32 protein-coding genes and 6 pseudogenes (2 of these 38 only partly in view) are annotated in these 57,671 nt (G+C 58.0%); 28 read left to right on the top strand and 10 right to left on the bottom strand.

Annotated features, from left to right (window positions below; all coding sequences use genetic code 11):
• From GPL20_RS11015 to GPL20_RS11005, 3 genes and pseudogenes are all read right to left on the bottom strand, one after another.
• Nucleotides 1-989, bottom strand: a pseudogene (locus tag GPL20_RS11015) (IS630 family transposase); it reaches 71 nt to the left of the window's first position.
• A gap of 405 nt (nucleotides 990-1,394) precedes the next feature.
• The gene (locus GPL20_RS11010; protein ID WP_157329545.1) at nucleotides 1,395-2,807 is read right to left on the bottom strand and encodes an MATE family efflux transporter; all 1,413 of its coding nucleotides are present in this window, start codon (nucleotides 2,805-2,807) and stop codon (nucleotides 1,395-1,397) included.
• Nucleotides 2,808-3,628: 821 nt separating this feature from the next.
• A pseudogene (locus tag GPL20_RS11005) lies at nucleotides 3,629-3,906 on the bottom strand (IS3 family transposase); the annotation flags it as partial.
• A 941-nt stretch (nucleotides 3,907-4,847) separates the two neighbouring features.
• On the opposite strand from GPL20_RS11005, the gene GPL20_RS11000 reads away from it, so the two are divergent.
• The 4 genes and pseudogenes from GPL20_RS11000 (at nucleotide 4,848) to GPL20_RS10980 (ending at nucleotide 11,264) form a co-directional block, all read left to right on the top strand.
• Nucleotides 4,848-5,300 (top strand): hypothetical protein, encoded by a 453-nt coding sequence (locus tag GPL20_RS11000; protein ID WP_157329544.1) that lies wholly within the window; start codon nucleotides 4,848-4,850, stop codon nucleotides 5,298-5,300.
• Nucleotides 5,301-5,410: 110 nt separating this feature from the next.
• A complete protein-coding gene (locus tag GPL20_RS10995; protein ID WP_157329543.1) occupies nucleotides 5,411-6,766 on the top strand; it encodes an aminotransferase family protein in 1,356 nt (451 codons plus the stop codon).
• A gap of 922 nt (nucleotides 6,767-7,688) precedes the next feature.
• Complete coding sequence (locus tag GPL20_RS10990) at nucleotides 7,689-8,684, top strand: D-alanine--D-alanine ligase family protein (protein ID WP_157329542.1); 996 nt, start codon at nucleotides 7,689-7,691, stop codon at nucleotides 8,682-8,684.
• A gap of 1,379 nt (nucleotides 8,685-10,063) precedes the next feature.
• Nucleotides 10,064-11,264: pseudogene (locus GPL20_RS10980) on the top strand (IS110 family RNA-guided transposase).
• Between the two features lie 330 nt (nucleotides 11,265-11,594).
• On the opposite strand, the pseudogene GPL20_RS40275 reads toward GPL20_RS10980, so the two are convergent.
• Nucleotides 11,595-11,981, bottom strand: a pseudogene (locus tag GPL20_RS40275) (transposase); the annotation flags it as partial.
• Between GPL20_RS40275 and GPL20_RS39430 the strand changes: the two are divergent.
• The 17 genes and pseudogenes from GPL20_RS39430 to GPL20_RS10885 all read left to right on the top strand — a co-directional run.
• Nucleotides 11,904-13,126: pseudogene (locus tag GPL20_RS39430) on the top strand (transposase); the annotation flags it as partial. The pseudogenes GPL20_RS40275 and GPL20_RS39430 sit on opposite strands and share 78 nt — an antisense overlap.
• Nucleotides 13,127-13,256: 130 nt before the next feature.
• The gene (locus GPL20_RS39425; protein WP_246250311.1) at nucleotides 13,257-13,514 is read left to right on the top strand and encodes a reverse transcriptase domain-containing protein; all 258 of its coding nucleotides are present in this window, start codon (nucleotides 13,257-13,259) and stop codon (nucleotides 13,512-13,514) included.
• 194 nt (nucleotides 13,515-13,708) lie between these two features.
• The gene (locus tag GPL20_RS39420; RefSeq protein WP_246250310.1) at nucleotides 13,709-13,957 is read left to right on the top strand and encodes a hypothetical protein; all 249 of its coding nucleotides are present in this window, start codon (nucleotides 13,709-13,711) and stop codon (nucleotides 13,955-13,957) included.
• Nucleotides 13,958-14,764: 807 nt separating this feature from the next.
• Nucleotides 14,765-15,643 (top strand): beta-keto acid cleavage family enzyme, encoded by an 879-nt coding sequence (locus tag GPL20_RS10950; RefSeq protein WP_157329538.1) that lies wholly within the window; start codon nucleotides 14,765-14,767, stop codon nucleotides 15,641-15,643.
• Nucleotides 15,644-15,645: 2 nt separating this feature from the next.
• Nucleotides 15,646-17,175, top strand: coding sequence for a 3-hydroxyacyl-CoA dehydrogenase NAD-binding domain-containing protein (locus GPL20_RS10945; RefSeq protein WP_347340026.1), 1,530 nt, complete (start codon nucleotides 15,646-15,648; stop codon nucleotides 17,173-17,175).
• 547 nt (nucleotides 17,176-17,722) lie between these two features.
• Nucleotides 17,723-19,378 (top strand): class I adenylate-forming enzyme family protein, encoded by a 1,656-nt coding sequence (locus tag GPL20_RS10940; RefSeq protein ID WP_157329537.1) that lies wholly within the window; start codon nucleotides 17,723-17,725, stop codon nucleotides 19,376-19,378.
• Between the two features lie 2,346 nt (nucleotides 19,379-21,724).
• Entirely contained in the window at nucleotides 21,725-22,501 is a 777-nt protein-coding gene (locus GPL20_RS10935; protein WP_157329536.1) for an HpcH/HpaI aldolase family protein, read from the top strand.
• A gap of 977 nt (nucleotides 22,502-23,478) precedes the next feature.
• A complete protein-coding gene (locus tag GPL20_RS10930; protein ID WP_157329535.1) occupies nucleotides 23,479-24,288 on the top strand; it encodes an IS5 family transposase in 810 nt (269 codons plus the stop codon).
• Nucleotides 24,289-24,825: 537 nt separating this feature from the next.
• Nucleotides 24,826-27,306 (top strand): CaiB/BaiF CoA transferase family protein, encoded by a 2,481-nt coding sequence (locus GPL20_RS10925; RefSeq protein WP_157329534.1) that lies wholly within the window; start codon nucleotides 24,826-24,828, stop codon nucleotides 27,304-27,306.
• Nucleotides 27,307-27,821: 515 nt separating this feature from the next.
• On the top strand, nucleotides 27,822-29,084 hold the full coding sequence (gene ectB, locus GPL20_RS10920) for a diaminobutyrate--2-oxoglutarate transaminase (protein WP_157329577.1): 1,263 nt from the start codon (nucleotides 27,822-27,824) through the stop codon (nucleotides 29,082-29,084).
• A 42-nt stretch (nucleotides 29,085-29,126) separates the two neighbouring features.
• Nucleotides 29,127-30,017, top strand: a complete 891-nt coding sequence (locus GPL20_RS10915) for a crotonase/enoyl-CoA hydratase family protein (protein ID WP_157329533.1) — start codon at nucleotides 29,127-29,129, stop codon at nucleotides 30,015-30,017.
• A 524-nt stretch (nucleotides 30,018-30,541) separates the two neighbouring features.
• Entirely contained in the window at nucleotides 30,542-31,288 is a 747-nt protein-coding gene (locus tag GPL20_RS10910; RefSeq protein ID WP_157329532.1) for a hypothetical protein, read from the top strand.
• A gap of 204 nt (nucleotides 31,289-31,492) precedes the next feature.
• Nucleotides 31,493-32,806: an aspartate aminotransferase family protein gene (locus tag GPL20_RS10905; RefSeq protein WP_246250307.1), complete on the top strand. Its 1,314-nt coding sequence runs from the start codon at nucleotides 31,493-31,495 to the stop codon at nucleotides 32,804-32,806.
• 639 nt (nucleotides 32,807-33,445) lie between these two features.
• Nucleotides 33,446-34,738 (top strand): 8-amino-7-oxononanoate synthase family protein, encoded by a 1,293-nt coding sequence (locus tag GPL20_RS10900; RefSeq protein WP_246250305.1) that lies wholly within the window; start codon nucleotides 33,446-33,448, stop codon nucleotides 34,736-34,738.
• Nucleotides 34,739-34,870: 132 nt separating this feature from the next.
• Nucleotides 34,871-35,674: an SDR family oxidoreductase gene (locus GPL20_RS10895; protein WP_246250289.1), complete on the top strand. Its 804-nt coding sequence runs from the start codon at nucleotides 34,871-34,873 to the stop codon at nucleotides 35,672-35,674.
• 947 nt (nucleotides 35,675-36,621) lie between these two features.
• Entirely contained in the window at nucleotides 36,622-39,093 is a 2,472-nt protein-coding gene (locus GPL20_RS10890; RefSeq protein ID WP_157329529.1) for a CaiB/BaiF CoA transferase family protein, read from the top strand.
• A 674-nt stretch (nucleotides 39,094-39,767) separates the two neighbouring features.
• Nucleotides 39,768-41,111, top strand: coding sequence for an LLM class flavin-dependent oxidoreductase (locus GPL20_RS10885; RefSeq protein ID WP_157329528.1), 1,344 nt, complete (start codon nucleotides 39,768-39,770; stop codon nucleotides 41,109-41,111).
• Between the two features lie 171 nt (nucleotides 41,112-41,282).
• On the opposite strand, the gene GPL20_RS10880 is transcribed toward GPL20_RS10885, so the two are convergent.
• On the bottom strand, nucleotides 41,283-41,564 hold the full coding sequence (locus tag GPL20_RS10880; RefSeq protein ID WP_100235536.1) for a helix-turn-helix domain-containing protein: 282 nt from the start codon (nucleotides 41,562-41,564) through the stop codon (nucleotides 41,283-41,285).
• 641 nt (nucleotides 41,565-42,205) lie between these two features.
• Here GPL20_RS10880 and GPL20_RS10875 point away from each other — a divergent pair.
• The 3 genes from GPL20_RS10875 to GPL20_RS10870 all read left to right on the top strand — a co-directional run bounded on the left by GPL20_RS10875 (nucleotide 42,206) and on the right by GPL20_RS10870 (nucleotide 43,422).
• On the top strand, nucleotides 42,206-42,478 hold the full coding sequence (locus GPL20_RS10875) for a DNA -binding domain-containing protein (protein WP_100235535.1): 273 nt from the start codon (nucleotides 42,206-42,208) through the stop codon (nucleotides 42,476-42,478).
• Nucleotides 42,479-42,596: 118 nt separating this feature from the next.
• The gene (locus GPL20_RS40270) at nucleotides 42,597-42,836 is read left to right on the top strand and encodes a transcriptional regulator domain-containing protein (RefSeq protein ID WP_430641766.1); all 240 of its coding nucleotides are present in this window, start codon (nucleotides 42,597-42,599) and stop codon (nucleotides 42,834-42,836) included.
• 46 nt (nucleotides 42,837-42,882) lie between these two features.
• Nucleotides 42,883-43,422 (top strand): DUF2285 domain-containing protein, encoded by a 540-nt coding sequence (locus GPL20_RS10870; RefSeq protein WP_254125162.1) that lies wholly within the window; start codon nucleotides 42,883-42,885, stop codon nucleotides 43,420-43,422.
• Nucleotides 43,423-43,678: 256 nt separating this feature from the next.
• Here GPL20_RS10870 and GPL20_RS10865 read toward each other — a convergent pair whose 3' ends face one another.
• Nucleotides 43,679-44,587, bottom strand: a complete 909-nt coding sequence (locus GPL20_RS10865) for a LysR family transcriptional regulator (RefSeq protein ID WP_167532974.1) — start codon at nucleotides 44,585-44,587, stop codon at nucleotides 43,679-43,681.
• A 161-nt stretch (nucleotides 44,588-44,748) separates the two neighbouring features.
• Nucleotides 44,749-45,030 (bottom strand): helix-turn-helix domain-containing protein, encoded by a 282-nt coding sequence (locus GPL20_RS10860; protein WP_100235533.1) that lies wholly within the window; start codon nucleotides 45,028-45,030, stop codon nucleotides 44,749-44,751.
• Nucleotides 45,031-47,304: 2,274 nt separating this feature from the next.
• Here GPL20_RS10860 and GPL20_RS10855 point away from each other — a divergent pair.
• Entirely contained in the window at nucleotides 47,305-48,450 is a 1,146-nt protein-coding gene (locus tag GPL20_RS10855) for a TlpA disulfide reductase family protein (protein WP_157329573.1), read from the top strand.
• A gap of 409 nt (nucleotides 48,451-48,859) precedes the next feature.
• The gene (locus GPL20_RS10850) at nucleotides 48,860-50,668 is read left to right on the top strand and encodes an ABC transporter ATP-binding protein (protein ID WP_157329526.1); all 1,809 of its coding nucleotides are present in this window, start codon (nucleotides 48,860-48,862) and stop codon (nucleotides 50,666-50,668) included.
• Nucleotides 50,669-51,394: 726 nt separating this feature from the next.
• On the opposite strand, the pseudogene GPL20_RS40265 reads toward GPL20_RS10850, so the two are convergent.
• A pseudogene (locus tag GPL20_RS40265) lies at nucleotides 51,395-51,973 on the bottom strand (isocitrate lyase/phosphoenolpyruvate mutase family protein).
• Between the two features lie 635 nt (nucleotides 51,974-52,608).
• Here GPL20_RS40265 and GPL20_RS10840 point away from each other — a divergent pair.
• Nucleotides 52,609-52,818, top strand: a complete 210-nt coding sequence (locus tag GPL20_RS10840; RefSeq protein WP_100235531.1) for a response regulator transcription factor — start codon at nucleotides 52,609-52,611, stop codon at nucleotides 52,816-52,818.
• A 2,006-nt stretch (nucleotides 52,819-54,824) separates the two neighbouring features.
• Here GPL20_RS10840 and GPL20_RS10835 read toward each other — a convergent pair.
• Nucleotides 54,825-55,697 carry an isocitrate lyase/phosphoenolpyruvate mutase family protein gene (locus GPL20_RS10835; RefSeq protein ID WP_157329525.1) on the bottom strand — a complete coding sequence of 291 codons (873 nt, stop codon included), beginning with the start codon at nucleotides 55,695-55,697 and terminating at the stop codon, nucleotides 54,825-54,827.
• Nucleotides 55,698-55,707: 10 nt separating this feature from the next.
• Nucleotides 55,708-56,127 carry an aspartate aminotransferase gene (locus GPL20_RS10830; RefSeq protein ID WP_157329524.1) on the bottom strand — a complete coding sequence of 140 codons (420 nt, stop codon included), beginning with the start codon at nucleotides 56,125-56,127 and terminating at the stop codon, nucleotides 55,708-55,710.
• Between the two features lie 922 nt (nucleotides 56,128-57,049).
• Here GPL20_RS10830 and GPL20_RS10825 point away from each other — a divergent pair.
• Nucleotides 57,050-57,671: the 5' portion of an ABC transporter ATP-binding protein gene (locus tag GPL20_RS10825; protein ID WP_157329523.1), read on the top strand. 557 nt of this gene lie beyond the right edge of the window; only the first 622 of its 1,179 coding nucleotides appear in the window; its start codon is at nucleotides 57,050-57,052; its stop codon lies beyond the right edge, outside the window.

The following is a 57,671-nucleotide window of genomic DNA, read 5'->3' as shown; positions in this document are numbered from 1 at the left end:
CGGCTTTGTGGTTGTATGCGTTGACGTAGGCATCGATGTGGTCCTGAAGCTGCTTGAGGCTTGTGAAGGTGGTTCCGCTAAGCGACTGCCCCTGCAAGATCGAAAACCATACCTCGACCTGATTGAGCCAGGACGCGCTTGTCGGCGTGAAATTGCACGTTGGGGTGGGCCTTGAGCCAATGTTCGTTTTTCTTGTGGGTGTTGAGATTGTCGAGGACGACGTGAAGCTTTCGGCCCGGAAAGGCCGCGGTGACGCTGTTCATGAAGTCGAGAAATTCGACGCGGCGACGCCGTTTTGAATGAGCTGCGATGATCTTCCCGGTGGCGACTTCGAGTGCCGCAAACAGTGTTGTGGTGCCATGCCGCTTGTAATCGTGGCTCTGGCCGGTCAAGGCGCGGCCATTGGGCAGTTTCAGATAGCCCTGCGCTCGCTCCAAAGCCTGGATCGAGGGCTTCTCGTCCACGCATAGCACAATGGCCTTCGCGGGCGGGGCGACGTAGAGGCCAACAACATCGGCGGCTTTGGCCGTAAAGTCCGGGTCGTTGCTCTCGCACCAGGACTTGCGAGCCGCCAGGTTAATCTTGTGGCTGCGCAGGAACCGCCAGACATATTGGACGTCAACATCGCCCAGCGCCTCGGCCAGCAGAGGGCCGGTCCAGCGCGCAAACCCTTCCGGGGGCGGTTTGTCCAGCAGCCTCAGAATCCGCTTGTCGGTCGTCTTCGTATAGATCGGCTGCTTGCCAGGCCGCGGCTTGTCCTTCAGCCCTTCAAGACCATGGTCGGCATAGCGATACCGCCAAAGGCTGACAATCCGCGGCTGGACCCCAACTTCCTTGGCGATCGACCAGGTGCTGCGCCCGTCCGCCGCCAACAGAACTATCCGCGCCCGCTTCAAATCGCGCTGCAACGTCACCGGCGAGCGACAACACGCCTCAAGCACCTGGCGGTCTTTCCTCGAAAGGTGGACTTCTCTTGCTTCGGGTATCATCCCGATCTTGAATCACGACTCACGATCCAAGAAAAGTGGGTACTAGCTTATCTGTCGACTCCTTGTTTTGGCGGCCTTCCGCGCAGGTCAGCGCGATCCGGGCTCTCAGAGCCAGCGCCTGCGCCGGCTTCCGCGCATCGCCAGCGATTGAAGTTCGGCAAGCTGATCATCGCTCAATATCAAGGGCGCATGCTGGACCGCCATCAGATCCTCCATCGCTGTTACAGCCCCATTTCCGGCACGGCGACGCGAATCTACTGCGAATCTACGATTGCGAACTTGTGACTCGGGACACTAGCTCTACAAAGAAAACCCAGGACTGATCAAGCGTAGATCGTGCGGCCTACTCGGAACGGATACGCCGGTACCGGCGCTCGCCCGGTATGACACATCTTATACGCGCAGCTACCGGCCTTGAAGGCCGAGCCTACTGGCCAGCAGCAAGAAACGGAGCACGAGAAGCGCTGCGTACAATGTCGTTCCGATTGATAGGCCTACCCAGACGCCGATTGCGCCAAAGCCGATCTTTAAACCAAGCAGGCAGCTGAGCGAGAAGCCAACTAGCCAGTAACCAACTGCGGCGAAAAGGAGCGGGATCCGCGTGTCCTTCAACCCACGCAAGCTGGCCAGCGCGATGCTGTACACGGCAGTGGTGACGAAACAGCTTGCGCCAACCAAAATGAGGTCTGTGGTGAGATCAATTAGCGCGCCCGCTTGGTTTCCTAAAAAGAATTCGGCGATCTCGAAACGCGCAACTATAATCAGAATAGCCAGTATCGCGGACGTCACCGTGCCTAGCAGTATCGCGACCAAACCTGCCTTCTTGACGCCGGGACCATCGTTGCGGCCAAGAGCATAGCCAACGCGGACGTTAGCTGCCATGCTAATCCCGGTAGGGATCATGAACAGGATTGCTCCGACTTGGGCGGCGATCTGGTGGGCGGCAAGCGCTCTGGTGCTTATCATACCTATCAGGAGCGCAGCTGCTGACCAGATTGTGCCTTCCATGAGGAACGCAATGGAAACGGGGATTCCAATCACGATCAGCCTGCGCATTTGGGTCCAATCTGGCCGCCAGAGATGTGCAAGTACGTGGTAGTCACTGAATGGTCGTCGCGTGGTGACGAACCACAATCCGGCCAAAAAAGTCGCAAAGTTTACCAGCGTGGTCGCGAGACCTGCCCCGAACAGTTCCAGCTTCGGCAGACCCAGCTTCCCATGTATGAGCAGATAGACCAGCAGCGCATTGCACGGCACAGCCGCGAGCATGATCCATAAGATCGGCTGCGGCCGATGGACTGCGCCCATGAAACTACGGATCGCTAGAAACCAAAGCGCCGGGGCCAAGCCCCAAGTCAGTCCGACCAGATATTGTTGGGCGAGTCGGGCAGCATCCGGCGCTTGGCCGAGAGCAACTAGCATTTGTTCGCTGAGCAGCGGAAGCAGCATAATCGGGAGCGATAGCAGCAACGTGGCCCACAACCCCATGCGCACCGAGCGCCGTACTGAGGCTAGTTTACCAGCCCCAAACGCTTCTGCCGCAATAGTCGCGACCGCTGCTAGTAGGCCCATGCCGAAAGTTACGCAAACGGAATAGACTTTCACCGCCAGCCCTGCCGCGGCGACCGCCTCAGAGCTGAAATGCCCAATTAAGACCAGATCGGTGGTCGTCATTGCGATCTGCCCCAGCTGTGCTAGCGTCAGCGGCAACGCAAGTCGTGCGGTTTCGCGGAGCTCGATAACCAGGTGATCGCAAACGGCCGCCCCCGCCCGTGCGCGCTGCAAATATGTTAGCTTTGTCTTGGTTCTCTTGTCCATGCAATCCGTGCCGCCTAGTTGCCGCGGCGGGTCGATGATCGCTTGTTAAGCGAGAGAGTCCTCTTCCGCGCACGGATTTTGCGTTCGCCCAGTAACACAGGCTTATGCGTTACTGTGGGCAGTCGCGCAGAGATAAGGCGCGTCAGCTGCGTGAGCCACTCGAGAACTAGGGTCGGGGCCTTCCCAAAGAACGAGTATCTATTTAGCACATGACCAGCGCCCTTACCGCCGTCCCCAATTCTCGGCGAGACTTGCGCGCGTCGAAGATTCGAACCCAAGCAGCAAGCCCCAGCGGGTGATCACCGACATCAGATGATAGCTGCCTCGCGTCATGCGCGAGTCGCAATGGACTGAATTGCGGCGTCAGGAAAGCCGAATTCGCGCTACGCATGCGGTGGACCGTGACGACGACATTTCGTAAGCCATCTTGCGATTCCTTGCGAGACGATACCGGATGACAAGTCCTCTTCAAGGGTCGTGCCAACTGCGAGAGTCCACCTTTTCAGGCTCGTTTTCTCAATCGGACTCTGGTTACGAGCTCAACAAGATGTAGCAATTCCGACAAATGGTCTCAGAGGTGCTTCGGCTAATCATCTGGAATGTGCGTTGGTGACATGAAAGAGGACCGGGACCTCTGAAGGAAAGCGCTTGTGGCCGACAGATCAACGTTAGTACTGAGTAATTAGGAGCGGACGTACTTGGTCGGTCCGTCATCATCGTCCTGCCCAGTCGCCAATTCAGCCAAGTAAGTCTGTGGCTATTGAACTCGGCCGGCACGAACTGAACCGCCCCGGGGTTTGCCGGAGGCCATTTGGTTTTAGTTATGCCGCCATGGCCGGCTGTTCCAGCATGGCGTACGGCTTCGGCCGGCGGAATGTTGCCGATGGGCTCCAGCAGCCGCCGGTTGTTGAACCAATCCACCGATTCCAGGGTCGCGAACTCGACGGCCTCGAAGCTACGCCATGGCCCGCGCCGATGGATCACTTCGGCTTTGTAGAGACCGTTGATGGTTTCGGCGAGAGCGTTGTCATAGGCCGACGGACGGCTCGACACCAGCTTCAGCTAGGCGCTCGGTGTACTTGATGGATACGTATTGTGCCCAACTGGCGGCGAGGCGGCCCCGGCCCTCCGGTGCTCCGTCCAGGCATGCCGTAGCGCAGGCGTCGTGACCATGAGACAAGCAAAAGTTCTCTAGAGCAGATGTTGCACGGACGTGATCAAGAAACAGGCTGAGGTTAAAGTGATGGTGGGCGCAAGACGATGCCGCCGTCCATCAAAGCGAGAGCCGTCTGAAAGGAGCTTGAGCATGTCTCTTTTGCGCATGGCGTCGCGCAGGCGTTCACAAGATGATCTGCACAACTGATCAGGCGGAGCTGCTGCACCGCTTGTTCGTCGACATCGCACCACGTCGGGTCTTCCATCAAGAACGATGTGGTGTTGAGCTACTCCAGCTCGCGACAATGTAAGCCGGCCTCCTGACAGAGGGTTGTCGAATGGACCGTCGTGATAGCAGGCTTGCACCAAGTCAGGCGAGAGTCTGCGGAAGCGATTGTACCGCATCACGCCGGCGGCAGTAGCTGCCGGGCTTAGCTGCCTCGGGAATTGAAGGGTAACGCGCATTGAAGCGCTAGTCGACCGTCCCATGCACTGATCGTGGAGCTCGTGGCACGGCCGAGGAGTCCCAGTTCTGCTTGATTGGGAGCAAATTGATCAGAAACCAAGCTATTTCGCCTGCTAAACTATGGGCCGTGAGCGCAGCGTAAGATCCCCACTAATGCCGGATGGCGTTCGGTAGCCCGTTGACCAGGACCACCAGAACAGGTCGGTGCGCGCAGAGCGGCGGCATGTTAAACCAGCTAGTCAGTAGGAATGAGAACCGTCGCAGGTCCATTCGAGTCGTTTGATTGCGTCGAGCTGATGAAACCGGTCGGAACAACGGTCTTCGTAGTTGGCTGATGTCAATGGGCTTGAAGTAGCCGGCAAGACGACAATAGCAAAGTATGTGTTGCATCTGTGAATACATTCATTTCGATCTCGACCTTGGAGTTCCTGAAGCACGGTGTGACCTTGCCGAACAGCATCGGCTGTCGGGGCTTGGATGATTTGATCCAAGAGCCGGCGGCGGGGCACGACCGTGAGGCCGTCATCGAAATCAAAGAAGGTCGCCGACCTATGGCGCTTCACGTGGATGGCCGAGCCTCGTTGGTGGCGGTCGTTGGTCAAGGTACTGCTGCCTTGTTTTGTCGAGTCTTCGCGAGCAGTAATGCCAACGAGGTGCGGGGCGGCAGCTATCCGCTGCCGGGCGTGGGCGAACTCGACGGCATCCCAGCCTACGCATTTCGCGAGGCGGTCGAGCGTGAGCTGCATCTCGTGCGCGACCGCTTAGATGCTAGCGCTGTTCTACCGCTCCATTATCGGGAACCGTATGTTTGCAGGCTCCGAGCGAAAGCGACCTTCACCATGGTATCGTGGTATAGAGCATGGGCTTGTTGAGTGGCAAGCCGGCTAGTGGGTTGGCCATCTGCCGTGAATAATACTTTTCGTACGGGGGCATACCTGAGGTGCAAATTAGGCCGCTAACTTCGAGCGGCGATGGAGGCTGCTTGGCAGATATCCGTGTCCTCCCCTCGCGGACCGCCTATTCGATGCCGGGTGAACTTGGCGCGCGAATAGTCGGCGGCGATGGGCATTATCTCCTGGACTCCGATGGGACACGATATCTAGATGCGTCCTGCGGCTCCGGATCTCTCATCTTCGGTCATGGTGACAAAGAAATTATCGATGCGCTTTATGCTCAAAGCCGCAAGTTGACGCTTTTCCCTTCGCGGCATTTTAGCTCGGAGATCGTCGAGCGTTACGCGGGCCGATTGCTCGATTTTGGCCCCCCGGGCATGTCACGAGCAATCACTTTCAGCAGTGGCTCCGACGCGGTTGAAGCATCGCTTAAGTTGGCGATCCAGCATCATTTCGCCGCAGAGCGCCCTCAGCGGCGCAAGATCCTGGGACGCAACGCGTCCTATCATGGGAATACAATTGCGGGGCTCAGCGCGGGTGGGTTTGTCGCGCGCCGGAAGCCCTATGAGAGCGTGCTTGCGCCTTGCGCCAAGGCTTCTCACGCGCATTGCGTCGCATGCGAGTTCGGAGTTCAAGCTGAGACTTGCGGGGTACAATGTGCACAATCGATCGAAGATGCGATCCTCGAAGAAGGTCCGGAGAATGTCGCAGCTGTGATCGTCGAACCGATCGTTGGTGCCGCTCTGAGTGCTGGTCCGCCAGACCCACGGTATCTGCCGAGGATTTCGGAGATTTGCCGCCAGTATGACATACTTCTTATTCTTGACGAAGTCATGACTTGTTTTGCTCGTACGGGAACGCCGTTCGCATGCATGCACTGGAACGTCGAGCCTGATATCGTTGTCTGCGGAAAGGCAATCAGCGCTGGCTATTACCCATTGTCTGCTATTCTTGTGAATGATCGTGTGGTTCGTGGGCCGCTGGCCCGTGACAAGTATTTCCAGAACGGTCAGACATTTGCTTGCAGCCCTGCTGGTGCAGCCGTGGGACTGGCGGTCTTAGACCGGTTGGCAGATGGAAGCGTTGCTGCAAATGTGGCTCGCATGGGAGAGCTATTACGAGCTTCGCTCCGCAAGGAACTACCTAGTGTGTTGGTCGACAGAGTCCGCGGCATGGGGTTAATGGTCGGTTTCGACATCGGTAACAGGTTCAAGAGTTCGCGAACGCCTTCGTCTGATGGCTTCGGTGATCGATTTCAGCGCGCTGCGCTCAAACGTGGGTTGGTCATCTACGCCAGTAGTGGCGGTGCTGAAAGAGAGACGGGTGATCATGCGATGCTACTTCTGCCTTTGACAATTTCCGAACGCGAGGTACAGGAGGCGACGGCATGCCTTGTAGCCGCGGCGAACGATCTTCTCGAAACGGAGAGCAAAGCGCGCCCATGATTTCATCCGTGCAATGGCGGCTGATGCTCGGATCAACGATAGAGAAGATTTTACCCGTGTTGAAAGATCTCGCTCGCATTTCTTGGTGCTACTTTGGTCCCTTCAAAATTGCGTTAGATGGGACTTGTAGGAATCGTCGCCCTTTTCTTCCAAAGGCTGGGTATGAACAAAATTTGTTGAAGTTGATCGCGCGTTCGGCTGACTCTTCCCTGTTGGATCAGGACCAGAAGGATGGAGTCGGCGCCCGCACCCGAACTGTTAATGCGATCTCAGAGGCGTATGGTTGCGTTACAGCAACCGAGTGATCTTCCACTCCTTATCGCGGTACCGTCTCAACCCCGACCGGCGAGGAACGCCCCAGTTCTCTTCGGTGACTCGTATACAGGACTACCCGTGGTGGCTTTCGAGAAAGGGGGCTAGACGAGCATGATCTTTGATGCACACACCCGTCCCGCCGAAGGCGAACCTTGATCCTCTTAGGGTTCATTCATGTTCCTCTTACCTCTCTCCCAAAAATTCATTCCGTCTGTCCTATTGGGAGAATGCCGATCATTTGCGGCACTGGCACGATTTCTCGTGCCGATGCTGTTTCCCAGCTCACGGCCCGTTCCGCGTGTTCGATTCAAGCGTCGATGTAGGAAACGTGACGCGCTGAGATGCGGTAGTTCCGCCAGAGCGGCGCAAGACGTCCCCCTTAAGCGGGGTCCCCTCACGTTTTGTGGCACGCAGATTGCTTGATCCTGGGCCGTGGGGAAGGCTTGGCGATCTCCTTTCGAGAAAATTGCGGCTTGCCCGCACGATTGGACTCAATGCGTGGACGCCGTTCTCGTATTGGCAAGAGCGCAGTATGCAGGCGAGCTGTTTTCCTCAAGCGAGGCGTTCGAGCGGAAGAAAGCAGTGGGCGAACATCAAGGAGTAGTTCATGCGCGTAGCAGTGGTGTGGAACGAGCCAAGCGATCTCAATGCAACCATTCCGGATATACACCGCGCGACCATCACGAGTTTGATGAGGGCGCTGCAGGAAGGGGGCCACGAGACATTCCTGTGTGAAGGCGATAAAGGACTACTCACAACACTCGAGCGGTTCATGCCACTGGATCCGCAAGCCCGCCCCTCCGGAATGGTTTTCAACATGGCTTATGGAATTAAAGGTGAGTGGCGTTGCAGCCAGGTACCCACCTTACTTGAGATGGCAGGCATTCCGTATACGGGACCGAGTCCAGTCGCGGCGGCGTTGGAGCTTGACAAGGTCATCGCCAAGAAGCTCGTCCGCGATGACGGCGGCCCGACGCCGAATTTTCAGGTGATGCGTCGCGGAACCGAAAGCACCGGCGATCTGCGATTTCCGCTCATAGTGAAGCCACGTTACGAGGCTGTCAGCTCGGGGTTACAACTCGTACACGAGCCCACCCGTCTGAAGCAAGCCGTAGAAGAGATAGTCACGCATTACGGGCAGGATGCACTGGTCGAAGAATACATCGACGGACGGGAGATCTGCGTCGCATTGTTGGGAAATGAAGAGCTCGAGGTGTTACCTCTGGTGGAGCACGAATTCGGTGAGCGGGAGGTACGCCTTATCACCAGGGACGACAAGAATCATATCGGGGGCGCAGAGCCGCAGAAGGTCTGCCCTGCGCAAGTTGGGTGTGAGCTTACAACGATGTTGCGGGATATTTCGGTTGCGGCCTTCCGTACCTGCCTCGGCCGTGACTATGCCCGAGTCGACTTCCGGATTGATCGATCCGGCCAGCCTTTTTTTCTGGAGATAAACTTCAGTCCCTCTCTCAATGGTACGCACTCTTACGTCCGGGCTGCGACGGCCGCCGGATACAGCTTCTCGAAACTCGCAAATCGTATCCTCGATCTCGCATATAGGCGGCATTTCGGGATCGGCATCCCAGGGGCGAATAGCTGCTGAGGCACGAGAAATTGGCGAAGGCAACGGCTGGGTCGTCATGCTGCCGATAATCAAACGTGGAAGGCCGCTGAGCGATTGTGCCGCAGCATGGGGTCAGCACGCCAGCATCTAAATGGAAGGCGAAGTTACACGGTATGAGGTGTCGGATATCAAGCGCGCTTCCCAGCTACTCCTTCAGCGCCAAAATGGTCGTACCATCCGCCAGCAGCCGCTCCGCCGGATGTCCTCATGCTCAAGTACCTTCATCCGCGTCGGCCGAGAGACAGCGCTGACGGAACTATCCACAACGCGGCACACATCGATGAGTTGCTGCTAATTCGGGCAGCTGTGGGCGGGCGAAGTGGGAGACTTGGCGGGCACAAGCCGCACCACCTTACGCAAGGCAAACCGCTGCTACTATTCGCTCGAAACCAGCGCGTTGTATGCCGAAGGCGGCTGAACGACCGAGATGAGTGCCGTCAGCCGATATTGCATGAGCATTGAACTGCGTCGATATCGCCATTATGCAGCACCTGATGGGACGAGGATTGGTGACGCACATAAAGAACTGCCTGCATCAACCAAAAACATCGCCGAAGAACGGATTTGTGAGCGTTCTTCAGCCTTGTTGTACAACGATGCACGACCACAGTCGCAGCTCGGAGCGGAGATCCGAATTCGACTTCACCGGTCACTCGCGCCGGGATCTGGCGTTATGCCATGTCGAAAGCTCCTCGCCCAATTCCCTTCGCTAACACTCCCAACTGCGCACATCGAGCTGCCAGGGCGAACTCTGGATTGGCTAAAAATTGAGGGAAGGTCTTGGTCTCACACTCCAGAGTCGAAGCAGGACTGACAGAATAGATCGTGTCCCGTTGCGTGGTGTAGCCGGCGGAGGGTCACCGCATTCACCGGCATGGGCCGGGCTGATCAGCTTGATAGCCTGACGGCTGACGGTTGGATCATCGCTCAACGGCGCGAGCTTTCGAGCGTCATATAGCGGGCAGGCTGGACGGCCCATTCATCGTTCTCCTCGAGCCAGGATCGCGCTGATGAGGCGGACGATCGCATCTTTCCTTCGCGAAGATGCTGACCGGTGCGCCGCTTCATCTCGCCGTTAAGGCGCTCGATCGGGTTGGTAACCGGTATGAGATGTCTCGGTGCCAACGTTCCCGCTGCGGTGTTCTACATCGTGGCGTATGGTGCGACCATCGGGACAGAGGCCCGGGAGCACGAAGTGCGGGCAGGCCGATGTTATTCGATGAGCCGAGAGCTCGAGTTAGTAGCTGGCCGCCTCCGACTCGCCCGGTTGCGCTGGGAGCGCGAATCCGTAGTTGTCGTGTCGCCCGCAGCTCCCGTCATATGTCTGGCAGGAGGTGCGAATGCGACGGGTGATTGGCATCGACGTCCACCGAACTTTCGGCGAGGTGGTGTTTTGGGAGGACGGCAGGCTCCGACATGCGGGCCGCATCGATATGACGCGGACTGCGCTGGAGGATTTGGCAAGACCCTGCTGGCCAGTGATGAGGTGGTGGTCGAAGCGACTGCCAACAGCATGGCGGTGTCGCGGGTTCTGGCGCCGTTCGTGGCGCGGGTGATTATCGCCCATCCGCTGCAGGTGAAGGCGATCGCCCAGGCTCACGTTAAGACCGACAAGATCGATGCCGGCACGCTCGCCAGTCTGCAGGCGGCCGGGTACCTGCCGCAGGTCGTGCGCCATCGCACGCGGCTCAAGTGATGTGCGTTCGGCCGAAGGTCTACCTCGGCGCTTGAAAGGCGCGTTGAGTTGGCTCCCGGCTGATGGGTGACAACCCGGAATACTGCCCGCATGCCGATCTTTTCAACGCCCGCGGCCGGGCGTGGTTGGCGGCCCAACAGCTGCCGCACGATGAGCGCGCGGCCATCGATCGGCATGTCCGTGAGCTTGACTGGCTGGCGGAAGAGCTGGCTCTGCTCGACCGTGAGATCGCGCAGGTCGCTATCGGCGATCTCGCGGTCAACAGATTGATGACGATCACCGGCGTCAATCTGGCGGTCACCGCCGGCATCGTGGCGGCGATCGGCGACATCAGCCGGTTCGACAGCCCGCAGAAGCTGGTGAGCTATTTCGGGCTGAACCCGCGGGTGCGGAAGTCGGGACTGGGAGCCGCCCGTCACGGTCGCATCAGAAAGATCGGCCGCAGTCACGCGCGCGCCATGCTGGTCGAGGCCGCCTGGGCCGCGGCCAAGGCGCCCGGTCCACTGCATGCTTCTTTCGTGCGGATTCGCGCCCGGCGTGGCCATCAGGTCGCCGCGGTGGCCGTGGCTCGCAAGCTCACAGTGCTCTGCTGGCATTTGTTGACGAAGGGCGAGGATTACCTGTGGGCGCGTCCGGCGCTGGTCGCCAACAAGACCCGCGCAATGCCACTTCAAGCTGGACATCCGCAACAGAAGGGCAGCCGGCGCGGACCAGCCTATGCCTACAACATCAAGGCGCTGCGCAACCGTGAGATGTTGATTGCCGCCCAGGCGCAGCGAAACTACGAACGATTGGTGTCGCAATGGAAACCGCGGCGGCCGAAACCCGGCGCGCGGGCGCCTCAGCTCGGCAGGACAAAATAGGCAGTCCGGTGACGCTTTCAGCCGACGCGTCACGCTTCGCCACGAGGTCGCCCGCGCCCGACAACCATAACCGCCGCTGACGGCAAGTGCCAGCCAGGAATGCAGTCCCGTTCCACGCCAGCATGCCGCCGTGCTCGGGCCGGTCAAGGCCAAGCCGTGCGGTGGCCGCAAACGCGGCCAGCCTTGGCCGACCCTGCGCGCGGCGGCTGCGAGATCGGTGGCCGGGACGGAAGAATGGCCCGCGCCGCGGCCGAACAAAAGAATGGACGCGATGCCCGCAATCGTCATCGGGGCGATCATTAAAAGTCGCTTGTCCATCTCATCCGTGGAGTGGAGCTTGGTTCGGTGCTGCGGGAAAGGTCGTATAGGCCAGCACATCGGTCTCGGCGTCGTCCAGAAGCCCGCAAACTTGGGCAACTTCGGGCGGAGCTGGTCGGCGACCTTGCGCCATTGCTCCTTAGCTGCCTCGGCATCGTCCTGGGCAAACGCGGTGGAGATGAAGGTGGAGATGACCCGCCGCCCGCTCTTGCCGGCATGCGCCAGCGCATTGCGCATGAAGTGCACGCGGGGTCGTTGAAAAAAGCTGCAAATGGCTGATTCCGTTCTCGTCGGCGATTCGCGATCGCCGGACCAAACGAGATGCTGGGGCGCAAGGAGCGGGATCAGTTGGAGCTCTTCATCACTGGCTCGCTCAGACAGCTCGTCCCAGTTGAGCACGTGCTAGCGCGGGTCGATCGCGTGCTCGACCTATCTTGGCTAAGGGAATAGGTCTCCGACTGCTATTGCGCGAACGACGGTCGGCCAGGCATCGATCCGGAGGCCGCGGTTCGCCTGATGCTCGCGGGTCTGCTGACCGGCATCGTACACGATCGCAAGCTGATCCGTGAGGCTCAGGTCAGCATCGCCATTTGCTGGTTTGCTCGTTATGGCCTGCACGAGCAGCCAACGCACCATTCCAGCCTGACGCGCATCCGCCAGCGCTGGGGCGAAGAGCAATTCCGTAGGATCTTTAAACGCAGGTCGAGGCCTGCCTGAAGGCCAAGATCGCAACAGCCGAAGTAGTTCACATCGATCGATGCGTCGCCAACGTGAGTTGGGACAGCCTCACCGAGCAGCATGTGGCGGATGTGCTGAGCGAAAATCAAAGCGAAGATGAAGCGAGGATGAGAGAAAGGGCCGGCCAAGCGGGAGTACAAAAGGGTCTGCACGACTGATCCCGATGCGACAATGGCTACGAATGCCCGAAACCGGCGGCTGGAACCCGCTTACAGCAGCACACGGCTGTCGACGACAAGGTCGGTGTCATTCTGGAAGTCGCGGTCACGAACTGGACCAACAAACGAAGCCGCAAGGGCATCGACATCAAGGTCACCGCCGACGCGGGCTATGCCTACGCTAAAGTCTATGGCGCGCTCGAGCGGCGCGGCATTGATGCCTTCGTCCCAGCTAAAGCCCGAACCAATCAAGAGTCGCGTACCACACGCTTCCGGTACGATGCTAAGAACGACATCCAGTGCCCGCGAGGACGTATCTTGCGCCCGCGCGGCCCAGCGCGCAGCCGCTTCTTTTACTCGAAGGCGAAGGATTGCGCCCGGTGTCCGCTCAAGGGCGATTGCCGATCCAAAGCGCGGGTTAACAAAGCGGTCGTTGTCGGTGACCATTATCCGGCACTGCTGCGCGCCCGCCGCCGTCGCGAGCGATGGAGTAAGCAGGATCGACGTCTCTATGAACGCCATCGCTGGCGCCCAGAGGGTTTCCACGGCGAAGCCAAAACTTGGCACGGACTCGCGCGCGCCTTACGGCCCGGTCTACCGAACATGAAGATCAAGGCCTACCTGACGGCCGCCGCCATCAATCTCAAGGCGGATGGCAACTGGCGCACCTTCACATAGGTGGCGTCGGTCCACAGGTAGGGCCAGTCTGGAAGCTGGGCACAGGATCGCCGATCCTCGCATCTTGCGGGTCATCGGGCCGTGGCTGGGAGCTGGCGTCTTGAGAGCTGCGAAGCAACAAACCGACAGGGGCACGCCACAAGGGGCGGGCATCAGCCCGCTCGTTGCTAACACCTTCCTGCAGTACATCCTCGATCTCTGTACCCATCAATGGTGTCGTCTCCGCGCACGCTGTCGCATCGTGCTCGTGCGTTACGCGGACGACTTCGTCACGGGTTTTGAGAACAAGGCAGATGCGCAGGAAATGCTCTTGGCCCTCAAGGCGCGGCTGGGCCAGCTTCGGCCTGATGCTCCATGAGGACAAGACGCGGCTGATCGGGTTTGGCCGGTCCGCGGTGCTCGCGTCAGCAACGGGGCGAGCGGCGGACAGAGACCTTCGTCTTCCTCGGCCTTGCCCATTACTGTAGGCGGACCCGAAATGGCCGGTTCATCGCGGAAGGGAAACGCCTGACGCGCAAGCTGACGGCGTTGCGCCAGGAGGCTTGGCGGGTCATGCACGCGCCACTGGCCGCGCAGCACGAGCGGCTCGCCGCCGTGCTGCGCCGGCACTATGGCTATTATGGCAGGCCGCACAACTATCCAGCGCTCAACGGCTTCTACCGCGAAGTGCGCCTGCGTTGTCTGAGACGGCGTAGCCAGAGGATTCGGCGCATGGGCTGGCCGGAGTTCGAGACCCTGTCGGCACGCTTGCGTCTGCTAACTTCACTCATCACTCGCACATGGGCGCCGGCGCGGATATGACGTGGGTTACTCTCGGGAAGAGCCGAGTGCGGGAAAGCCGCCCGCCAGGATCCGTGAGGTCAAAAATGGCCGAGCTGCTCGACCGCGACCTCGTCACGTCGCTACGTGGACACAGTGCACCCCCTATTTGTCAGTCCTGCATGCTCTCGTCTAATAGTTGGGTTGCCAACTTGAACTCGGTGCCATCTGTGTGGGCGCGATTCACAACAAAAATAGATGGAAATCTTGCGAGCGATGATGCTCGCCGCGGACTCATTTGTTCCCGATGGGAGTAAGTCTGTGCCAGGGAGTGTTGATCGAGAACTATGCTCGAGGTCGGCGAAACAGAACAGCATGGTGCACGCGCAACCGTACGCCTGGCTGCGCGGAGAGAATATATGAGGCTCTGGAGCCGGCAGCGCAAAGCATTGGGGAGCCAGTGGATCTAAGTGCTCCATAAGATGCGACTAGTGATCAGATGGGGACCTCTATCACGCGCCCGACCTGTCCGATTGCTTACGGTTCGGTCGTAAACTGAACGGTTCGTCGCCATCATCATAAGAGTGCGTAACCAGTTTGGCTTGTTTTGTCCCTTTAACCAAACACCGCACACGACTGGTGCGAGTGGCACGTTGTTTGCTGAGGTCACTGCGCCAAGGGTTCGCTGCGGCGGAGATGGCCGCTAGGACCCGTGGCGAGATGAACTCTGCTCGGCCTAATCGATGCGCCGATAGTGTTTGAGGCTGGGCATTAGAATGGAAAGAGATGAGACTTGTTCGTCTCCTCTGGGTTGGGGGCTGGTCCAGCGTTCAGCAAGGAACAGCGAGTATGATTTCGGAGGTCTTCATTACCTGTGCGGTCACTGGGGGAGGGGAAGCGCCGCGGCAGAAGAATGTACCCGTAACCCCAGAGGAGATCGCCGAGTCATCGATAGAGGCCGCGCGAGCGGGGGCGGCAGCGGTGCATCTCCACGTCCGTGACCTTGAGACGCAGGAAGGTTCTCTGAATCCAGAATTATGGCGCGCTGTGGTGAAGCGCATTCGGCAGTCCGACGTGAAACCCGTGCTCAATTTAACCACGGGCGAGGGCTGTAATATCGTACTGGGTGGGCCCGAAGGTCCGCTACCGCTGGGGCCAGCGACATGGATGGCGAGCGCTCGCGAACGGCTCGCACACATCGAGGAACTCCGACCCGAGATCTGTACGTTGGATTGTGGCTCGAAGAGCAGCAAGGTCAATGTAGAGGGTGTCATGGTGAATACAGTCGGAATGTTACGCGCGATGGCCGCACGCTGCAAAGAGATCGGTGTGAAGCCTGAACTCGAGGTGTTCGATACCGGCCATGTGGTGTTGGCAAACGATCTGCTCAAAGAAGGGCTCATCGACGGTATTCCGTTGTATCAGCTGTGTTTGGGCACTGGCAATGGTGCACCGCCGGATCTGACCACTCTGTTAGCGATGGTGCATCAGCTTCCGGAGCATGCCGTTTATTCAGCATTCGCTGTGGGAGCGATGCAGCTTCCGTATGCTGTATTGTCACCGTTGGCCGGTGCGAACGTACGAGTAGGTTTGGAAGATAACCTATACCTCTCCCGCGGGCGACTGGCGACCAACGCTGAGCTCGTGCGGCGGGCGAAAGAGATTCTCGATTGGATCGGTGTGCGGGTGATGAGCTCGGATGAGATGCGCGAGAAGCTAAGGCTTTAGGCATGGCAGACAGATCAAATCTAAAGAGCGTATCTCAGAGTGCAATGGGGGTGCCTGAGAGCCTGCCTAGAGTGGTCGGTCTCCTAGGATGTGGAGTTATCGGCGGGGGTTGGGCCGCGCGGTTCATTCTCAACGGAGTAGACGTGCGACTCTATAACCCCTCGCCAAGGGCGCTAGAGCGCGCGCAAGAGATGTTGGCCAACGCACGGCGGGCATATCGGCGGTTGACACTTGCACCATTGCCGACCGAAGGAGCACTCACGGTAGTCGGTTCTTTAGCGGACGCGGTGCAGGGCGTGGATCTCGTCCAGGAGTCCGCGCCGGAGCAACTTGAGCTCAAGCAGAAACTCCTCGCCACTGCCAGCCGGGAGGCCGGCCCTGCGACCATCATCTGCTCCTCCACCTCAGGATTTCGGCCGTCATTATTGCAGGCGAAGATGGATTACCCCGAGTGTCTGCTCGTCGCTCACCCGTTCCAACCCGTGTACTTGCTGCCACTCGTTGAATTGTGCGCCGGACACCGCACGGCGCCCGAGAGCATGGAGCGGGCGGCGGCGACCTTCCGAGCGGTGGGGATGCATCCACTGGTGGTCCGCAAAGAGGTGGACGGGTTTATTGCGAATCGGTTGGGTGACGCGGTCGCGCGTGAGGCGCTATGGTTGGTGCATGACGACGTCGCTACGCTGGGGGAGATCGATGACGCGGTTCGCTACTCTTGGGCGCTGCGGCGGGCTGCGATGGGAGCTTACCGTTTGAACGGCGGCGCCGACGGTATGCGGGCCTACCTGGCGCAATGGGCGTTCAAATGGCCATGGTCTAGGCTTACTGACAAGCCCGATTTCGATCGCAGCTTCCTACATAAGATCGCCGAGCAGGCAGAGTCTCTGTCGCTGGCCGATCCTCTGGATATTCCCATTGAACAGAAGCGCGACGACTTGCTCGTTGCGGTGCTGCGGGGGTTGCGCTCGCAGGATTATGGCCCAGGTAAGACGCTTGCGCGTTGGGAGCGGGGGCTACGGGCGCGCGCTTTCTCAGCCGAGCTAACTAGCGGCTCTGGACCTCTGCGGATGCCGACGCTTACGCTGCCGCCCGACTGGATAGGGGGGCACGGACATATCACCGATCTTGGGCAGCTTGAGCTCTGCAGACGCGCTTGCGGTAATCTGCTTCGGCAGGTTGGCATAGACGACGACTACCTCTCAAACTACGGTAGTTATCGTGATGTGGAGGTACGTCTCTCTCTTCTGGGAACGCTAACTGCAGGCGACCGAGTCCAGGTATTAACGCATGTCCTCGGCGTCGACAAAATGCGCCTACGCATTTTCCATGTACTTGCGCGTGAGGACGAGAAGGAGCCTATCGCCACGGGTGAACAAGTGTTGATTCACGTCGACGCTGGCACGGGACGCCCCAGTCCTGTGCAGGCGGACGTTCGCAACCGGTTGCAGGAATTGGCGCGCCTGCACGCAGAGCTGCCTTGTCCAGCGCGCGCCGGCGCAAGAACTGGAATGAAGTGGTTGGACGACACGTAAGGTAAAGCTCGCCGAAGTAGCGCGCTTACCGTGGGAGAGTCTTTCGTTTCTGCCTGCCGTGAATGAAGGCGACCACCTGGATGACGAATGTTGCAGCTGAAACTTCGGAACGTCAGCGACATTATGGTGCGCAGGAGCTCGTTTAGGAATGCTGAGGGGCGGACCTATAGGAGTCTGTAGTGCACCAATTCTTGTCGGGGATGTAGGAATTGCCCAGTGTCTATGATGCAGTTCATTCTTAGGACAATACGGATGATCTAGTGCGCATCTCGGTGCGTTCCGCAGCAGATTGGACAAAAATGCTCGGGACTACGAGAGTGTTTCTCAATCACGCAGTTTGTGCTCTCACCAACTACTGGTCAAGCTTGGGAGAGCTGCCCCACGTGTTGACGAGTCGTCGGAGCGCTCGGTGATGGTCTGGTTTGTCAATGCCCCTACTCGGGATGATAGATGGGACGGGCGGTGACGCTCGAAAACGATGGCGGCCGAACTGAATGCTTCTGCCGTTGGCTAAGTCTGCTCGGTCCCCCAACATGTGAGGTGTCGAATGCTGGAGTTCGAAAACAATCAACAAGGCCAGCTGCAACAGCGTGTCGCAAATGCATTTTGCAGAATCGAGATGCTCGAACGTACATATGAACCAATTACGATTGGGCATCTGGTCTCAAAGCGGGCCGAAACTCATGGTTCAACGACCGCGCTCGAGGTCTTTGATCGCGATGAGCGCGCGACCTATCTAGAACTCGATTTGATGTCGAACAGACATGCGCACGCGCTGCGGGCATTCGGGGTACGTAAGCAAGATCGGATCGGGGTGATGTTGCCAAACTGCATCGCGTTTCCAATCTTGTGGTTCGCGATCGCCAAGCTTGGTGCGGTGATGGTGCCTATTAATATGCGCTATACGCAGAGGGAGATCGAGTACGTTCTTAGTGACACACAGGCCAAGTTTGCTGTGCTCGACCACTCGAAAAGGTCTGTATTTTGGGCGATGAATCCTTGGCCGAAAAGCCTTGCCAAGGAACAGGTAATCTTTGTTGGGGCAGCAGCCGACGAAACAGCCGTTACGCTTCATAAACTGCTCAAGGGGCGCAAGGACTCTCTAGTGGAGGAGGATATCCGACCGGAAGACTTGCTGAACATTCAATATACGTCAGGGACAACGGGTTTTCCGAAAGGGTGCATGCTGACGCACGACTATTGGGGGGTGCGTTCGTACCAAGCGGTCTACGGAGACGGGCATCCATACCGGAGGTATCTGTCTGCGCAACCTTTCTTCTATGCCGACCCTCAGGAACATCTTCTCAGATCTTATCGGCAGGGCGGCACTCTTTACCTGGCCCCTTCAATCAGCTCGACACGATTCATGGGTTGGGTCAAGCAGTACCGTATTGAATGGTGCATGTTTCACGAACTGGCCGCACGCCAAGCTGAGGCCGACAACGAAAACGGCGTGACCTGCCTCAAGCAGGGCCTGACGTGGGGCTGCAGCCCCACTACGCAGCGCAAGCTTCGAAACCGGTTTGGATTGTGGACCCAAGATGCTTACGGAATGACGGAAATCGGCTTTGGCACGCAGATGCCGAACGGCCTTGACGACATGCTTGAGTCGGCTTCGGTGGGACTTCGTTCTCCCTTTCGGAAGCTAAGGGTGATGAGTGAGGACGGTACCCCCACCCCAGTCGGCGAAGTTGGCGAACTATGGGTGAGCGGTCGTGGAATTCTCAAAGGCTATTGGAATAAGCCGGAGGCGAATGCCGCCTCGTTTGAAGGCGGGTGGTTCAAGACCGGTGACCTTCTAAGGCGAGACGCTCTAGGTTTTTATTGGCTCGTAGGACGCACGAAGGACATGATCCGACGCTCTAGCGAGAGCATCGCTGCACGTGAGGTGGAGGCGGTTATCCGGGAGATTCCCGAGATCGCCGATGTAGCTGCCGTGCCCGTTGACGATCCGAAGCGCGGGGAAGAAGTCAAGATCTATGTGGAGCTGAAAGAAGGAATCACTCAGAACGATGTGCCCGTCGAACGCATTCTCGAGCACGCTCGCGCCAATCTTGCCGTGTTCAAGGTGCCGCGGTATGTTGCCTACACACCTAAACTTCCTAGAACCTCCTCGAGTAATAAGGTGCTCAAACGCGAGCTCATGGCCGTCGGCAATCCGCTCACCGGCGTTTATGACGCGGAGGACAGGCGTTGGCGCTGAATTCGACTTTTTCAGCTGAGCTCCGTGGATCCGTACAGCTGGTTTTTATTGCGTCCTGGGTCGCCACCTTGTTGAAGCGTAATTCTGCCGTTTTCGGCGCACTCGCAGGTATGCTGCGGCTCGCCGCCCCTGACCAAGATCAGGTCGCATGCGCCTACGTCGCGTCGAAGCGCCGATCAGATTGAGGGCGGGATGTGTGCAACGAGAAAACCGCTCGCGCTTGGCAGACCTCCATTTGTTAGCGTGAATGCCCGTGACTGGCGGTTCCACCGGTCCGCTAGTCCGGCGCGGGCCAAGTCAGACCTTGCTATTGTTCCGGGCGACGGACCGAACCCGCGGCTATACGCATCGGGCTCAGGATAGGATGCTTAGTGCCCTGTCCCGCCGCCATGATCACTCCAGAGCTATGGACAATCTGATGCGACAGAAGCCATCGTCATACGACAAAGGCTCGTGATGTCGTAGACTGGTATCCTGGCGATACGCCGGATTGCTGGTGCGACGATCGGGAACCCTGCGCATTCGAATAGGATAGCTCCAATATGCGGATGTGCCCCGCGGAGACGTGCGACACAGTTCGATACATCTGCCCTCATAGCGGTCACGTCTGTCGGAGGCGCCGGGCGCTTCAATTCGTCACGCCAGTACTTTCCGCCCTCGATCCCCGCAACAACGACCCTCGCTCGCTGCGCCGGATCATCGAGCCCAAGTAGACGCTCCTCACAATGAATCGAGTCATATGTCACGACAGCGATCTCGGCCTGCGGAGCCAACTGACGAAGTAGTGCCGGCAGCAAGATGAGGCTAGACATGACTACGGGTACATTCACCGATGCGGCAACTGCTGGCTGATGTCGGATCGAATAGCCGCAGGTCGAACTGATCGCAACGGCACCTCTTTCGACTAGCCGCCGTGCGGCCACGATGTAGGCGGGTTCGAGCGTCGGATCCCCTTGAACCACATTCTCCACCCAGGCTCCTGGGACAGTTTCGACGATGGTCGGGAAGTCGAACGTAAGCGTACTCAGCATCGAGCCGGGCGCTGGCGTAGGCGATGCTGTACCGGGCGGTACTCCGCGTTCGAGTTGCAGGATTCCAAGAGATGGTGCTGTTTGTGATGCCATGATCGAGAACACCTAGTCTGAGAAGCTACTCACACGAGAATCAACTATCGCTCTATAATCCGAAGGACCTTCGAAGATCGAGAGCACTTAGCCGCGCCCAACGAGCACCCTACGGCCTAGCATAACTCATGCCGAGCCCTTTTGGCGCGTCAAACACTGGATGAGCAGAGCTCGAGAACAGGCGTGCCCAGAGAGGTATCAAGGACGACCATCACGAGCTGTTAGGCACACTGCATGTGGGCAGCTGGTTCATCGCACCAGAATGGCAATGAAAGCTGTAATCTTGGCGCCGTGAAACTGGCAGCTATTTGCGGATCCTTCTATTTTGGTCTGCTAGGAGCCGTCCATACGATAGCTGGCTTAGCTCATTCGAGCTGGAGTCCCTTCAGCAGGGGACATCTCTTCTGCCGAGTTGCCAAATTGGGTCGTATGGCGAGAATGTCGCTGTTCGAGATTGACACTGCCCTCAGTCACGGGAAGATGGCAACGTGATCAACGCGGGCCATTAATGTTTGATGTTGCCAATCGGCTGAACTCGGTGAGGCTTGGATAGCAGAGGGGTTCAAGGTTTCGAACGGTCGCATGCGCGGTAATGATGACGCTCAAGCGTTAGCTGTTTAGGCAAGCAAATGTACGGCCAAATTCTTTGCCAGCCTCTTACGGCTGGAAGCGAGTGAAGGGCGCGCCAATCGTCAATATTTCGATGGCCGACAACGGCGATCAAGGAACGGTTCGCCCGCAAGGAGGCGGCTAGTTTTATCGCTCCAAACGCATAGTGAATTTCGATTGGCGGGATAGTCGCACGGCGAGCAGTTGTCGCGAGAGCCGAGCGCACCGCAATTGATCACACGATTGTAGCGCATCATACATTCTTAAGGGTAGCGACAACGCATGTTGCAAAGGGTCTTATGCCGATTCCCCCTCAACCATCTTTCTAGCGAATGTTTTAAGGTCGCCTCGTAGGCAAGGTGCGCTTGTTATCATCTCGCATGCTGAGCACTTTATAGTGTCAGAAGGATTTCGACGTCCGGGGTACACACCGATTGAATCATTCGATTTGGCTGTTGAGCTTATGACAGGCGCTTCAGAGGTGGTCTTTAATCTAGTGCTGTTGCAATTGGCACGAGGCTTGAACATCCGGACGTGTCCAGCTAGCCCAAAGGAGGGCCGACCTCGGCTCTTTCTCCGGGATGGAACAGCGAAATGAAAGGGAATACAGTCCATGTCAAGCAATAAAGTGAAGCAAATCTGGAGTGCGGGTGACGCTGTGGTGAATGCATGGCTCTCGATTCCGTCTGGCTTTGCAGCCGAGGTCATCGCTCAATGCGGATTCGACAGCGTCACCGTCGACATGCAGCATGGAGTGCAAGACTATATGTCCATGGTCGAGTGCTTCCAGGCTATGCGAAGCCATCCCGTTACGCCGATGGCTCGCGTGCCTTGGAACGAGCCAGGTATCATAGGCAAGGCACTTGATGGTGGGGCCTACGGATTGATCTGCCCGATGGTCAACACAGCTCAGGAGGCGAAAAGCCTCGTATCGTACGCGAAATACCCGCCGGACGGTACCCGGTCCAATGGGCCAATCCGGGCTGGCATGTATAGCGCGCCAGGCACTTATCAGAAGACAGCCAATGAGGAGATCGTGATACTACCGATGGTAGAGACAAAGACGTCGGTTGAGAATATGGAGGCAATTCTCGACGTTCATGGCATCGACGGCGTATATATCGGCCCCACTGATCTCGGGTTCTCCTATGGGCTCGGTCCGAAGGTTGACCACACCGAGCCAAAGATCCTCCGTATCTACGAGAAAGTAGTCAAGGAGTGCAACAAGCGGAAGCTCTATCCAGGTATCCATTGCGGCGGCGCCGAAGGCGCGGCGCGCGCGATCAACATGGGTTTTAAGCTGGTGACGCTATCCGATGAAGCCGGACTGATGTCAGCCTACGCAAAACTGCAGGTGAACCAGACTCGGGAAATGGTCAGCGGGAAGTGATAGGAGAGACTTTTTATATATTGAGCTGTGCGAATGATCGTCTTGACCGCTCATCGGCGACGGCTGAAAGCGTGCGCAGTCTGTCGGCCCGCTCAGGAAGTGGGGAGCTATTCGAAAATCGAGGCCGCCTTCTCGAGACGCACAGCGTCTTCGAGGAGAACATTCAAGGCCTATCCGGTCGAGAATGGATCGAGCATCGGTTCGCCAAGATCAATCATTCCGAGGTCAATCGCGTTCGCGTTCTTGCGGCCCAGTCGGACGTCCGGCGACGATCTCACATGCCTCCACTCCGGGACAGGCATTGTGACTCACAGCCGCTTGGCGACTGCTCTCCGGCTTGTTGCTCGACGGACTGCTCTCCCCCTCTGGGTGGCAGAGCCTACAACGTGTCTGAAGCGCCTTCTTCGAATCGCGTGATGATGATGACCATCAAAGGCTTGGACTAAACACCTGGGCTTGATCACAATTGCTGCTTCTCTGATTTTCTGCATTGAGTCGCTGTTCGCGATTGAACGCAAGTCTTTGTGCAGGTCGTGAGCCTCCTCCGGAGTGGACACCAGTCGTAGGCTCTGGAGGTGTCAAAGCGGTAGTGAATCAACGGCTCGTTCACGGACGAATAAAAGCCACAAGTTGTTTAAGTGGTGGTCTCGAGTGGTTGGTCGATCCGGGTCGGCCGTTGACGAGTTCGGTTTCGCGACTCGGTGCTGCGACCCGGCCGCGACAAGTTCCGGCTGGAGCCGTCGTCGGCGGCGCGGCGCCTCGCCACGCAGGAATTGCCGATCTCAGCGGATCAGACTTCGGAGATCGCCCGGCTACCAGGAGAACAAACGGCAGTGCCTGAAGTCCGATATATTGTACGTCGATCGCGATCTTTGCCGCAAACCGGACATGAGCTTTCATCTCGTCGAGGATCATCGCGGCAATTAACTAGAGGCTGTTAGGGACTGATTAACCATAGATATGTTGAGGTTTGCGGGATGTCGATTCCCCGCGAGCCTTATCCTTCTGACGTTTCCCAAGACGAATGGGCGCTTGTTGCGCCGTATCTGACACTTTTGCCCGAGGACGCCTCGCAGCGGACGCATGCGCTTCGCGAGGTGTTCAACGGCCTGCGCGATATCGTGAAGACCGGCGCGCCCTGGCGCTGGATGCCGAACGATTTGCCGCCGTGGGAGATCGTCTATCAACAGGCGCAGCGGTGGTTGCGCGCGGGTTGTTTTGAGGCCCTGGCCGAGGATCTGCGCGTCATCCTGCGCCTTGCGGCTGGCCGACCCGCGCAGCCGACCGCCGCCATCATCGACAGTCGAACTCTACGCTCGACGCCCGAGAGTGGCGCCCGCGGCGCCTACGACGGAGCCAAGCGCAAAAAAGGTTCGAAGCTGCATCTGGCCGTCGATACGCTCGGCCATCTTCTGGCGCTGCATGTCACGCCCGCCAACACCGACGATCGCGCCGAGATTGGCCGGATCGCCAAGACGATTCAGGCAGAGACTGGTCAGAGCGTCGAAGTCGCCTTCGTTGACCAGGGCTACACAGGCGACAAGCCTGCAATGGCGGCTGCAGAACACGGCATTGCCCTCGAGGTCATAAAGCTGTCGGAGGCCAAACGAGGCTTCGTGCTGCTCCCAAGGCGATGGGTCGTCGAACGATCCTTCGCGTGGGCCACACGCTTCCGAAGACTTGTCAAAGACTACGAGCGATGCGCTCAGACCCTCGCCGATCTCCACCTCATCGCTTTCGCATGCATCATGCTCAAAAACGTCGCTAAACCCGCTGCTGGTTCCTAACAGCCTCTAGTGCGGCTGATATCTGCCGTGCTTGTGCTGTTGCTGGCCGTTATTACGCCTGGGGCGAGCGCCGAAAAGCGCCTGGACAACCTCGAATACTGTGCCTGCTGCCGAAATGTGGAAGGTCTATCGCGAGTGCGGCCAGCGCTAGGGCAGTCCGCACGGCCACGTAGCCCTGCGAACCAGGACGTGGTGGATCGAACGGCTGATGAGACAACATTCGCGCATCCCGAAGAGTACACGCGCGGCTTCGATCGTGCGCAAGATTTGACTTAAGAAGGAACGTCAGGCCGTGTGCCTGCGTACTCTCCAACCTTGTAGGTGCTTTGGAGGAGGCAGTAGTTTATTCCCTGCCAGGAGGCTGGCAATTGAGCACAGGGGAAAATGTCACAGAGACCCCCTCGCGGAGACGTGCGTGCCTTCTGAAGGGAAGGCGGTCGTAGCTGAGTAGCTTCAGCTAATGCTCAGATAGGTGGATAGTTTCAAGTCGCCCAGCGGTGGTTCGGTGCATAAACGCGGACTAAACTGGAGTTCTGAATGCAAGTGTTTTCCCATCTTCGCATCGTCGAGCTCGGTAGCGCGGCCGCGACCAGCTATTGCGCGCGGCTGTTTGCCGACTTCGGCGCCGATGTGCAGAAGGTCGAGCCGCCGACCGGAGATCCAATTCGGCGCAGTGCGCCACTCACGCCCAGCGGCCAGAGTGCGTGGTTTGCATTCCTGAACTTTAATAAATCAAGTACAATCATCGACCCATCGGGGCCGAACGCGATTCCGCAGCTCAAGTCCATGATTGAGGAGTGCGACATTCTGATCGATGGTCGCGACGTTGATCCGGCTGATTGCCCATCGATCGATATTGGCGCTATCCGCCACCGGCGAACAGGGCTGATCCATGTTGAGGCGAGTTGGTTCGGCGCCGAGGGACCTTATGCGGGATTTTCCGCGACCGATTCCACCGTGCGAGCATTGGCCGGCCTAGTCAAGTTGGCCGGGCCTGCCGAAGGCCCGCCGTTGCACGCTCCAGATTTCCAGGCGGGTATTGTTGCCGGTCTGTGGGGGTTTATCGCTGCGGCCAGCTCGGCGGTGAAGCAAACGCATGACGACGGCGGGGCATCGTGGTCGGTCAGCATCTTTGAATCGAATATCGCTTTGACCGAATATCTGATGTTCGAGGCGTTTGCGCAGGGCGATGTCATGCGCCGGCTTGGAATCAATCGCTTTTGGCCTAACTTCCCGACCGGCATATACCCGACAAAATGTGGCTGGATCGGCGTCACGACCGCCAAGCCGGAGCAATGGCGGGCATTCTGCGACATGCTCGGCTTGCCCGAATTGCGTGATGAGCCGGCGCTGGCCTTCAACGAAGGTCGTCTGCAGAATGCCGACCTTGTCGAACGACAGTTCATGCCGAAGCTGAAAACACGGACTGCACTCGAATGGTTTGCGGAAGGGTTGACACGCAAGATCCCGATCGTACCAGTGCCGGAAATATCCGATCTCCTCGAAGACCCGGAGCGATTGGCTCGCGGCGCAATCGTGCCTGTCCGGATGGGTGAAGAAGGAGGACTGACCGTCGGCTCAGTGCTGCGACTGACATCGACCCCGCCACGGCAGGGCGGAAAAGTGCCGGCCGCGGGCGAGCAGCAGGTGTTCGCAGGCGGCCGAACAGATGCGTCTGACAAATCTGATGCGGCTCTGCGCCTACGTGCTGATCGGGGACCTTTGCACGGCATTCGAGTCGTCGACTTCACAATGGGTTGGGCCGGCCCTCTTTGTACGCGCACACTGGCCGACCTGGGAGCAGATGTGATCAAGATCGAGGCCATCCAATATCCGGATTGGTGGCGCGGAGTTGACCGGCGTCCTGGCTACGTGACTGATAAAATGTACGAAAAGGCGCTCTGCTTCTGCATGGTCAACCGAAACAAGCGAGGAATTACACTCGACTTGAAGCGCCCGCAGGGGCTCGCTCTTGCAAAACGTTTGTTGGCAGGAGCCGACATTGCAGTTGACAATTTTTCAGTCGACGTCCTCTCAAGACTCGGACTTGGTTACAACGTGCTGAGGGCTCTCAACCCCCGGCTGGTCATGATGTCGATGTCGGCATTTGGGACGAACAGCGTCCATCGCGAGTGCCGAGCCTACGGCTCAACACTCGAGCAGGCTTCTGGGCTTCCCGGTGTGATCCGCACGCCCGATGGACTACCCGTTATGACTCACATCGCTTTTGGCGACCCCGTCGGGGGGTTGAACGGTTGCGCAGCGGTGCTGACTGCATTGATTCATGCTCACAGGACTGGGCAAGGCCAGTTCATTGATCTAGCCCAAGTCGAATGTCTGATGCCGTTCGCAGCGCCGTGGATCACTGTTCAGTCGATCAGCGGCTTACGGTGCGGCCAGGCTGCGCCGCTCCTCCAGTGTGAAGCTGCACAAAAATATGTCAATCGACATCCACAATTCGTGCCGCATGGCTGTTTTCGGTCTGCGGGCGAAGACAAATGGATCATAGTCGCAGCTACCGACGATGACATGTGGGAGAGGCTCGCCACGCTCCTTGGTCGAACAGACTGGGCGATGGACCCCTCGCTGAGAACTGCCGCGGCTCGTCGAGCCATTGAGGATGAAATTGAAAGAGCCATCGAAGCTTGGACGGTCAATCGCGATGAGGATGACGCCATGGCCGAATTGCAAGCCGCAAAAGTTGCATCCGGTGTAGCCCGCTTGCCGATTGACCTGCTGAAAGATCCGCATCTCCGCTCGCGTGGCTTCTTGCAGGAACTCGAACGCCCTTTCATCGGAGTCCATCCGCAGCCGTCGATGCCCATTCGTGATAGCGCAAAGCCTTATCTGGTCCGCACGGCGGCGCCAACGCTCGGACAACACAATAGAGAAATCCTGTCTGAGCTTCTTGGGCTCTCCGACGATGAGATCACGCAATTGGCGAAAGATCGGATTATTGGCACAACCATGTTGTCCCAGCCAGAGTTCGCAACCGAAAAGAAGATGTACCAAAACTAGCCGGTCCTACTATGTCCAGTGACAGAGGCATTTTGCTCCGCTTTGCTCCAGGATGGCGCAAGCTTGAGCGACTTCAGGTCTCTACCCGCTGAGCGCAGAGACCTCTACGCACTTGTCACGGAGCCACCTTGGAGCGGGCTACTAACGTGTCGATCCTGGATAATGGACAAGTATGCACGGGAAGTGTCCTTATATCGCGCAAGCGAACCAGCCTCCCACTTCTATCCGGCCGCGGCTGAAGATGAAGCGAGCGCGCGTGTTGTGGTCATCGCGGAAAGATGCTCAAGCCTAAGTGTTCTGATTGTCCGAATAGGTGATGCCCCTTGAGCATGATTCTGGAGCCGAGACTACTATCAGTTTTGCCAGCTTCGTTGCTCCTGGATCTCAGGTAATGCAGTTGTCGGGATGCAGGCGGAGAACCTTGGTCTCCTTAACAAGGACGATTCACTAGTTAGGCTGATCACTTGCCTTGGCAGAGGTGATATATGGCTAGAGCGATGAACGCACCGCGTAGGATGCAAGCGTTGGATGCGCTGGAGTCAAACGTACGCTCTTACTCTCGTTCCTTTCCGGCCGTCTTTAGCCGAGCGCGTGGCTCAACTATGTTGACCGAGGATGGTCGAAACGTGGTGGACTTCCTCTCCGGAGCCGGAGCGCTGAATTACGGCCATAACAATCACAGGATCAAGGCTGCCATTGCCGACTATCTGGCATCGGACGCCGTCGTCCACGGCCTTGACATGGCAACTCCCGCGAAGCTCGACTTCATGGAGCTCTTTAACTCTGTCATACTTGCCAGGCGAAATTTAGAGTACTGCTTTCAGTTTACCGGGCCGACCGGCGCCAATGCCATCGAAGCCGCAATCAAGCTCGCGCGCAAGGTCACAGGACGTCAAAATATTATCTCATTTACAAATGGGTATCATGGCATGAGCCTCGGGGCTATGGCCGCGAGCGGTAATCGCGCTTACCGGACGGCCAGCGGCGTTGCGCTATCCGGTGTAACGTTCATGCCGTACGACGGCTATCTTGGTCCTGACGTCGATACAGCGGACTACCTGCAAAAAGTGCTGGCCGACGAGAGCAGCGGCGTCGATTGCCCAGCTGCCATCCTCGTCGAAACGGTCCAAGGCGAAGGAGGTATCAACGTCGCCGGCAGAGAATGGTTACAGGCAGTTCAAGCCGTAGCGAAGAGTGCCGGCGCTCTGTTCATAGTTGACGACGTCCAGATGGGTTGTGGTCGGACGGGCAATTTCTTTAGCTTCGAGTTCGCTGATCTGTCGCCAGATCTCGTTGTCTTGTCAAAATCCCTAAGCGGCTACGGCCTGCCACTGTCAATGGTGCTGATCAAAAAGGAGTTCGACGCATGGCAGCCGGGAGAGCACACTGGCACTTTTCGGGGGAATAACCTTGCGCTAGTAGCGGCGATGGCGGCGATAGATCTCTATTGGCGGGACGAGACCTTCGGGAAAGAGGTGCTGCGGTTAGGAGAAGTTATGCGGCACCGGCTCGAGACCATCGCAGTCAAGTACGGAAATAGCTTTGCGGTACGGGGCCGCGGAATGGCGTTCGGATTTGATTGCCAAACGCCCGAGACTGCAGCCGCGACAGCACGCGGTGCCTTCGAGAGAGGACTGATGGTCGAACGATGCGGACCGGTCGATCAGGTCGTGAAATTCTTGCCGGCACTTACGATCGATTGTGAAACGCTCGATCACGGTCTTGAAATATTCGAGCAGGCGTTGAATCAGGCGCTAAAACGGACCAGGTCTTCGTGACCAGACGCATAAAGAGCGGATGTGAAGCGGTGAAGGAATGCCATGGTCTACGAGACGATCAAGTATGAGATTGACGAGAAAATCCTCACGATTACACTGAATCGACCAGACAAGCTGAACGCTTGTACCGCTCTCATGGAGCGAGAGATCGTCGATGCGTTCGATTGCGCCGATAAGGATAATGACGTCCTCGCAGTCATTGTTACCGGCGCCGGGCGTGCCTTTTGCGCTGGCGCCGACCTCTCCTTGGGCGGCGATACATTTGATCGGGACGTGCGGCGCGGGCCGGTGAAGCGGCTGCCCGATGGGAAGGTGGACTACAGCGATCCCATGGTCAGCGACGCTGGGGGCAAGATTGCAATCCGGATATTTAGGTCACTCAAGCCTGTAATCGCTGCTGTTAATGGACCAGCCGTCGGCATGGGTGCGACGATGCAACTTCCGATGGATATTCGGATCGCCACTGATGCCGCGCGCTTTGGCTTCGTGTTCTCTCAGCGTGGGCTCGTTCCGGAGGGCGCCTCAAGCTGGTTCTTACCACGCGTGGTCGGCATTGCCCAGGCGCTCGAATGGTCCTTAAGCGGCCGGATATTTTCTGCAGAGGAGGCTCTCGCCGGTCGCCTGATTAACAGGATCGTGCGGCAGGACGAACTGTTGCCAGCAGCGCGTGGGTTAGCCGTTCAGATCGCGGAGAAGACAGCACCTGTGTCGGTTACACTAATCCGGCAGATGATGTGGCGCATGCTAGGCGCCGACGATCCCATGGAAGCCCACAAGCTTGAAAGCCGCGGCATGTATGCGCGCGGTCGTTCCGCTGATGCCAAGGAGGGAGTGGTGGCTTTCCTGGAAAAGCGACCTGCCGTATTCAAAGACCGGGTCCCGGCCGATCTGCCGGACTATTTTCCGTGGTGGACGGAGCGGGAGTATAAGTAAGCTTTGCTCGCAAGCGCAAACCGTATGCTGCATACCGATTGTGCCTGAAAGGGGGCAGTTGGAGCCCTACCTTTCCAATCCGCCTTGAGCAGGCCACTCGGAGCGCCGCTGCTGTGGTTGTAAGCCATAACCGGCAGGCGCCTCTCGAGCGGCCAGGTTCCGGTGACAAGAAGCTACAGGCCTCGCTTTTTGTAAAGAGACCGGCGCGATCGCTTATGCAATAGGCTGGGTCGCGTGCGGATCGGCTGTCGGTTATTCTGCTCGGCTGAGCACGCCACTGCTCTGTCGCGGAGTATGAATCGTGTCGTATTGCGGTTGCGTGGTTGTGAGGCATACCTCGAGGAAGGTTGACCCGATCGCCTGAAAAAAGAAAAGCGCATACTTGTCCAACGAAGGGGCTCGCAGCCGCAAGAACTCATCGTCGCCAACCGAAGTAGGTAGTAGCGCGGGTCGCGGCCGACGCTGTACGCTGACGGTTCCGTGTAGCCACTGATATGGCTCAACAGGACAGGACAAGCGCAGCCATGAAAAGCGTAGTGAACATTCTGAAAGTCTCACGCTTTATTCGGATATATGACGATCTAGCCGCTCAGAAAGGCATCAAGCTTTCGGTCGGATTCGATTTTGATAAGTACGTCGCGATTACCAGTGCTCTTCCGACCAAGAAGCCGACATACCCAAACTTCAGGCCAGATCGATCCCCGATAGAGCCGGGCCAGGGCTACTGGATGATAGGTCTCGACAAGCATAACGATGTGGCGCTCGTGGAGGCTGCGCGGCTATATGATCTGCAGGATAGCAACTTTGCATCGAATCTTGAGTCCTTGAGGGCGTTCTATGCCGATCCCGCAATGCATGCGCATCCTCAAGATCGCTGCAGGTGTACCGCGCCGACGGCGAGGGAGATTACTGGAAAGGTCGCTTATCACGGGGATTTTTGGTTACGCAAAGATTTCAGGGGGCAGGGCATGCCTGAGATCATGGCTGCAGTTTTACGTGGTATTTCGTTCGCGATGTGGAGCCCGGACTTCGTGGTCGGACTGGCTGAGCGCTGGCTGCTGTCCAAAGGTGTTCTGGCGCAATACGGACATGCGCACTACGAGGAAGGTGGGTCGGTGCTGCATCTCGTTGAAGAGAACATCATGGACGACGATTTGCTTGTCTGGTTGACCTCGGAGGAACTGCAACGACTTGTCTATCATCATGAGAAGAATGAATTGAGCGCCTCTTCGCGAGATCCCTCGCCAAGTGCCGAAAGGCAAGCCATCTAGCCAGCTGGTCGCTGTGTGACCAAAGTGCGCCGACCGGTCGAGCAGACGTTCAATGTGGCAGGAAGAATATGGGCTTCTTGAGACAAGAGGCTCACAGGCAATCGCGCCGACATCAAGGACGGTTAGCGACCGGATAACCTGCGCGAGCGATCAAACAAAAGCAGAGCACGACGGCGACCGCTGCGTGGTATAATGGGAGCCTCAATGGTTGGGCAAGGATCTAAGGAGAGGTTTGCGCGCGCGCAACTCGTATTCCCTGATGGAACGTCACGAGCAAGTATCGAGCGGGACCCGGTTCCTCGCTATGTCGCGCGTGGAAACGGCAGCTATCTTATCGATGTGGATGGTAATCAGTTTCTCGACCTGAACGCAAATTTTACGACGCTGATCCACGGGCATGCTTTTGGACCCGTGGTGGAGGCGTTAGCCCATCAGCTGCATCTAGGAACTTGCTTCGCATATCCGACAGAAACGGAGATCGCCCTCGCAGAACTGCTTTGCGAACGCATTCCGCGCGTCGAGCGTGTTCGCTTCGTCAATACCGGCACTGAAGCGGTGCTTTTTGCGATCAAGGCCGCTCGGGCGTTCACAGGTCGTTCGAAGATCGCAAAGCTGGAGGGGGCGTATCATGGCGCCTACGACTGGGCCGAGGTAAGTCTTGCAGCGACGCCGGACAATTGGGGCAGTCCGAGTGGTCCCAGGTCGACGCCGTCCTATCGTGGAATGCCCGCGAGCGTGCTGGATGAAGTTATTGTGATGCGGTTCAATGACGCCGATGCCGCGCGCCGATTGCTGTCTTTGCACGGTAGGGATCTTGCCGCTGTCATCATAGATCCAATGCCAAGCCGCGCAGGATTAATTCCACCAAAACCGGACTTCATTGCGGCAGTCCAAGAGACCGCTCGTATGAATGGCGTCCTGGTAATTGCTGACGAGGTGCTGAATCTTAGGCAGAGCTTCGAGGGGGCGTCGGCCCTGTATGGTCTCGTTCCGGACCTCATCACGATGGGGAAGATCATCGGTGGCGGCCTGCCGATTGGAGCAATCGGTGGTCGGCACGAGGTCATGGAAGTATTTGATGCCTCGGCCGGTCGACCACTGCTCCCCCAAGGCGGTACATTTTCCGCCAATCCTCTCTCCATTAAGGCCGGGCTGGCAGCGATGCGGCATTTAGATCATGCGGCCATCGCACACCTTGAAGACCTTGGAAACCTTGTCCGGAATGGGATTGCGCGAGCTATCTCAAAAAGCGAAGCGCCGTTCTGCGTCACGGGAGCCGCTTCACTCTTTCGCGTTCATCCGATGGTCCAAGTACCGAATGATAATCGTGAAGCGTATCCAACGCCGAACGCCTCGAAATTGATGAAGCAGCTCGTGAATTTCTTTGCAGAGAACGGCATCATTCTGCCTCTTGGAGGTACCGCCTCGATCTCAACGCCGATGAATCGCACGGACGCGAAACTCGTGGTCGAAGTCTTCTCAGGCTTTCTCGACAGCCATCGAGCATGCTGGACGTGATAGTGGCCCACACGTGACAAGAAGCTCTGTAGGGCGGCGTTCGACCTGATCGAGGTTTTGGGTTTGGTGTGATCGGAATGAAAGTTGCGCGAGCACAGCGGCAAACATATGGGCCTCGAATGCGGAGAGTCCGCCTCAGCTCGGTCGGACGCGATTCAGCATAAGCCCGCAACGCAGGCTCGCGTCACCCCGTCGATCGCGGTTTGCGATCGGTTCGGCGCACAATTCCAAAACGACTAGGACTGGAAGATGATGGATATGGCGCTTGTCAAAAGTCGCAAGAGCGCCCGCTTACTATTGCGCACATGCCGTTTTCAAACGGCCTTGGAGCTGACATGCCAAGTCCCTAATTGCAAGTGAGGCCGGTCGAAGATTGATCCGCAGTCTGCGTCGAAGGCGGACAACTGTTGGACGGAATTATGGAGGCGAGGGTCGACAGGCGCATCGTCCAAAGTTGCGCTCGTCGTAATGTATCGCCCCATTTGATCTAGTAGCTGTCAAGGTGAAAGACCTGGTGTTAGTTCGTTTGCGCGAATAAAAGCCGATCAGGCTGTTCCTCAAGATAAGTAGAGTCGGGCCGAATTCGTCAGGCCGTGCGTGGTGCCAATCAGCCGCTTGACAGATGGAATGGAGAACGGAATGGGACAGCAGCGCGCCGCTTCGGATCATGGTCGTCCGAGCGAACACTTTCGCAACACCGCTTATATGATCAACAAGAGCAGGCCATATTTTGATGCAGCTCACAGCGCCGGTCTCATGGCTGTACAAGGACGTTCAACGATTGGACGCGCCTTTGCATTAGGCGTCGGTCCACTCGGCGGCCGACCGCAGGTCATTGATTTCGTGCGGTGTTCGTATTTGGGGTTGGATAATCATCCGACAATCGTGGCTGCCGCGATCGACGCCATCGAGGCGCATGGATCGCTGCACTGGTCATGCGCACGAACACGGCTTAATTTCGATCTTCTGGCTGAGCTCGAAGCCACTCTGTCGGAGATGTTCAGTGCGCGGGTTATCGCGTTTTCAACGGTCATGCTCGCCAATCTGGGGGCGATGCCCATTCTTGCTTCTGGCCTTCTGACGGACGGCAAAAAGCCACTTGTCGTGTTCGATCGCATCGCGCATGTGTCGCTCGCATATCATAAGCCGGTGGTTGCCGATGAAACGGCAGTGGAAACGATCGAACACAATGATATTGACGCTCTAGAACGCTTGTGCCGCGAACAGAGAGTAGTTGCCTATGTATGCGACGGCGTCTATTCGATGGGAGGAACCGCGCCCATCAAGGAGCTTCGTGAGCTCCAGGAGCGCTATGGACTCTTTCTGTACATTGACGATGCTCACGGCATTTCGCTGTTTGGGCGCCAAGGCGAGGGGTTTGCACGCACTCAATTCCCCGAAATATTGGGGGACCGTACAATCATAGCAGCCTCGCTGGCCAAGGGCTTCGGCGCTTCGGGGGGCATGTTGATGCTGGGAACGGCCGAGCAGGAAGCATTGTTCCGGCGATACGCGATTCCTTATGCATTTTCGGTCGCGCCCAACTTGGCAGCGGTTGGCGCCGCGCTTGGCTCTTGCAAGATACATCGATCGGCAGAGCTTGCCGAACGGCAGATGCGGCTGTCACAACGCATCAAGGTTTTTGATCGTCGCGTCGAGACTCCCGAGCATGGCAATTCACTTCCAATCAGAATGGTTGCTATTGGATCGGAAGCGAAGGCGATTGCACTCGCCCGAGAACTCCTCGATGCAGGCTTTTATACCTCTGTGATTTTCTTTCCGACCGTGGCACAAGGAAAGTCAGGCGTTCGGGTGTGCATTACGGCCGATCATGAGGTTGACGACATAGAACGGCTGTGTGGGTGTATTCTGGAGAAGGTGCCTGAGGCCATGATTGAGCCCGACAAGGCCCCAGCGCCTGTGGCGCAGTGAGAACGATTCCTAGCCCAGAGCAGAACAGCCGCAACTCGAGAACGTCTGCGGCCGACGGGCGTTTGCCGTGGGACACCTTGTTCCACTGTGAAAGTCCCAGCGGCTCACCGACCGGGTCCAAGAACACTCGCAATGATCGGCGCAACAATGCCAATGGGAAGACCGAAGACGACTGAAAGTGATCCGTCCTCTGTACTCGTCACCGGAGGAGCACGCGGGATCGGACTTGAGATCGTACGTCGGTTCTTGAATGATGGCTATCGAGTGGCCTTTGTGGCGACAAAGGCGAACCACGTGCAGCGTGCGCTGGAGAGCCTTAGAGCTCCAGAAGATCGGCTTGGTGCGGGGGTGGTCGACGTCACTCAGGAAAATGAGGTGGAGCGATTTGTTGACCAGATCCGCAGACGTTGGGGTGAAATTACTGTTCTGGTGAACAATGCGGGCATCTCGCCAAAGCGTGTAGACCAGAAGGTACCCTGGCTTTCGCAAATGTCGCAAGAGGAATGGGCGCGCGTCATCGATGTCAATCTCAGCGGTCCGTTCTCCCTCATACGTCTCCTCGCGCCATCCATGATTGCAAACGGCTATGGACGCATCATCAATATCGGCTCGCTCGCGGGCCGTGCCGTGCCGCTCATCGCCGGTCCGCATTACGCTGCGTCGAAAGCGGGACTGATCGGGTTAACCCGGGCTGCTGCACGGGATCTCGCGCCACATGGAGTTACCGTCAACTGTATTGCCCCGGGGCGGATTCTCAGTGAGCTCACTGGGCCAGCAGAGGCCGCGGTCAATCGCTCCGCCCTCAGCCGTATTCCAATCGGTCGTTTCGGAACGGCCGAGGAGGTAGCACACCTCGCCTCCTTTTTGGCCTCGCCGATGGCGGGCTTTATTACTGGAGCGACGATCGACATCACGGGGGGCGAATTCGGCGCCTAACCGAGGGCTCTTGTCATTCTTTGTCGTTTGACGCACTCGTCTGATATCGCCCAGCTTCGGTCGACTGGGATCAGCCGACTAAGTCGTTCGGCGAACGTGCAAGCGAAGACCTAGCAGTGCTGAGAGTTTAAATCGCAGGGCGGCCGTGCGACGCATTCTAGGATCGCTGAGGACTGGAGGCGCTGCGATCGAGGCTGCTGAAAATTGCGTGCTTGAGCGGAGGCCGAAGAAGAAAGACCGCAGGTCGGTCGCTTGCAATTCCAAGGACGCGTCAACAGATAAACGTACTGCTGCTGCACCGAATCAGCGCTCTTCCGATTAGAAGAGAAGGATGCACCGGATGGTGAACATGTCGGGGTTCCGGCATTTTGCGCTATATCAGACGGAATGCGCCACACCTGCGCCCGCATACAAGTCTGACCCGGCGAGGCGGGCTCGGGAGGAGCTGAGGTTGCAAAACCTGCAGGTCGCGTGTCTCCAGGTCCGTAGGCATTTGCAATTTGCGGAGCAAGTTGCGAAGAAAGTAAGCGAACTCGGGTGAGAGCGCTTCATTCTGCGCCGATGTCTCGGGCGTGAATAGGCGCCACGCACTTGTCCGCGTCGAAGTACGAGACCAGGCTAGGCGGATCAATCCCGCCGCCTCGCAGGACGTATACGCCTGTAGTAGCGCTTTCGCTGGCCAGGACTAGCTGTCCGATTAAAGCGATCCCGTTCCTTGTCACGCCGAGCCGGACTTTGCTCGAATCCAATCCAGACCGGCACGGTCCTTGCTGGATCTCCGGGACTTTCTGCTAGCAGCAGGTGCGTTGAGGCTCAGCGCAAGGCAAGCAGGTGACATCGGAAACATGCGTGGTGCAGCCCGTGCCTTTGCGTGGAAAGCGCCTGTATCAGGCCCTCCTGAGGGGTGTAGCGATTGTCGGCAGGCGGAGAAGCTCTGGAGCATCCTTATGGCTGAAAAAGCGCAACCTTCCAGCGAGGCATTGTCGCAGCTGCGGGTCCTCGAGATTGGTAGCTCAGCTGCAACGAGCTATTGTGCGCGGCTGTTTGCCGATTTTGGTGCCGAGGTTTGGAAGGTGGAGCCCCCGGCCGGCGATCCACTTCGTTCCAGCGTTCCGCTGACTCCAGGTGGCCAAAGCGCGTGGTTCGCGTTCCTGAACTTCAACAAATCAAGTATTGTCATCGATCCGGCGGACCCAGAGGCGGTCAAGCGGGTCACACTCTTGATTGACGATTGTGACATTCTGATCGATGGCCGCGATATCGATGGTGCCAACTGCCCGCCCATTGATGTCGCCGCAATCCGACAACGACAGCCAAGGCTAATCTACCTCGAGGCGAGCTGGTTCGGCCGCGAGGGGCCCTATGCCGAATTTGCTGCGAGCGACATGACCGTTCGCGCCCTTGCCGGTCTCATCAAGCTGGTTGGGCCCGTCGAAGGCCCACCTTTGCACGCGCCGGATTTCCAGACCGGCATCCTGGCGGGTTTATGGGGCTTTATCGCCGCTGCCTCGTCAGTGTTTGCGCGAATGCAGAGTAGAGGAGGTCGATCGTACTCGCTCAGTATCTTCGAAGCGTGTATCACGCTTAGCGAGTATCAGCTTTTTGAAGCATTTCAGCGCGGCGACACGATGCGCCGGATCGGCATCAATCGCTTCTGGCCGAATTTTCCAGTCGGCATCTATGAAACAAAAAAAGGGTGGCTCGGCGTCACAACAATAACGCCGCCCCAGTGGCGTGCGTTCTGCGACATGCTCGGCCTTCCTCAATTGCGTGACGATCCAGCTCTGGCGCTCGGTGCGGACCGTCTGCACCATATGGAGCATATCGAACGACTGCTCATCCCAAGGCTTAGGAAGCGGACCGCGCAGCAGTGGTTTGCCGAGGGACTAAGGCGCAAGATTCCGATTGTACCGGTGCCAGAGATGTCCGATCTTCTCCAGGATAAAGAGAAGATCGAGCGTGGTGCAATCGTTCCCATTCTGCTCGGCAAGGAAAGCGCGCTGACGGCGGGCTCGATGCAGCGGCTGACATTGACACCGCCACGCCGGGGTGGAAGGGTTCCGTGTCCCGGCGAGCGGCAGGCTTTCACGAATAGCAGACCGAACACCACCAGTGGAGCGTCGATAGTCTTCGATTCCGGCAGCCCGGCCGAACAGCCTTTGCTCGGAACTCGCGTCATCGACTTTTCCATGGGCTGGGCTGGCCCATTGTGTACGCGGACCCTTGCCGACCTCGGTGCGGACGTGATCAAAATCGAGGCGATCCAGTATCCGGATTGGTGGCGCGGTGTCGATCGCCGGCCGGATTACGTAAACCGTCAGATGTACGAGAAGACGCAGCGCTTCTGCATGATGAATCGCAATAAGCGCGCCATCACGCTCGATCTGACCAGACCCGAGGGCCTCACCCTTGCTAAGCGCCTGATAGCGGGCGCCGATATTGTTGTCGACAATTATTCGGTCGATGTGCTGCCAAAGCTTGGGCTTGGTTACGACGTGTTGAGAATGTTCAACCCGCGCCTCGTGGTGATGTCGATGTCAGCCTTTGGCAAGAACAGCGCTTTTCGCGATTGCCGGGCATACGGCTCGACTCTGGAGCAGGGCTCGGGGTTGCCCAGCGTGGTCGGAAGTGCCAATGGGCCGCCGGTAATGAGCCACGTTGCGTTCGGGGATGCTATAGGTGGTCTGAATGGCTGCGCTGCGGTTCTTGTTGCACTGATCCACGCGCGCGAGACTGGGCAGGGGCAGTTTATCGATCTCGCGCAGATCGAATGCATGATGCCGCTTGCTGCTCCATGGATCGTTACCCAATCGCTTTGCGGTACGTCGACAAGGTACGGCAATCGGCATCCTCAGTTTGTGCCGCACGGCTGCTTCCGGTGTGCCGGCGAAGACAGCTGGATCGCGGTAGCTGCCACCGATGCGGGTATGTGGCAGAGGCTTGCGAGCGTGATCCGCCGAGTGGACTGGGCTGCTGACCCCTCGCTGAAGCTCGCGGAACGTCGCCGTTCGATCGAGGATACAATCGAGGGAGCCATCGAAGCCTGGACGCGCAGGCGTGATGCAGATCAGGTAATGGCAGAGCTGCAGGGCGCCAGGGTTGCGGCCGGAGTGGTCCGCCTTCCAATTGACCTGCTGCAAGACTGGCACCTAAGGTCGCGTGGATTTTTCCAAGAGATCGAACGTTCGTTCATCGGGGCGCACCTGCAGCCGTCAATTCCGATTCGCGAAGGCGCAGGGCCCCACTCGATCCGCCGAGCGGCGCCTACCCTGGGAGAACATAACAACGAAATCCTGGCAGACTTGCTCGGGCTCGGCGAGGTCGAAATTGCAGAGCTCGCTAGCAAGGGCATCATCGGCACGAGAATGCTCTCCGAAGTAGAGCTGAAAGGACGGTGCTCTCGAGAGCCTTCGACCTAATAGCCCATGTTTAGGCGTGGACGCTCGCAGCGAACGATGGACTCGTCATTGCCCTTGACGGCGCATGAGTAGCAACGCACGTCGGCCGATCTCGGTAGGAGACCTTCTATCTCACACTATGAGACGTCGCGTGTTTCGCTGTTGCCTTCCTGCATTGCGATGAAGAAGTCTCGATTGTGTGACGGCGGCGCAGTTGCACTCGCATTTAGATCAATGACCCATTGATGCACCACGCGCGCTACGCATTTGCGTGATTCGCGACGTCCACTCATGACACAGTGTCACCTGGAAGACAGACCGACGGTTAAAGAAGACAAACGCCCGCCTTCGTGCCAGCGTCCATCCGGTCGGCTTGGATGTAAGTCAACTACCAGCGCTCGTCATTGATCTGAATAGCTGAGCATGTCACCTATAGGTCCTAGCGTCGCTGGAGAACGAGCTCGGTATGTAATATCAATCGTGCGGCCGCCGCCATGGGCTTGGATCGAAGGCACAGCGCGACACTCGCAGCCTGTTTCTCGGGCGGCCTTCGTTCTATGCACTGAGAGGCACATGTTGGTCTCAAGTGCGCTGGAGCAAAAGACTTCACTTGTGTTCTTTAGGTGCGAAGAGTGTTTCTCAACAGTTTGGTCGTTCGCTTGAACACGAGATATTTTTGAGAAGGGGAGTACGGCATGGCGCGCAGTGGTGAAATGGCGCTCGGACTATACGTCCTACAGGCGGGGTATATCGAGGGAGCTTGGCGCGATCCGAGCGTGCCGAAGACGGGCGGAGTCGATATCGAGCATTATGCACACCTTACGGCTCTTGCCGAAGGCGCGGCATTTCACTTCGTGTTTCTTCCAGACAGCCCAAGTGTCGTCGAACGAGATCATGCAGACATAGCGCGTGCGGGCCGAAACGATACGTTTGAGCCGATCACCCTGTTGTCGGCTCTTTCATCAAAAGCAAACAATATCGGCTTTGTTGCAACAGCGACCACGACATATCACCAGCCTTATCATCTTGCACGTATGATTGCTTCACTTGACCACCTCTCGCACGGACGTGCCGCTTGGAATATCGTGACCTCCGGAAATAAGTTCGAAGGGGCGAATTTTGGCGATGAAGAAATTCCAGAGCATGACGCGCGATATGAGCGAGCTAGAGAGTTCGTAGGCGTCATGAAGGGGCTTTGGGATACATGGGAAGACGACGCTTTCATTCGTGACAAGCAAAGTGGGATCTTCGCCGACACGACGAAACTGCACGTCCTCAATCACCGTGGGACCTATTTCTCGGTCAGAGGCCCACTGAATATCGCACGGCCGCCCCAAGGGTACCCTGTACTGGTTCAGGCCGGCTCATCCGATGCCGGAGTGAGATTCGCTGCAGAATTCGCCGAAGTTGTATTCACCGCCCAGCCTTTGCTTGAAAGCGGTAAACAGTACTATGCAGATCTAAAGGAGAAGGCTCGCGGGATTGGGCGCGAAGACGATCAGATATTGGTGATGCCGGGCATTGTCCCGATTGTTGGGAGGACCAAGCAGGAGGCCTCCGATAAGCTTAAGAAACTGCAGTCCTATACACATGCAGACGTCATGACGGAGACGGCAGATCGGTGGCTGGGGTTCGTCACCGACCTGCGTGCCGTCAATTTGGACTCGTTAGTTCCGGCCACTTTGCCGGAGACGAAGTTCATTCAGAGCCGCCAGAAGGTGCTCCTCGAGGTAGCTGCACGCCAAGGAATGACCTGGAGGCAGCTGATCCGCTTGATATCGGATTCGCGCGGACATCTAATGGCGGTAGGGACGCCTAATGAGATAGCCGACATCATGATTAATACCTTCGATCAATATGCGGCCGATGGATTCAACCTCATTCCCCCGATCGTTCCGAGCGGGCTCAAAGATTTCGTGGAGCTCGTCGTTCCCGAATTGCGCCGACGCGGTAAATTTAGGTCGGGAAGCTCCGGGCGGACTCTTAGAGAAAACCTCGGCCTCAAGCGGCCACACAATCAGTCTACGCGAGCAGCATAAGCCATGCTTCGGGCTACTTGGAGGCAAATCGCGCTGCGCGCTGTTTAACCGGAACCGGCATAGCTCGAGCCGGAGGTTCAGAATCGCCGCCGCCGAGTAGAAGCGGGCGCGCCAGGCTGCTCCGGCTCGTCTGCGCCCGTGGTTAGCTACAAGCATGGCTCTCTGGAATAGCTACTTCGTATTTCGGCACTGGCGGGCCGGCTTACGTCCTCTAGACATCGGCTTGGGAGGGGTCGAACCCTTGGCGGGCTCAGCGAACAATTCGGAGAAGTGAATACCCAAAGTCGCGGCGATACGGTCCAAAAGATCAATGGTCGGGTTCTCTTTCTTCTGCTCAATGCGCCCCATATATGAGCGGTCGATCCCGGCATCATAGGCCAATTGCTCTTGCGGAATGCCGCGCTCTACGCGGATCCGGCGCACATTCCAGGCCACAAGCGCACGAGCGTTCATGCGCAAAGGCAGCCATTCCGACGATTATGAAACCACTGGTTATAGCCACAGTATTACGATAAGCTCACACCCAAGCACTTGGCTCTCCTGACACGGACTTCTAGAGGGCAGGCCACCGTGAGACGGAAGATGTCGTGGAGTTTGTCGTTTTCGAATGCCATCAACCCATCACAGGCGCGCTCACTGCGCGAGAGCTCGCTACTGGCGGGAGAGCAAAATGTCGCTCAGAGGGAACGCGGCTTTTTCCGGGGGCCGCGACCAAATAGGGCGGCCGTCAGCTGGAGCTCGAAAAGTGAACGAGTTCTTTCCACTTGGCTACCTTTAGGCCGCGGTCTTTCCCCAGCGTGCGGGAAAACGACAGGTGTCCATTCCGTTCCGGGAGGGTGAAGAGCAAAGACGGCCTAAGCTGTGCAAATCCACGATCGGTCGCGGTATGGACTGCGAGTAGAACCCGCGCCGAGCAAAGAGCAAATGCCCAGATTGGAGTCACTAGGTCATTGTGAGCCAATATGCGCTCGCTTTACGACGAGGGGAAAAATAGCTTGGGACCGCGACGATTGGAGCGGTACCAAAATGGCCCGAAGTCCGTTATCGTTGCTCCGATTTCGATAGATTTTTCAACTTGCTAGGAGCTACAGGGAGTGCCGGCCGGCCCAAAGATCGCAGATTTGGCGCCCAGCGCGCATGAGCTCACGTCGTATGACAAGGAGCACGCTATCACCTATATGCGACTTCTCGATGCCGACGCTGACAAGGCAGATTGGCGCGAAATCGCGCGCATTGTGCTGGGGCTTGACACGACCCTTGAACCGGATCGTGCGCGCCGCACCTTCGAAAGTCATCTGGCTCGGGCCAAGTGGCTAGCGAGCCACGGGTATCGTAATCTGCTCCGAGGTGGTTGGCCCAAGGAATGAACAGTGTGGATCGCAAGATCGGCAGAACTCCTGGCAATCGCAAAAGATGATCGTGGCATCGATTAAGTGCACGCAAAGCGAGCGCGCGGTGGGCATGCAACCGTAAAGCGCCACAATCATGGGCTGGAGTTCACCGCGTGTGAATCATGCGGGAAATGGAGAGATGCCGAATACTGACTGGAGATCTGAGGAAGCATACAGCGGCCTCAAAAGCGCAGAAGCGGCTGACCTGGCCTGGGAGTGGCTGCGCCGAGATCGCGACTACCAAGAGGATTATAGGCGGTTATCTCGCCGCGAACGTTCAAGCGCAGCGGCGGGCCAGTTCCGCCGGAAGTGGGGGCTCTCGTTTTCCAGCTGATCCGCAAGAGGCTTTCGACAAGCAAGCAGTCTTCTGGGCGCCCGAGGTGCTGTCGACCGTACTGCCTGTGCGGGCGGCCAACCGTATGGCGCCTAAGAGCTACCAGCTGGACGTCGCCAATCTGCCGGGCAGCGAGGTGCGTCGCGCGCCGGACGGATGGCATGCGATCGTGCCGCTCGGCGGCGCGAACCATCGCCTTTTCCTGAGCAAGCTTCCCGTGGGTGGGTCTGCTGTCATCCTCGATCTGCCGCTCGATGCGAATTTAGAGCTTCGCTTGCAGGCCGCAGGTCGATTTTATCTCGCGCTTGAGCATCGGCCGCTCGGCACGCCTCCTCTTGCTTTGCCGGCTTTGAAGCAGCGGCGGCTGATCCTGGCGCTGCGCGCACTGGATGGATGGCAGGAAGGAAATAGCTATCGCCAAATCGCGCAAGGCCTGTTTGGAAGCCGTCGTATTGCCGAGCGGGGCTGGAAAACAGACGATTTGCGCAGTCGAACCATTCGACTTGTTAAACTGGGGCGGCGCCTCATGCGCCTTCGCTGCCGCGCATTCCTCCACAAGGGCAGACGCAGGAACGACAGTTCGTGAGCTCTTGGGCGATCAATGGCACACCTCCGTTCTGTGCAGCCAATTCTTCCGGCATGGCACGATCGCGGATAGGATGAGATCTTTGCGTTCCGATCTATCACGCTGGTGTCTGGATAGCTGCAACAGACACGCGCTATCTTCGTAAGGGTTCGACGACTCTGCCCGGATGGTTCTCTCGAGTTGAGCGCTCTCGACTTGAATAACGGGCAATGCGTGGGTCTCGAGCTGTACCGGACTGTGGGGCGCCTGCTAGGCGTCAGGCAGCCTGCGCAAGTGCAGCCTTCTTGCAAAGCCGAGCCACCCACCGGCAAAAAGAGCGAGCGATCTCGGGATGCTCGCTTCGATCCACAGCATAGGCGCGATATTGCATGCCACTTGGAGCGCGCGAGCCGGGGATGACTTGCAAAGCGCCCCCTCGCACCAGATCACTGACGATGATTTCTGGTGCGACAAGAAGGCATTTTCCTGTCATGACTGCCGGCAGAGCAAGATAGTTGTGATCATAGCGCGCGCCCGCTCGTATGTCGTTTGAGGACAGGTTCATGGCCCTCAGCCATGTGGGCAGGATGTCGGGGCGTGATGTGATGTTCAATATCGGGGTTGAGCGGACGATCGAGAGCTCTCTGCCCGCGACCAGATTTGGCGGCCCGACGCATACCAGCTCCTCATTGTAGATCTCCCAACTGTCGGCGGGTTCGATGACGGACAGGTCGCGTGTAATCAAAATGTCGAAATCATCCGAAGATGTCGGCGGCGAGAGCGAGCTCACGACGTCCACGATGACGCCGCCCGCTTCAGAAGAGAACGCTTGCAGATTTGGAATCAGAATAGAGAAAGCAAAAGTCGATAGTGATGTGCGAACGACAATCCGATTGGTGCCTGCGGCCGCCCGCCGCCGCATTCTCTTGGCGGTGAAGCCGACTGTCTCGAGTGGTTCAGAGACTGCGTTAGCGAATAACCTTCCGAACTCGGTCAAATCACTGCGCCGCCCACGCCGCTCAATGAGATCCGCACCAAGATAATCCCGCAGGACGGACAAATAGCGGCTGACCGAGCTCTGCGTCGTTCCCAGGCTGCTGGCGGCGCGCGTGACGCTGCCTTCGCGTGCGACGGTCACAAAAGCGCGGATGGCATTTAAAGGAACTTCATCGTCTTGAGCCGCCATTGTCTGCTCCGGCGCCAGAATGTACATCCATCACATTATTCGATGTCCATAGCGGGATTCCCGCATATCAAGGGTCGGCTGAGCACAAAATCGGCGTGGGAGCGCATAATGCTTGGTCACCGCACAGGATCGGCGTCAACGCCTCGGTGCTGTCAGGGCGGCTAGGTCCTTTTGCGGCGTGTCGGCCTCGGCTTGCGACCTTTAGGTAAGGTCGCGGGTGGCGGCGCACCCTTGGATGGCCGAACAAACAGCTCGGAGACAGCAACGTCGAGCGTCTCGGCAAGGCGATCGAGAAGATCGATTGTCGGGTTCGCCTGTTGGCGCTCGAGACGGCTCATGTAGGAGCGATCAACACCTGCATCATAGGCCAATTGCTCTTGCGGAATACCGCGCTGGACGCGGATCCGGCGCACATTGTAAGCCACAAGCGCACGAGCTCTCATGCGCGAAAGCAGCCATTTCGATGGCGATCAAACCACAGGCTATAACCTACATAAAAACGTCAACAAATTGGGGGGGCGATCGAATTATTCGATGAGTGTCATCGAATCGTTCCTCGACGCTACTTGCCGGCCCGCACAGGCGCTGGTATGTCGACCCTCTATCAATTTGCGGCGGCGCAGATGTTGCAGGCGCTGACCGGAGTTCAGCCGTTCCGCTGGCTCGGCAGCCGTTCGATTCCGCTGCCCACCTGCGCGGACGGCATCGAGCCAAAGACAAGGATGCTCGCTGAGAGGGAGCCGATGGCCCTCCATTCAACGAAATGGAGTGCAGCCCGAAGAATGAGCCGGCCCCAACCATCGAGATTGCAGCGACAGCGTTGCGGAAACGCGCGCGAATTGCCTCAGATGAACCCCGGAGGCCAGATAGTGCCTCGACAGCTGCATATTGCGCGATCGAGCTCCTTTGGGAAAAGGTTCGACTCTGGACGAGATTGATGGCCTCGACCAGAGCCAAAGGCCCTACGCCATACAGAACGCACCAGCCGGTCATTGCGTCGGCCTCCGAACCGCCGTTGCTCCAGTCTCGAGACTTGCAAACGTCGCGTTGAAAACGACCTGCTTCGCGCCGCAAAAAACATGGTCTGATCGATACTGGAATTGAGCCCGTGATCGCGACTGAAGTCTCGCTGACTGGCCGGCGCAGCTGCTCGGCTCCTTACGAGCGCGGTGCTTTTCGTCGGCCCGATGCGGATTGAGCAGCTGCCGGCCTCGCGGGCAGCAAGTGAGGCTTCGAAATCGGGTTCGCCCTGACCGAGTGTGATCACGTCCGCGCCTTGTTCGCGTAGCTCGGCGGCTCGCACCGTCATGGCCTCGGCTTCGGAGAGACGGACAAGGCCTCGAGCCGTAATGAGAGACAATCGGAGCAACTGAAGTCTGAGGCAGGATTGTTGACAGCTTCTACTCGTTTGCAAAATTGCGAACAGGACGGACATTCGTGTTTGTTGAATGAAATGATCGCAGGTTGCGGTGCCATGCGTCGCATCGCCGAAGACGACGGCGCGTTTCGCGGCCGCGGCTCACCAGCGGAGCAATACCCTCGGCGCTTGTGCGTTGGGTGCCGCGCAGACGCGTGGATTCTCTTGTCCAAATCGAACGATCAACAGGACTCGAAACGCTTTCAGGAGTACGACGACAATTGCGCGGCGCCCCTCTTAAGAAAGCAGCGCCAAGGCTCGCCTCGCTGCGGCCGTCGTCCGTTGTCAATCGACCTCGGCGACGCTGTTTAGGTCCACAGTGTTTAGCTGCGCAGACCGACGGCATATTGCAGGGGCCGCCATCTGCTTATTGGAGACCTGTCATCCAGCTGTAGCCAATTGGTCCAAGGTCCCCTGCTTGCGCAAAGAGTTTCATGCCAGCGAGGAAGTGATGCGCGCGGCCAGCGGCTGGGTCCAGCCGGCCTCCTGGTCAGAACCTGGAGTGAAGCCTTAGCTCCATCGAGGCGATCGGCGGCATCTGTTTCGATACGGGGGCAACGGTTTTCGAAGTCGATAGGGCGTCACGGATCCCTGGAAACCCGGCTGGACAGCAAAGTAATCGAAGTACCAGTTTGTGGTGCAGGAACCGCTAGCGCGATGGCAAGCACTGATAGTTTCAAAGCCTCCCCGATCCGCAGCTCGTCTGCAGTGCCCGGCGAATGGTTCCATCGTCATCGACCAGAATACGTATCCACGGTCCACGGGGCTTTGGCTCGTTCGAGTCCGATCTAAATCGTCGCTCGCCTCTAATCCTGTCTGCTAGGGGACAGCGATTACCAAGTTTCCGTTCGGCGGCTCACAATATCAAATCAGCTTTCTGACGGCGCGAAGTGCGCATTCTTGTTCAAATTCGGACAGCGGCACAAAGCGCGGCGGATTCAACACAATGGTCGCAGTGAAGTGCTATTGAGCTATTCATGCGCAAATGGGCGTTAATGCGCGCAGACGATTCTGGCACGGACGTTGCAACTAAGGTGCAGCAGTACTGCAGGTGCTGAGCGCACCAAACGCGAGACCAGCGATGCTCACCTTCCTTGAACTGATGTGGCCCGCTTGTGAGAGGAAGAGCTTGTTGCTTGTGAGTTTGTGTGTCGTCGCGCTTAGCGCGGCGACACCGGCAATCGCTGCGGATCTCGCTGAGCAGCCCGTCTACACCAAGGCACCACCCCTCGCGGTCGCGATCAGAGATCAGCTAGCGCAAAACGTCGCGCAACCTCTGACAATAACTTTGGAGAGTAACATGGCGCTGGGCTTAGAATCCCCAGCTCCTCCGATCAAGGTGGAGAACTGGCTACGTGGGCAGCCCCTCACGAGCTTCCAGCCAGGGAAAGTGTACATCGTCGAATTCTGGGCAACTTGGTGCGCACCGTGTGTGGCGGCGCTCTCCGATCTGGTACAGCTGCAAGAGAAATACAGAGATAGCGGAGTTGAGGTCCTCGGAATAGCAGCTCGTGAACGCGCTCAAACAGCGGACGAGGCCCGAGGCAAGTTGGACGCATGGTTGACCGAAAAGTTGCCGAATCTCAACTATCGGATCGGGTTCGACTACACACGCGAAATGGACAAGCTTTGGATGGATTCCAGCTTTTCTGTCGGGATTCCCACCTCGTTCGTGGTCGACCGCGACGGCCACATCGCCTTTATCGGTTCCCCGACGCAACTCGAAGACGTTTTGCCGAAGATTCTGACCGGCAGCTGGCGCATCAGCGATGAAGCGAAAGCCGCCGATGCAGAGCGGATCGCCAAGGGCGAACGCACAATGCCGATCTTCGCCAAACTGACGCCGGCGATGGAGGCGCAGGATTGGGCGAAGGCGCTTTCGGTGGTCGAAGAGGCCGTCGCTGTTCTGCCGGATGACGTGAACTTTCGCGTGCTCCGTGCAGATCTGTTGCTTCACAAAATGCACGACTTGCAGGCCGGCCTGCCTGTGATGCGCCAATTGGTTCGTGACGCGATCAACAAAAAATCCGCGCTGTGGATGGCTGGGGCGATGCGCCAACTCTTTGATCCGGCGAATGACAACTCTCATTTGCCACAGGCCGAGCGCTTCGCGATGGGAAATGAGTTATCCGAACACATTCTAGCAGTGAATCCTCCGCAACGCGGCGAGACTCTTAAGTTCCTGTCCTATCCGGCGGTCGCTCAGTACTATTACGAGAGCGGCAACAAGGATCGCGCGATCGAGTTGATCGAGGTGACGCTGAAGTCGCTGGACGGCCCCGCACCGATCCCGGACGAATTGAAACAGCAGGTTATGTCGGTATTGGTCCAAACGCTGGCCAACTACAAGGGTCAGAAGGATTGCTATGGGTCTCTTTGTGCGACTCCGCAAGCCGGAGTCCCGCAAAGTACCAAAGCGCAAGCGTCGCCGGAGGAGAAAAGATGAAAAAGAGAGTGGCGCCGATCCCGCCTACCTGGCTCACACAAGCTCGGATAGCGCAAGGCTGGCCGATGTCTCAGATCGATGCTCTCAGCCATCGCGCCCTTCGGCCCCGCCGCGGTCGAAGTGCGGGCTCCGCAGGCGGCATCGGGCAAGCGATTCGGTATTTTGGAGGCAGACCCGACGTTGAGGATTTTCGCGCGGCTGCGCCAATCCCGGGACAAGGAGCTCGCAAGCGTGAGGCGCTTCAGCTAAGCGCCTAGGCGAAGAGTGGCTGAAATGGGTAGAAGAGTTCGGCCGCAGCCCCCAGACTGCGGGCATTTATCGCATCCCTCGGACGGCGCGCCAGGCATTGTGCACATCGGGTCTGGATCGAACGGTTTTTACACCGTGTGTGCAACAAACCCCTAGCGCCATGACCAGTCAAGATGACAAACGGACCGCCGCAATCGGCCTGGTTCTCCCGTTTGCGTTGGAGCATTGGCTGAAGCAGCCAGTCCGTGCCACGGTCATCCTCGTCGGCTTCTTAGGGGCGACGGTCGCCGACCTGCTCATGCCGGTCTATTCCGGCCGTCTGGTGGACGCATTGACCTCGGTCCCCTCCGACCAAGCGGCGCGACATGCGCCACTGATTGCGTTCGTTGGCACCCTCGCGCTTGGTCTGCTCTCGATTATATTGCGGTTTACGGGCTTGCAGGCGATCGTGCCGTTCACGCTGAAGACCATGTCAGATGTGGCCCGTGGGGCCTTCATGCGCGTGCAGCGCTTCTCAACCGACTGGCACGCTAATTCGTTCGCCGGCTCGACCGTCCGCAAGATCACCCGCGGCATGTGGGCGATCGACCTGCTTAATCATACTATCCTGATGGCATTGTTGCCGTCCCTCGCGGTGCTCGTGGGCTCGACGATCCTGCTCGGCCTGCATTGGCCCGAGCTCGGCGCCGTGATCGGCCTCGGCGCAGTGATCTACGTCGCCATCACGACGGCATTCACGATCGGTTACATCGCGCCGGCGGCGCGCGTTTCCAACGCCTGGGACAGCAAAGTCAGCGGCACGCTAGCGGACGCGCTCACCTGCAATACTGTGGTGAAGTCCTTCGGCGCTGAGGCGCGTGAGGATGCGCGGCTTGACGGTGTCGTCAGACGCTGGCGGGCGCGGGTGCAGCGCACTTGGCTGCGGTCCAATGGCACGAGCGCGGTGCAGCTCGTAATGCTCTTGTGTTTCCGTGCTTCGGTGATCGGCGGCGCCATCCTGCTGTGGATAGCGGGGCGCGCCTCTCCGGGCGACGTCACCTATGTGTTGACAAGCTATTACATCATCCACGCCTATCTGCGTGACGTCGGGATGCACATCAACAATCTGCAGCGCTCGGTGAACGACATGGAGGAACTCGTTACCATCTATGGCGAGCCGATCGGCATTGTCGATGCCCCCGACGCCAAGCCGATCGACATTCACGGTGGACGCATCACGTTCGAGGACGTCACCTTCCTCTACCACGGCGATCGCGTGCCGCTTTACGACGGATTGTCGATCAACATCCGCGCCGGCGAGCGGATCGGTCTGGTCGGCCGCTCCGGCTCCGGCAAGACCACGTTCGTCAAGTTGATTCAGCGCCTCTACGACGTCTCCGGCGGCCGGATCCTGATCGACGGCCAGGACGTTGCGAAAGCCACGCAGCAGTCGCTGCGCAGCCAGATCGCGATCGTGGAGCAGGAGCCGATCCTGTTTCACCGCTCGCTGGCTGAAAACATCGCTTATGGCCGGCCCGGCGCGAGCATGGCGGCGATCACGCAGGCCGCGAGGCTCGCCAATGCGCATGACTTTATCATACGATCGCCGAAAGGCTACGGCACGTTGGTGGGTGAGCGCGGCGTAAATCTGTCGGGCGGCGAGCGGCAGCGCGTTGCGCTGGCGCGCGCGTTCCTTGCTGATGCGCCAGTGTTGGTTCTGGACGAGGCGACGTCGAGCCTGGATTCGGAATCGGAAGCGCTGATCCAAGAGGCGATGGAACGGCTGATGAAGGACCGCACCTCGATCGTAATCGCTCATCGCCTGTCGACGGTGCGCGGCCTCGACCGCGTCCTGGTGTTCGATCGCGGCCAGATCGTCGAGCAGGGCACGCATCCGGCACTGATCGTGCAACCCGGCGGCATCTATCGCAGTCTGTTCGAGCGGCAGGCCGTCGAGTTCGGTCCGCTCTCGGCGGACGGCCAGCCCTAAAATATGGCTGGCCGCATCTGCGTAGCCCTAGGGCTATTTGGCCGTGCTGGAGGGACATGAGCACGGCCTGATAGTCCCACATCCCTTTTACAATCTGGTGAGGGAGGCGCGCGTGAGCGTTGACGCAACGGCGCATGATTCTTTCAGACGTGGCTCGCAGATATGGTTGAGCCGGGCCGTCCGATCGGCTTGAGCGATGTCCGCGGCGACGGCGCTCATCGATGGCAAGCTGATCTGGCTAACGCCATAACCCGGACTGCCCTTTTAAGCATACGCTCCCGACCTAAAGTAAATGCGACGTTCTCTGGCGTTAACCCATGACCATCGTGGATAACACGTCGGTATCATCGTCATCCGCGCTTGCCTGGCAGGGGAAAGCTGCTCCGCCGTGTCAAAGCGTCGCCAGGATTAGAAACTCGAGTCTTGGTTGCCACTGAAGCAAGACTGACGAGAGGCGATGGGTGTTCGGATCGCGGCGGCTTTTCAGGAGGGCAACGTTAGGTGACAAAACCTGTCACCATAGATCAGAGGGGCTGCAGATATCGCTTTTCGGCCAATGCGAGTTCGTCATACCCCAGGAGCTCGAAGATCTCGCTGACTGGGGCGATATGAGATTTCAATGCTCGGAACGCCCTCCTGAGCGAGGATACTATCGTAGACACGTCGCGTTGCAGCTGCTGCAGCTCGCATAAGTGATTGGCCCAGATGACCGTGGAGATGCGCGCATCACGATAGGCTGAGAGCGTTCGATAGTATGTCGTCGGAACAATCAGGTAGCCGGTTCCGCCACTCGGTGACAACCGAAAGCATTTCGTCAGCGGTATTCTTTCTCGGGTGAATGAAGATTGCATCGGCTCCAGCATCGGCATAGACGTGAGCACGCAAGATGGCTTCGTTCAATCCATGGCCGGCCATCAGCGCTTCGATCCTAGCCGCGAGAGCCAGGTTTTCAGCGACCGTATCCTTCGCAGCTCGAGAATTCGTCGGAGTCGGCGCGCGAATGCCATTCCCCAATGAGCGAGTTCATCTTAGTCCTCAGGCGAGACGCGCGCCGCGCGACCCTGACAGAGTTTGCGTGCGAGGAGGCGCGCATCGTTGAAGTTGCCCAAACCCCGTCGCCGTCAACGACACAGCTAGCGCGGTTGAGTCCACTATGCGTTGGAGGCTCTCGACGAGCTGGGTCCATGAAGCTTCATTGGCATCGCGGTAGCCGAGCGAGCCAGCAATCGACGAGCCAGACGCCCAGAGCCCCTTGAATCCTGAGCGCTGAGAGATTGTGGCGGACAGGGCGTCATGCGCCTCCATCACAAACGAGAGCTCATCATTCGAGCAGACCTGGGCGCGAAGTATTTCGACAGGCGATGGCCGAGTGCATTGATGACCTGCGTTGGGCCGAGTGGATTGTGACGATACTTCATGCAGAAGTCCTGGAGGCCGAGCTTCGATTGGCACAAACCTCACTGCTCGTATCCTTTTTGGTGTGAGTCCGATCAATGACCAGCCTTGGTAGTTGATTGGGGCGATGAGTGCTTGCACTATCGCCGTAGGATTGGCGCCGAACGCGGGGCTGTTGTAATGGTGGATCGCAGCCGACACGTTGGTTTGGTACAAATGAGGGTCTCGGCTCGCGAGCCAGGTGCTACGGCCCTTCACGGAGCATTCACCCCTTGCGGGTGAGGAACGCTTGGCCAAAAGGTGATATCTAGCTCACATTGATGTTGAGCAAATATCGACTGCTACGGTTGTCGGAAATACTGCTGTTGCGTTGTCGACGTATGTCGCGATCCCGTCGATAGGGCCGCAGTTGAACCGCAGTCTCCTGGAGAAGTGCGCCGGAAAATCTCCAAAAATCTTGGTCTGCCGCCAGAGTTTGCGGTGCCACCGACTGGTATGGCATTTGCTGATCTCGTCCTACGTCCTCTCTGCTCCGGGAGAAACTCATGGCGGATGAAGAGATTGTTTTGTCGGCACGGGAAAGACAGTGCTTACGATGGGTCGAGGAGGGCAAGACATCCTGGGCCATCGGAGTCATCCTGAAAGTGAGTGAGAACACCGTCAACTTTCATGTCAAAAACGCAATGCGAAAGCTGGAAACGAGCACCCGTATCCAATGCGTCGTCAAGGCGCGGCGTATGCGTCTTATTGAGTAACGGCCGCGGTTCCATTGCCGCTGATGCAGATCTAGCAAAATGTGAGGGGCGACTTTGGTTGCTCCGGCGGAATGCGAGGCGAATTACATGTCCGCAGCTGTATAGCCATAATACAGGCGCTGTTACTATGAATAGGGCGTGCTTCGATTTCGTCGCCGATCGGCGCTGCGGGGCGCCGCGCACCACTGGGCGAGGTGAGATCATCGGCGCATAACGCTCTTGAAGGCGTGACGGCCGGTCGGATCCCAAACGTCAACGTTGCGATCGTTCCGTCTCCCCTGCTGCGGACGCGGCGGTCGTATACGTGTCGCAAATTGAAGTGTCGTGATCCTAGCGGCTTAGGTACTGAAATCGTGGTCATCGGAAAAGCGGCGTACACGGTGCGGCGGGACACGGAGATGGCAATGATGGTGCGTAACGCATTTCAAAAAGTGCGCTGCTGCTAGACGTTGCGCGATACTCTTGCGCCCTTCGCGCTCAACCAAGTTCGGGCGATTCTCACGAAGCTTAACTAGCTCAATGAACTACCTTTTCCGGGACCACCAATGTCAAAGTCCCGTTCTTCGATGATCTAGCGGATTCGAGCCACGAGCTGAATATGTTTGCGGCGCACGCCGCGATCTGGAAGTTTCTGAGTATCGCTGCGAACGGGATGGCGTTAAGCCCGCGAACGCATTACACCTCGAGATAGCCCGATGCAGGTGAAGCCGACTAGTAGAGTCGTGCGCTATGCTTGCGTAGTGAAGCGCGTGCCAAACAGAACAGTCGTTGGTGCCTCCTTCTCTCATCTTAAATCGTCGCACGGAACGAGACAGGACGGCTAAAGTTCAGGTTTATAACCATGTGACGGTCATTGAGCGGGGGCAATGATTGGCCGGTGATTGTCGACCGAGAAAACCTGCGGCGGAAAGCCTGTGGGCTGCCTACTTGAAGGTTGAGGTGCGCACGCTCAAGAACATCGGTTAGCGAGTGCCCGGCTCTGACGGCTCGGCGGATGCAGAAGGGTGGTCAACTCTTCGTGTTCAACAATTCACGGCCTAGGAGTATCGAGCTCGATCTCACGCGCCACTTCGATGATGCTCTCTGGATGGTGTCGGTTCTTGAATAGAGCGCATTTCAGAGCTTCAGGGCGGTTGATAAAAAGCCTGCCAAACGCGCGCCGTTTTTGCGGGCAACCCAGTTACCGGTACGATTTCTGCCGATAGAACAATGGGCGGAGCGCGGGCACTTGAACGGGAATCGAGGGCCTCAATCACCATGCCGCTTCGGTGGGAATGACAGCTAACACTCATGTGAAACAACCCATAGCGGAGGTGCTCCGGCTTGCGATCGGCATGCGACTGTCGAGCTATCGTGCTGCTCACATCGCCGCTTTTGAAACCAGCATCAGCGACTTCGAAGTTCGGCTGTTGGCCGGCAATCGGCTGTGGCCTTGGCTGGGCGGCTCAACCTGGAAGGAATAGCTCAAACGGAAACGGAGTTCTCCTATCAGTTCTGAGAAGGGGCGTTCCGCGAGGATGCCCCTAGGAGCGCGCCACGGCGAAACGGACTGTGTGCGTGCTTGCGAGGTGTCACTGTTGAGTTTTGGGCCCGACGATGCGGTCGATGCTTAAGGTCTTGGGGGCGCATTGATACTTGGTCACCGCACAAGAGCGGCGCGGGGGTTTTTGATCGAATTATTCATCGAGTGTCACTGAATCGTCTCCTCCGACTCTAATAGAGCGGGCCGCACAAGCGCTGGTATGTCGACGTCTATCAAAGCGGCAGCGCAGGTTTTGCGCACGCTGAGTGGAGCTCAGCCGTTCAGCTGGCTTAGCAGCCGTTCGATTCCGCTGCCCACTTGCGCGAATGGCCTCGAGCCAAAGACAAAGATGCTCGCTGGGAGGGAGCCGATGGGCTTCTATTCAACGAAATGGAGTTGCAGGGGCGATGAAATGAACCGGCGCAAAACATCCAGATTGCAGCGACAGCCGTTCAGGCAATTTCGAGGAGCCTTCAGCCCTGCATCAGCGCAGAAAGCGCGTTTCAGCTGCCTTAACCTCGCCCATTCTCTGGAGTCTGAAGATTTCCTCTACCGGTACAATATTCTTGTGGACGTTCTGGACGCCGCCATCAGCGATGATGCGCCGGAAGGTGTCCCTCAAGGCCGTGCTTGAAGCCCGGATACCGTAATTGCCATAGATCATCATCTGGACGTTACCTAACTCCTTGACCCGACGAGCATCCAGGTCCGGATAAGCATTTGGCACAATGGCCAGCGGCACTGAACCGGTCCAGGCGCGGGAAAAGCTTTCGATCTCGCCAGGATCGTTCTTCTTTGAATGGATCAGGATCATGTCCGCACCAGCCTTCACATATGCCTGGGCGCGGTCTAAGGCTTCAGCTTCGCCAAGGCCGGCGATGAGCGCTTCGGTTCTCGCGATCACAAGAAAATTTGGATCTCGTCTTGTGGCAAGAGCAGCCTCGATCTTGCCCAAAAATTCCTCGACGCGTAGGAGTTGCTGTCGGCCGTCCGCAGCAAGGCTCGTAACCTTGGGGAATGTCTTGTCCTCGATGACAACGGCGCTGGCACCGGCCCTTTCATATTCGCCAGTCGCATGCATGACATTGATCGCGTTGCCATAGCCTGTGTCGATGTCGGCCACGATCGGTATCGTCGTGCGCCCGGCGATTGCTCGCAGCATATCCAGATGCTGTGCCATCGAGATCAGGCTCATGTCAGCCAAGCCGTAAAGTGCGGAAAGCTCGAAACCGGAGGCCCACAGCCCATCGAAGCCGGCTTCCTCCGCGAGGATCGCTGAAAGCGGGCTATGAGCTGCCATAATGTGGACAAGACCGCTTTCGGCCATCCGGGCGCGCAGGCATTTGGCAGGGGACATCTGAAGTCTTTCAAGGTAGGGCGGCACAAGCGGTGATGATCAGATCGCAGGCGCAGGTGAGATCCTCAAGCGAGGAAGCATGAGAGATGCGAATGTAAGGCGAGGCCAGGAAGCCGCCGGGGCACCAGGTGACGCAAATGCATCGAGAAGATACATGGCGAACATGGCTGTCAGTGTCACCCTTAACATCTGTCGTGCGTTTTCCGATCAGACGGGCGCAGGAGGAAGAAGCGTAGGAATGCGACAGGTAAGGCGATGGTCCTTCCGCCTGCTTCAGCTTAGTGATCACGAGTTCGCAGCCTTGCGGAACGCGCGCGAATTGCCTCAGATGACCCCTGACGCCAGACAGCGCCTCGACAGCTGCATATTGTGCGATCGCGCCCCTGTGGGAAAAGGTTCGGCTCTGGACGAGATTGATGGCCTCGACCAAAGTCAAAGGTCCTACGCCATACAGAACGCACCAGCCAGTCATTGCGTCGGCCTCCGAACCGCCGTTGCTCCGGTCTTAAGACTTGCAAAGTTCGCGATGAACAGACCTGCTTCGCGCCGCCAAAAACAACGTGGTCTGATCGATACTGGAATTGAGCCCGTGACCGCGACTGAAGTCTCGCTGACTGGCCGGCGTAGCTGCCTGCTCCCTGCGAGCGCGCTGCTTTTCGTCGGCCCGTCGTGGATTGCGGCAGATGCCGGCCTCGCAGGCAGCAAGTATCGGGTTCGCCCTGACCGAGTGTGATCACGTCCCCGCCTTGTTCGCGTAGCTTGGCGGCTCGCGCGGCACATGGCCTCGGCTTCGGAGGAACGGACAAGCCTTGAGCCGATCTGCAACGAGAGACAATGGAAGCACCTGAAGTTTGACGCAAAATTGTTGACGGTTTTTACTCGTTGGCAAAGTGGCGAACAAAACAGACATTCGTGTTTGTTGGGTGAAACGATCGCAAGTTGCGATGCCTTGCGTCGCATCGCCGAAGACGACGGCGTTTCGCGGCCCCGCTTCACCAGCGGAGCGACTGGCACGGCGCTTTGTACGTTCGATGCCGCGCAGGCGTGCATTCTCTGGTCGAAATCGAAACGAACAACAGGACTTGAAGCTGTTTCCGCTTCACGACGGATAAGTTGCGCGGCGGCCATTAAGAAAGCAGTGCCAAGGCTCGCTCGCTGCGGGCGGTTCGTTGTCAAGCGATCTCGGCGCCGCTGCTTAGGGTCACGCTGTTTAGCCCCGCAGTACCGCAGCTATCGCATATTGCAGGGTCTTCCATCGACTTATTCGATACCTGTCATCCAGCTGTAGCACGATGGGTTTTCAAGGTCCTCAGCTTGCGCAAAGAGTTTCATGCCAGCGAGGAAGTGATGCGATGGCATCGGTTTTGATCAAAAGTATCAGTAAGGACTACGGTCAGGCGCCGGTCCTGCGCAGCGTCTCGCTGGCGATAGCCGATGGTGAATTCCTGACGCTGTTGGGGCCATCGGGCTGTGGCAAGTCGACGCTGCTCCGCATTCTGGCCGGACTTGAGGCGCAGGACGCCGGCTCCGTCTCGATCGGCGAGCGCGTCGTGGACGGAGTGCGGCCAAAGCGGCGGGATATCGCAATGGTGTTCCAGTCCTATGCACTCTATCCCCATATGAGTGTCGCGTCGAATATCGCGCTGCCGTTGCGGATGCGTCGGCTCTCTGCCTTACAGAGGCTCCCCCTTCTCGGCCGTCTTCTGCCAACAACGGCGCAGATCGCGGAGGACATCGGCGTGGAAGTCTCCCGTACGGCTAAGTCCCTCGGGATCGGCGACTTGTTGTCGCGCAAACCCGGGCAACTTTCGGGCGGCCAGCGCCAACGCGTCGCGGTTGCTCGGGCGATGGTGCGCCATCCAGCTGTTTTCCTAATGGACGAGCCCCTATCCAATCTCGACGCCAAACTGCGCGTGCAGATGCGCGCCGAGATCAAGGAACTGCACCAACGGCTCGGGGTCACCTTCGTCTATG

This window comes from Bradyrhizobium cajani (genome assembly GCF_009759665.1).
GTDB classification, from domain to species: domain Bacteria; phylum Pseudomonadota; class Alphaproteobacteria; order Rhizobiales; family Xanthobacteraceae; genus Bradyrhizobium; species Bradyrhizobium cajani.
The sequence above is the reverse complement of the archived record's forward strand: the minus strand, read 5'-3'. Positions and strand labels throughout refer to the sequence as shown.

What these genes read in the sequence shown, in the direction of transcription:
- GPL20_RS11010 (WP_157329545.1), bottom strand. Translation starts at nt 2,807, where the DNA reads ATGGACAAGAGAACCAAGACAAAGCTAACATATTTGCAGCGCGCACGG.
- GPL20_RS10990 (WP_157329542.1), top strand. Translation starts at nt 7,689, where the DNA reads ATGCGCGTAGCAGTGGTGTGGAACGAGCCAAGCGATCTCAATGCAACC.
- GPL20_RS39420 (WP_246250310.1), top strand. Translation starts at nt 13,709, where the DNA reads ATGCACGCGCCACTGGCCGCGCAGCACGAGCGGCTCGCCGCCGTGCTG.
- GPL20_RS10950 (WP_157329538.1), top strand. Translation starts at nt 14,765, where the DNA reads ATGATTTCGGAGGTCTTCATTACCTGTGCGGTCACTGGGGGAGGGGAA.
- GPL20_RS10945 (WP_347340026.1), top strand. Translation starts at nt 15,646, where the DNA reads ATGGCAGACAGATCAAATCTAAAGAGCGTATCTCAGAGTGCAATGGGG.
- GPL20_RS10940 (WP_157329537.1), top strand. Translation starts at nt 17,723, where the DNA reads ATGCTGGAGTTCGAAAACAATCAACAAGGCCAGCTGCAACAGCGTGTC.
- GPL20_RS10935 (WP_157329536.1), top strand. Translation starts at nt 21,725, where the DNA reads ATGTCAAGCAATAAAGTGAAGCAAATCTGGAGTGCGGGTGACGCTGTG.
- GPL20_RS10930 (WP_157329535.1), top strand. Translation starts at nt 23,479, where the DNA reads ATGTCGATTCCCCGCGAGCCTTATCCTTCTGACGTTTCCCAAGACGAA.
- GPL20_RS10925 (WP_157329534.1), top strand. Translation starts at nt 24,826, where the DNA reads ATGCAAGTGTTTTCCCATCTTCGCATCGTCGAGCTCGGTAGCGCGGCC.
- ectB (WP_157329577.1), top strand. Translation starts at nt 27,822, where the DNA reads ATGCAAGCGTTGGATGCGCTGGAGTCAAACGTACGCTCTTACTCTCGT.
- GPL20_RS10915 (WP_157329533.1), top strand. Translation starts at nt 29,127, where the DNA reads ATGGTCTACGAGACGATCAAGTATGAGATTGACGAGAAAATCCTCACG.
- GPL20_RS10910 (WP_157329532.1), top strand. Translation starts at nt 30,542, where the DNA reads ATGAAAAGCGTAGTGAACATTCTGAAAGTCTCACGCTTTATTCGGATA.
- GPL20_RS10905 (WP_246250307.1), top strand. Translation starts at nt 31,493, where the DNA reads ATGGTTGGGCAAGGATCTAAGGAGAGGTTTGCGCGCGCGCAACTCGTA.
- GPL20_RS10900 (WP_246250305.1), top strand. Translation starts at nt 33,446, where the DNA reads ATGGGACAGCAGCGCGCCGCTTCGGATCATGGTCGTCCGAGCGAACAC.
- GPL20_RS10895 (WP_246250289.1), top strand. Translation starts at nt 34,871, where the DNA reads ATGATCGGCGCAACAATGCCAATGGGAAGACCGAAGACGACTGAAAGT.
- GPL20_RS10890 (WP_157329529.1), top strand. Translation starts at nt 36,622, where the DNA reads ATGGCTGAAAAAGCGCAACCTTCCAGCGAGGCATTGTCGCAGCTGCGG.
- GPL20_RS10885 (WP_157329528.1), top strand. Translation starts at nt 39,768, where the DNA reads ATGGCGCGCAGTGGTGAAATGGCGCTCGGACTATACGTCCTACAGGCG.
- GPL20_RS10880 (WP_100235536.1), bottom strand. Translation starts at nt 41,564, where the DNA reads ATGAACGCTCGTGCGCTTGTGGCCTGGAATGTGCGCCGGATCCGCGTA.
- GPL20_RS40270 (WP_430641766.1), top strand. Translation starts at nt 42,597, where the DNA reads ATGGGCTGGAGTTCACCGCGTGTGAATCATGCGGGAAATGGAGAGATG.
- GPL20_RS10865 (WP_167532974.1), bottom strand. Translation starts at nt 44,587, where the DNA reads ATGGCGGCTCAAGACGATGAAGTTCCTTTAAATGCCATCCGCGCTTTT.
- GPL20_RS10860 (WP_100235533.1), bottom strand. Translation starts at nt 45,030, where the DNA reads ATGAGAGCTCGTGCGCTTGTGGCTTACAATGTGCGCCGGATCCGCGTC.
- GPL20_RS10855 (WP_157329573.1), top strand. Translation starts at nt 47,305, where the DNA reads ATGGCGCTGGGCTTAGAATCCCCAGCTCCTCCGATCAAGGTGGAGAAC.
- GPL20_RS10850 (WP_157329526.1), top strand. Translation starts at nt 48,860, where the DNA reads ATGACCAGTCAAGATGACAAACGGACCGCCGCAATCGGCCTGGTTCTC.
- GPL20_RS10840 (WP_100235531.1), top strand. Translation starts at nt 52,609, where the DNA reads ATGGCGGATGAAGAGATTGTTTTGTCGGCACGGGAAAGACAGTGCTTA.
- GPL20_RS10835 (WP_157329525.1), bottom strand. Translation starts at nt 55,697, where the DNA reads ATGTCCCCTGCCAAATGCCTGCGCGCCCGGATGGCCGAAAGCGGTCTT.